Source organism: Kitasatospora cystarginea, assembly GCF_039533515.1.
In the GTDB taxonomy this organism is placed as follows: Bacteria; Actinomycetota; Actinomycetes; order Streptomycetales; family Streptomycetaceae; genus Kitasatospora; species Kitasatospora cystarginea.
In genome coordinates, this window is the sequence record NZ_BAAATR010000024.1 from 1 (window position 1) to 56,276 (window position 56,276).

Genomic DNA, 56,276 nt, shown 5'->3' on the forward strand with positions numbered 1-56,276 from the left:
AACGACGTGTACGGGTCCTGGAACACCATCTGGATGTTCCGCCGCACCGCCTTGAGGGCGGCACCGGAGAGCTTGGAGATGTCCTCGCCCTTGTACAGCACCTCACCGGAGGTCGCCCGCTCGAGGTTCATCAGCACCTTGGCCAGCGTCGACTTCCCGCAGCCGGACTCACCGACGATGCCCAGGGTCTCGCCCTTGTGCAGCTCGAAGGAGATGCCGTCGACGGCCTTGACCGCACCGATCTGCTTCTTGAAGAGGACGCCCTGGCTCAGCGGGTAGTGCTTGACCAGGTTCTTGACCTCCAGGATCGGCTCAGCCATGGAGGGTCTCCTTCCAGAAGTGGCAGGCGCTGCGGCGGCCGGCCAGCTCGGCGCCGTCCTTGTCGGTGACCGGGTGCAGCGCCGGGATCTCGGTACGGCAGAGGTCGGTGGCCGCCTCACAGCGCGGGTTGAACGCGCAGCCGGCCGGGACCTTGAGCAGGTTCGGCGGCAGGCCCTTGATCGCGTACAGCTCCTGGCCCTTCTGGTCCAGGCGCGGGATCGACTTCAGCAGACCCTTGGTGTACGGGTGCGCCGGGCGCGCGTACAGCTCGTGCACGGGGGCGGTCTCCACGATCCGGCCCGCGTACATCACCGCGATCTTGTCGGCGACGTCGGCGACCACGCCGAGGTCGTGGGTGATCAGGATCAGACCCATGTGGTACTCGGCCTGGAGCTCCGCCAGCAGGTCCATCACCTGGGCCTGGACGGTGACGTCCAGGGCGGTGGTGGGCTCGTCGGCGATGATCAGGTCCGGCTCCAGGGCCAGCGCCATGGCGATCATGATGCGCTGACGCATGCCGCCCGAGAACTGGTGCGGGTAGTCGTTCACCCGCTGGGCGGCGGCCGGGATGCGGACCTTGTCCATCAGCTCGATGGCCTTGGCCTTGGCCTCCTTGCGGGAGGCGCCCTGGTGCACCCGGAACATCTCGCCGAGCTGGTAGCCCACGCTCAGTACGGGGTTGAGCGCGGAGAGCGCGTCCTGGAAGATCATCGCGATCTTCCGGCCGCGCAGCCTGCGCTGCTCCTCCTTGGACATCTTGAGCATGTCCTGGCCCCGGAAGAGGATCTCACCGGCGGTGACCCGGCCCGGGGGCATGTCCAGGATGCCCATGATGGTCTGCGCGGTCACCGACTTGCCCGAGCCGGACTCACCGAGCACGGCCAGCGTCTCGCCGGCCGCGACGGAGTAGTTGACGCCGTTGACGGCCTTGGCGATGCCGTCCCGGGTCACGAACTCCACGTGCAGGTCGCGGACTTCGAGCAACGGGGTGCCGGGGACCAGGCGCTCCTGGCCGTCGGTCGTCTCAATGACAGTGGTCATGGTGCGTTCCGCCTCTCTCAGCGCAGCTTCGGGTCGAGGGCGTCGCGGACCGCGTCACCGAGCATGATGAACGCCAGCACGGTGAGGCTGAGCATGCCGGCCGGGAAGAACAGCGCGAACGGCGCCTGCCGGATCGCCTTCTGGGCCGAGTCGATGTCGATGCCCCACGAGATCGTCGGGTCCTGGAGGCCGATGCCGAGGAAGCTCAGCGTCGCCTCGGTCGCGATGTAACCGCCGAGTGCGATGGTGGCCACCACGATCACCGGAGCGATCGCGTTCGGCAGCACGTGCTTGAACAGGATCCGTCCGGTGCCGGCGCCGAGCGCCTTGGCGGCGGTGACGTAGTCGGCCTGCTTGACGGTGATCACCGATCCGCGCATCACGCGGGCCATCTGGGTCCAGCCGATCGAGGTCAGCGCGAAGACCACGCTCCACACCGTGCGCTCGGTGAAGGCGTTCAGCACGACCAGGCAGCCGAGCAGCAGCGGGATGCCGAAGAAGACGTCGGTCAGGCGGGAGAGCAGGGTGTCCACCCAGCCGCCGAAGTAGCCCGCCAGCATGCCGATCAGACCACCGACGATGGTCACGGCCGCGGTGACGCAGATGCCGACCACGATCGAGGCGCGGGCGCCGTAGACCACCCGGGCGTAGATGGAGCGGCCCTGGATGTCGTAGCCGAACCAGTCGCCCTGGAAGAGGTGGCTGTAGTTCGGCGCCCTCAGGTAGTCGTGCGTCAGGTCGCCGGCCCGCGGGTCCACCGAGGTGAACAGGCCCGGGGCGATGCTCATCACGATCAGCACCAGGATCAGTACCGCGGAGATGAGGAAGATCGGACGGCGGCGCAGGTCCTCCCAGGCGTCCGAGCCGAGGCTGCGGGCCTTCTCCGGCTTGGCGGCCGCCGCGACGGCGGCGCCCTCGGCCTGCTCGGTGGGGGACTTCTTGTCGGTCAGGTCAGGCATACCGGATCCTCGGGTCCAGGACCGCGTACAGCAGGTCCACGATCAGGCTGGCGGCGAGGTAGACGAGCACGAGGACGACCACGAACCCGGTGACCGTCGCGCCCTCCTTCTGGTTGATCGCGTGGTAGAGCGCGTTGCCGACACCCTTGACGTTGAAGATGCCCTCGGTGACGATCGCGCCGCCCATCAGGGCACCGAGGTCGGTACCGAGGAAGGTGATGACGGGGATCATCGAGTTGCGCAGCAGGTGGGTGCCGATCACCTTCCGGCGCGGCAGGCCCTTGGCCACCGCGGTGCGGATGTAGTCGGCACGGATGTTCTCCACGATGGAGGTACGGGTCAGCCGCGCCACGTAGGCCAGCGAGAGCGAGCCCAGCACGATGGCCGGCAGCAGCAGCTGCTGCAGGTCCATGGAGTCCTGGACGGTCGGCTTGACCCACTTCAGGTCGATGCCGAAGAGCGTCTGGAAGACGAAGCCGAGCACCGGCACCGGAATGGAGATCAGGATCAGGGTGACCACCAGGGTGCTCTTGTCCGCGAACTTGCCGCGCTTGAGCCCGGACAGCAGGCCGATCGCGACACCGAAGACGAGCTCGATGACGAAGGCCATCAGGGCCAGGCGGACGGTCACCGGCATCGCTTCGGAGATCACGTCAGTGACCTTCCGGCCTGACAGGGTCTCACCGAAGTCCCCGGTGAAGAGGCCCTTCATGTAGTCCACGTACTGCTGCCAGAGCGGCAGGTCCAGGTGGAACTTGTGCTTGAGTGAGGCCAGCTGAGCCGGATCCGGCTGCTTGTCTCCCCACATCGCCCGGACCTGGTCACCCGGTAGGACATGCACCATGAAGAAGATCAGTGCGGTCGTACCTATGAACACCGGGATCATCTGGAGCAGTCGCCTCGCGACAAAGCGCCCCATCATGCCTCCATTGCGTGGTCGGCGCGGAAGCGGCCGGTGCCGACCCCCGCCCTTCTTGGGGGAGGGGTCGACACCGGCCCGTTACGCCTGCTGCTGGTCCCGGGCTGCGCCGATGGCAGCCCTGGCGGGCCTGGTGGTACCGGCCTGCTTACTTCTTGATCTCGACGTCGGTGAACACCGGGTCACCGAAGGAGTCGAACTTGACGTTCTGAACCTTGTTCGAGTAACCGGAGTTCGTCTTGTAGTACCACAGCGGGATGGACGGCATGTCCTTGGCCAGAACGGCCTCGGCCTGGCTGTACAGGTCGGTGGTCTTGTCGATCGAGGTCGCGGCGTCGGCCGCCTTCGACAGCTGGTCGAACTCCGGGCTGGAGTACAGCGAGTCGTTGGCGGAGGCGCCGGTGCCGTAGATGTCGCGCAGGAAGTTGGCGTTCAGCGGGTAGTCCTGCTGCCAGGCCGAGCGCATGATGCTGTCGACCTTGTGACCGTCGATCAGGTCACGGGCGGTCTTGAAGTCCGGCTTCGGGTCGCCGACGCACTCCACGCCGGTGTTCTGACGGATCGAGTTGCAGACCGCGTCGACCCACTCCTTGTGACCGCCGTCGGCGTTGTAGAGGATCGTCACCTTGTTGTTCGGGACACCGCCGCCGGCCGCGATCAGCTCCTTGGCCTTGGCCGGGTTGAAGGTGCAGGCCTCACCGCAGGCGCCCTTCTTGTAGCCGGCGACGCCCGGGGCGACCCAGCTGTCGGCCGGCATGCGCGAGCCCTGCAGCACCGTCTTGGTGATGGTGTCCCGGTCGATCGCCATGGACAGGCCCTGGCGGACCTGCGCCTTCTCGGGGCTCTTCCAGGCGTCCTGGTACATCGCGAAGGCGATGGAGGTGATGCCACCCATCGGCTGGTCGACGGCGCGGTCGCCCAGGTCGTTCTTGTACGAGGCCAGGTCGGTCGGGTCGACCTGGTCCAGCACGTCCAGGTTGTCCGAGACCAGGTCCTTGTAGGCGGCCTCGGCCTGGGTGTAGTTCTTGAAGACGATGCCGCCGTTCTTCGGCTTGTCCACACCCTGGTACTTGTCGTAGGCGGCCAGGGTGACGGCCTTGTTGTGCTCCCACGAGACGAACTTGTAGGGGCCGTCACCGATCGGGGACTCGCCGTACTTGTCCGGGTTGGTGAAGAACACCTTCGGCAGCGGCGAGAAGGCGGTGTAGCCCAGCTTGTACTCGAAGTACGAGACCGGGGCGGTCAGGTCGATGGTGAAGTGGGTGTCGTCCACGACCTTCAGGCCGGACATCTTGTCCGAGGTCGGGGCGCCCTTGTCCTTGTCCGGGTGGACGTCCGCGTAACCGGCGATGTCGGAGAACCAGTTGCTGTTGGTCTGGTTGTTCTTGGTGTTGGCGGACCAGTTCCAGGAGTCCACGAAGGACTGCGAGGTCACCGGGGTGCCGTCGTGGAAGGTCCAACCCGACTTCAGGGTCACGGTCCAGTGCTGCGAGTCGGTGGTCTCGATCTTGTCGGCGACCTGGTTGCGCAGCTTGCCGTTGGCCGGGTCGTAGTCGACCAGCCCGCGGAACAGGTTCTTGACGATGCGGCCGCCGCCGACCTCCATGGCATTCGCCGGCTGGAGCGGGTGCTGCGGCTCGCTGCTCTGGTAGCTGAACATGCCGCTGCTGTCGGCCTCGCCGCTGCTCGACGAACCGCCACTGCTGCCGCAAGCGGTAGCGGCAAGGGCGACCGCGACAGCCGTGACGACCCACTTGGCCTGGCTGGCACCGCGCATGGGTGTGCCTCCTGTATCCGTGATCCAAACGTGGAGAGCATCGCGGGAGCCGGCGAACCAGAGGTCCGACCACACCCCGGCAATGCTTCCTCGCCCGAGGTTTCGGCGCGCACCCCTGCGCGTAACCCTTGACCCGAGCTCGACTGCACCCACTATCGACCACGCTCGGATACTTAAGTGACCGTTACGCATTTCAATTTGGTCACATGAAAGTTGCATTGATTTTAAAAAACGGACATTTGAGACATACTCAGACAGGTATGAAACGGACAGTTGCTTTGAATAACGGTCGGTTACATACGATAACCGGACATCTAGATGATCATCCGGCCATCCGCGTCGACTGCGGAGAGTGAAAAGGGCCGGTTGGTCTCCCCCCTCCGCGGAGGGGGGGAGACCAACCGGCCCTTCGGGTACTACCGAAGCGTGTCAGCCCTTCTTGGCACGCGAGGCGGTACGGCCACGCTCCTTCTGGTCCAGCACCACCTTGCGAATCCGCACGGTCTCCGGGGTCACCTCGATGCACTCGTCCTCGCGGCAGAACTCCAGCGACTGCTCCAGCGAGAGCTTGCGCGGCGGGACGATCGACTCGGCCACATCGGCGGTCGAGGACCGCATGTTGGTGAGCTTCTTCTCCTTGGTGATGTTCACGTCCATGTCGTCGGAGCGGGAGTTCTCGCCGACGATCATGCCCTCGTACACCTCGGTGCCGGGGTCGGTGAACAGCACGCCGCGCTCCTGCAGGTTGGTCATCGCGAAGGCGGTGACCACACCGGCCCGGTCGGCGACCAGGGAGCCGTTGTTGCGGGTCGTCAGGGTGCCGAACCACGGCTCGTAGCCCTCGTGGATCGAGTGCGCGATGCCGGTGCCGCGGGTGTTGGTGAGGAACTCCGTACGGAATCCGATCAGGCCGCGGGACGGCACGACGAACTCCATCCGGACCCAGCCCGAGCCGTGGTTGGACATGTTGTCCATCCGGCCCTTGCGGATGCCCATGAGCTGGGTGACGGCACCCATGTGCTCCTCGGGCACGTCCACGGTGAGGCGCTCGACCGGCTCGTGGGTCTTGCCGTTGATCTCCCGGGTGACCACCTGCGGCTTGCCGACGGTCAGCTCGAAGCCCTCGCGGCGCATGGTCTCGATCAGGATGGCCAGCGCCAGCTCACCACGGCCCTGCACCTCCCAGGCGTCCGGGCGCTCGGTGTCCAGGACGCGCAGCGACACGTTACCGATCAGCTCGCGGTCCAGCCGGTCCTTCACCTGGCGGGCGGTGACCTTGCGGTCGACCTTGCCGCCGGACTTGGCGTCGGCGCCCTTGCCGGAGCCGCCCTTGCCGACCAGCGGCGAGGTGTTGGTGCCGATGGTCATCGAGATGGCCGGCTCGTCCACCGTGATCAGCGGCAGCGCGACCGGGTTCTCCGGGTCGGCCAGGGTCTCGCCGATCATGATGTCCGAGATGCCGGCGACGGCGCAGATGTCGCCGGGCCCGGCCTGCTCGGCGGGCTTGCGGGTGAGCGCCTCGGTCATCAGCAGCTCGGAGATGCGGACGTTCTGGACCGAGCCGTCGCGCTTGATCCAGGCGACGGTCTGCCCCTTCTTCAGGTAGCCCTGCTCGACGCGGAGCAGCGCGATGCGGCCGAGGAAGTTGTCGGCGTCCAGGTTGGTGACGTGCGCCTGGAGCGGGGCGTCCTCGTCGTAGGTCGGGGCCGGGACGGTCTCCAGGATGGTGGAGAAGAACGGCTCCAGGTTGTCGCTGTCTGCCGGGACGGTGCCGTTCTCCGGCTTGGTCAGCGAGGCCACGCCGTCACGGGCGCAGGCGTAGACGATCGGGAACTCGATCTGGTCCTCGTCCGCGTCCAGGTCCAGGAACAGGTCGTAGGTCTCGTTGATGACCTCGTCGATCCGGGAGTCCGGACGGTCGGTCTTGTTGATGCACAGGATGACCGGCAGCTTGGCGTTCAGGGCCTTGCGGAGCACGAAGCGGGTCTGCGGCAGCGGGCCCTCGGAGGCGTCCACCAGCAGCACCACCGCGTCCACCATCGACAGACCGCGCTCGACCTCGCCACCGAAGTCGGCGTGGCCCGGGGTGTCGATGATGTTGATGGTGATCGGTGCGCCACCGTCCTTGGGGTGGTACTTGACCGCGGTGTTCTTCGCGAGAATGGTGATGCCCTTCTCGCGCTCCAGGTCGTTCGAGTCCATCATCCGGTCGTCGAGCTGCTGGTGGGCGGCGAAAGCGCCGGCCTGCTTCAGCATGGCGTCGACCAGGGTGGTCTTGCCGTGGTCGACGTGAGCGACGATGGCGACGTTACGGATGTCGTTGCGCGTGGGCATGCCTAGCGGATTCTCCCGGAATCGTGGGTTACGGCGCCCGGCTGCGTACAGCGTCGATCAGCGTCTTCGCCGTGGACGACCGCGATCCCTCTTGATCGCCGCCGCCCGGTCCGCCTGCTACTACCGGTCCACCCGCCGGGCACGATGACATGCCACGGCTTCCTCCTATCGTACGGGGAACCACCCAACGAATCCGAAACGGGCGCCGGAAGATGATCAGAACCGGCCGTGCACGGCCGGGGCCGCCCGGTCCGCAGCGTGGAGCCGCCCGTACCGGGTACGGGCGGCTCGTGCGCAGGGAGCGCCGTGCGGGGCGGTGCCGCTCAACCGGCGCTGCGGAAGCCCAGGTCCTGGAAGCGGGGGCCGGCGAAGCCGTACGCGCCGGCGTTGGCCACGGTGTCACGGACCGCGACCAGGTCGGGCCGCTGGTAGAGCGGGACGGAGTGGGCGAGCTGCCAGATCCGGGCGTCGGCCTGCTGGAGCAGCTTGCGCTGCGCACCGAGGTCGACCTCGCGGGTGGCCCGGTCGAACAGCCGGTCGATCTCCTCGGTGCCGATCCTGGCGTAGTTGCGCCCGATCACCGGGATGCCGTCGGCGCCCGGCCGGGGCTTGGCGTAGAGCGCGTGCTCCTCGGCGCCGGGGAAGCCGGTGACGGGCCAGGAGAAGAGCGCCAGGTCGTAGTCGCCGGTGGCCAGGTGCTCCTTGACGAACTCCGAGGCGGGCACCGCCTGGGTGCGCAGGGTGATCCCCGCCTCCGCCAGGTTGGCGGTGAGCGCGTCGGCGGTCCGCCGGGCGGTGGCGGAGCCGTCCGGGATCAGCAGGGTGAGGAGCAGCTGCTTGCCGTCCTTGGCACGGCCGGTCGCGGCCTGCTTCCAGCCCGCCTTGTCCAGGAGCTTGGCCGCGGTGGTGTCCTCGTCCCCGGCCGCGGCGCTGTTGTCCTGGTACCCGTCCTGGTCGGCCATCAGCAGATGGTTGCCTAGCGGGGTGGCCGGCAGCCCGAGCGGGCCGAGCGCCGCCTTGGCGATCCGCTGCCGGTCCACCGCCAGGGCGACCGCCTGCCGGACGGTGGTGTCGCCGAGCGGAGCCCTGGCGGCGTTCAGGGTGAGCTGGGTGAACGCGGGCGAGGCGGCCCGGTGCAGGGTCAGCCCGGGCAGCGACTCGGCCCGGCGCAGCGCCTGGTCGGAGGCGTCGACCAGGGCCGCGGCGGCCGGCGGCGCGGCCGGGCTCTGCTTCGTGGGCGACGCGGGCGGGGACGCGGAGGCGCTGGTGGTGCCGTCACCGGAGGCGGAGGGGCTGCCGGAGGCGGAGGGGCTGGAACTGCGCGAGGACGCCGCCGAGGCGGAGGGCTTCCCGGAGACGGAGGCGTCGGCCGCCGACCCACTGGCCGAGGCCGCCGGCGGACCGGCGGCGGACCGGTCGGTCAGTGCGTAGTCGATGGCGGAGGTGAGCGGGGCGATGTCCAGCCTGCCCTGGTCGAGGGCGTCCAGGCGGGCCTCGGCCGGGGTGGCCAGGAAGTCGATCTCCTCGGCCTTCGCGGCGTTGCCCCACCACCGGGGGTTGCGGATCAGTGCCGCCTTCCCGGCCTGCCGGTCGTACGAGCGCACCGTGAACGGCCCGGCCGAGACTCGCAGCGCCTCGGTGGTGAGCGGCCGGTTGAAGACGTCCGCGGAGCTGGTCGACGCGGCCGGGTAGAGCGGGCTGAACAGGGCGCGCCAGGCACCGTACGGCTGCTTGAAGGTGACCTTGACCTCGTGGGCGTCCGTGCCCTGTGCGATGGACTCGATCGCGGCGTACCCGTCCGGGTGGTCGCTGTGGAAGGCCGGGTCGGCGCCGGAGAGGGCGCGCCACTGGGCGGTGAAGTCGGCCGCCGAGATCGGGGTGCCGTCGCTCCAGACCGCCTTGGGGTTGAGCCGGTAGGTGACGACCTGCGGAGTCTGCCCGGCCTTGGTGGACTGCGCGGAGACCAGGTAGTCGGGGTCGGCGGCGGGACGGGCGTGCTCGTCCAGCCGGAACAGGCTGGGCAGCAGGGCCCGGGCGATCAGCTGTGAGTCGGCGGTCGCCTCGGGCTGGAAGACGTTCAGGGTCGCGGGGACGGAGTCCACGGCCCAGCGCAGGGTGCCGCCCTCGCGGAGGGCGGCCCGGTCCACCCGGGCGAGGTCGGCAGCGGTGGGCGGTGGCGGGGCGCTGTCCTCGGAGCAGCCGGCCAGTGCGGTGCTCATCATCAGGGCGAGGGCGGCGGCGGTGACCTGGGGGACGCGCATGCACTTCTCCGGCGGATGGTCAGTTGATCCGAGGATTCAGGGCCGACCACCACTGAAGGCCACCGGCCCACCCCGCACCGTCCGACACGGCGGCCCGCCACACGAAAGCACCCTCCCGGCCTACCCGGCGCCCCTACAGCGCCAGCTCGAACCAGACGATCTTGCCGTTGGGTGTCCGGCGGCTCCCCCAGCGCTCGGCCAGCAGGCTGACCAGCTGCAGCCCGCGGCCGCCCTCGTCGGTCTCCTGGGCCCGCCGCTGCCGCGGCTGTGCGTAGCCGTCGTCCCAGACCTCGCAGACCACCGTGCGGTCCCGGAGCAGCCGCAGCCGGATCTCTCCCCGGCCGTGCCGCAGCGCGTTGGTGACCAGCTCGCTGACCAGCAGCTCGGTGGTGTCCACCAGTTCGTCCAGGCCCCGGGTGAGCAGCCAGCCGCAGGCGAGGTCCCGGGCCTTGCCGACGCTGGTCAGCTCGGCCGGCAGCTTCCAGTCGCCCACCGCGTCCTCCGGCAGGCTCTGCACCTTGGCCATCAGCAGCGCGATGTCGTCCTCGCCGTGGTGCGGGATCAGCTCGTCCAGCACCTCGTCGCAGAGTTTCTCCAGCTCCTTGGAGCCGCCCGTCAGCGCGGTGCGGAAGGCCCGCAGACCCTCGTCCAGCTGGTGTTTGCGGGACTCCACCAAGCCGTCGGTGTAGAGGCCGAGCACCGCGCCGTCCGGCAGGTCGACCCAGACCTCCTCGAAGGGCTCGCCGCCGACGCCGAGCGGCAGGCCGGGCGGGACGTCCAGCATCCTGGCCGGCTCTCCCGGGCTGAGCAGGACGGGCGGCAGATGGCCGGCGTTGGCGAAGGTACAGCGCTGCTTGACCGCGTCGTACACGGCGTACACACAGGTGGCGAGGTAGAGCTCGGTGGACTCCTCCCCCGGTCGGTCGCTGTCGCCGCCGAGGCCGCGGGCGATCTCGTCCAGTGCGCTGAGCACCTCGGCGGGGTCGAGGTCGAGCATGGCGAGGGTGCGCACCGCCGTCCGGAGCTGGCCCATCGCGACGGCGGCCTGCAGGCCGCGGCCCATCACGTCGCCGATCACCAGGGCGGTACGGCTGCCGGGCAGCGGGATGACGTCGAACCAGTCGCCGCCGACCTCGGTGTTGTTGTTGCTGGGCAGGTAGCGGCGGGCGATCTCCAGGCCGGTGGCGGCCGGGTTCCCGGGGGGCAGCAGGCTGCGCTGGAGCAGCAGGGCGCGTTCGTGCTCGCGGCGGTAGAGCCGGGCGTTGTCGACGCAGACGGCGGCGCGGGCGACCAGTTCCTCGGCGATGGCGACGTCGCGGGCGTCGAAGGGCTCGCTGCCGATCGCGCGGGAGAGCTGGACCAGGCCGAGCACCTGGTCGCGGGCGACCAGCGGGACCACCAGGGTGGAGCGCAGCAGCGGGTCGGGACCCGGCTGGGGGACGACGCTGCGGCCGGTGCGCAGCGCGCGGGCGTGCGGGGAGCGGCGGGGGTAGCAGAGGGTGCCGCCGGCCTCGGCGACCGGAACCGTCCCTTCGGCGCCCAGCACGCTGGAGGCCCCGCCGACCACGCTGGAGACGGCGACCCGGCGCAGTTCGCCGCATCCGTCGGAGAGCCCGGACCGGCCGGAGATCGGTCCGGAGTCGCCGGTGAGCAGCGCGGTGTAGAGGTCGACGGTGGCCAGGTCGCAGAACTGCGGGACGATCACGTCGAGCAGTTCCTTGGCGGTGGTCTCCAGGTCGAGGGTGGAGCCGATGTGGCTGCTGGCCTCGTTCAGCAGGGCGAGGCTGCGGCGGACCCCGGCGGCCTCGCGTTCGGCGACGTGGCGGCTGGTGACGTCCATCACCTGGCCGGCCACGCCCATCGGGTGTCCGGCCGTGCCGGTGAGGCGGTAGAGCGAGATCGCCCAGCGGCGACCGCCGTCGCGGCGGCCGGGCGCGGGGGCGCTTGCGGTGCGCGGGACGGCTCCGGTGATGCGCAGGTCGACGATCGGGCCGCCGCCGTCGAGCACCTTACGCAGCGCGACCAGCAGCCGCTCGGCCTCCCCCGGCAGGAAGAGGTCGTAGGGGGTGAGGCCCTGGAGTTCGGCGGGCGACAGGCCGACACCGGCGGCGAAGGCGTCGTTGACCCGCTGGAGGCGCAGGTCGTTGTCGAAGAGGAAGAAGCCGGTGGGGGTCTGCCCGAAGACGGCCTCGGAGGCGGCCAGGTCGGTCTCGAGCCGGCGCAGCCGTCCGAGGTCCACTGCGAGGCAGGTGGCACCGGGGGTGCTGGGAGTGCCGGCGCCGGGCGCCGTGTCCGGCACGGCGTCGGGCATCGCGTAGACCTCGGCCAGGCCCTCGGTGCCGTCGGCGTCCCGGTAGGGCGCGGTGCCCACCCACTCCTCGCCGCCCAGGATGCGCTCCAGCCGGGCGCGGCCGCGCTGCCAGTGCTCGCGGGGGACGAAGGTGGTGATCGGGTCGGCGCCCACCGCCTCGGCTGCGGGGACGCCGAAGAACTCGGCGGCCCGGCCGCTCCACTGGCTGATCCGCCCGTCCGGGCCGATCGCGAAGGTGGCGACTCTGACGAAGTCGTAGATGGAGCCCGGCTGGGTGTGCCCCCAGCTGCCGGGCGCGCTGCGGTCCCTACCCCGGTCAATCGAGACACCGAGCTGTCCGGGCACGGCAAGACTGCTGCCGCTGCTCGGCGCGTTCGGCGCCGGGATGCTGTTCAACGGACCGACCCCTCCAACCCGTGGCCATCCGGATGTCGAGAAACCGAGTATTCATCATCCGGGGGCGAGCGCACACGCCCTGGACATCACAACATCGAATCAAGGCCGGCCCCGCTCCGGCTCCATACCCGGCACCGACTGTTCGAACCGGACGACGGCTCGGCCGAATCGGCACACCGGGGTCAAGCGCATTGAGCTTATCGGACCTGAATGACGGTCAGATCTGACGAGACCATGTCGAGTTGCGATGGGAAGCACCGCATTGATGAACGCCCAATGGCCGCAGCGAACATCCGACTATCCGAATGTCCGCTCCTGATCGGAACCGTCCGTTGCCAGCTCGAACCAGACCACTTTTCCCATCCCCTCGGCCCGGGTACCCCAGCGCAACGCAAGGCGGCCCACCAGTTCGAGACCCCGGCCACCCTCGTCGGCCTCGGCCGCGTGGCGCTCGCGCGGCGGATCGGGCAGTGGGTCGGAGATCTCCACCAGCAGGGTGTCGCCCAGGGTCAGCCGGACCCCGATCGGGGCGCTGGCGTACCGGACGGAGTTGGTCACCAGTTCGCTGACCAGCAGTTCGGCGGTGTCCGTGAGTTCCTCCACGGACCAGTCGGCCAGTGTGCCGCGCACCAGGCGGCGGGCCCGGGAGACCGCGGTCGGCTCCGCGGGCAGCGTCCAGCCGGCCGTCGGCGTACCGGCCCGGCCCCGGCCGAGCCGGGCCAGCAGCAGCGCGACGTCGTCCGGCTCCTGGCCGTGCTCCATGGTGGCCAGCACCGCCTCGCACGCCTGATGGATCGACGGGTAGGGCTGTTCCAGTACGCTGATCAGCCGGCCGAGGCCGACGTCCAGGTCCTTGTCCCTGGACTCCACCAGACCGTCCGTGCACAGCGCCAGCAGACTGCCCTCGGGGATCTCCAGCTCGATCGACTCGAACGGGACGCCGCCCACCCCGAGCGGCGCACCGGACGGCAGGTCCACCACCTGCCCGGCACCGCCCGGCAGCGGACTGCCGCTCCGGCTGCCGTTCTCGGCCCCTTCCCCGGGCACGACCAGGACCGGCGGGATGTGGCCCGCCTTGGTGGCGATCAGCCGCCCGGTCGCCGGGTCGAAGACCGCGTACACGCAGGTGGCCAGCAGTGCCTCGTCCGGGCCCTGGGCCAGGTCGTCGGCCAGCTCGTTGACGTGCCGCAGCAGCACCTCGGGCGGCAGGTCGAGCCCGGCCAGGGTCCGTACCGCGGTGCGCAGCCGGCCCATCGTGGCCGCGGCCCGCAGGCCGTGGCCCATCACGTCGCCGACCACCAGTGCCGTGCGCTCGCCCGGCAGCGGGATGACGTCGAACCAGTCGCCGCCCACCTCGGTGCCGCTGCTGCCCGGCACGTACCGGTAGGCGACCTCGATCCCCGCGGGCTGCGGGACCTGCTGGGGCAGCAGGGTGCGCTGGAGGGTGAGTGCGGCGGTGCGCTCGCGTGCGTAGAGGCGGGCGTTGTCCAACGAGCTGCCCGCCCGGTCGGCGAGTTCGACGGTGAAGGCCAGGTCGTCCCGGTCGAAGCCCTCCCGGTAGCCCGCGCGGCTGACCACCAGCAGGCCGATCACGATGCCCCGGGCGCGCAGCGGTACCACCAGGCACGAGTGCACGCCGAGGTCGTGCGCCGCCTGCATCTTGGGGTCGTTGGGGTAGGTGAGGTCGCTCAGCTCGTCCGGTCCGGAGAGCAGTTCGGGAACGCCGCTGCGCAGCACCCGGCCGAAGGCGGAGTCCTCGGCGAAGGTGATCCGGGCGCCCCGGCGGAGCATCGTCTCGACCTCTGGGCCGTCCTGGACCGAGGCGGTGCCGAGCTGGAGCAGCGAGGTCCGCCGGTCGTGGCCGTGCCGGGGCAGGTCGTCGCCGTGCGCCACCGCCTGGAGAAGGATCACCGCGGAGTAGTCGGCCAGCCTGGGCACCACCGCGCCGGCCAGTTCCTGGGCGATCCTCGACGCGTCCAGCAGGTCGCCGACCCTGGAGCCGAACTCGTTGAGCAGCGAGAGCCTGCGCCGGGCGTGCTCGACCTTGGAGACCGCCCGGTAGCGCTCGGTCACGTCCATCACCGTGCCCGAGATGCCGAGCACCCGGCCGGAGCGGTCCGTCATCCGGCTGTAGGAGATCGACCGGTAGCCCGCCCGGGCGGGGCCCGGCGCGGCCAGGGTGACGTCGACCACCGGTTCGCCGGTGGCCAGCACCTGCCGCTGGATGATGGTGATCTCGTCGGCGGCGCGCTCGGGCAGGGTCTCGCCGGTGGTGCGGCCCACGTGGTCCTCGGCGGCGACGCCGTTCATCTCGGCGAGGGTCCGGTTGACGGCGGTGTAACGCAGGTCGGTGTCGAGGACGGCGATGCCGAGCGGGGACTGTTCGAACAGCGCGTCCCGTACCGCCAGATCGCGCTCGACGGCCTGGAGCGTCGCGGCGTCCGTGAGCGCCGCCTGCAGGAACGGCGTACCGTCCCCGTCCACCAGCAGCGAGATCCGGGCCTCGACCGCGACCAGACCGCCCTGCCGCTGGCGCAGCTCGGTCAGCCCGTGCCAGCTGCCGTTCTGCAGGGTGTCCCTGATCGCCTCGCGGGTGCGCTCGACCGCGCGCTCGCCGCCGACCAGGTCGTCGATCCGGCGGCCCACCAGCAGTTCGCTCGGCCAGCCGAGCAGTTCCTCTGCAGCCGGGCTCCACAGCACCACCCGGCCCGAGGTGTCCAGGATCGCGACGGCCACCTTCACCACGTCGAACAGGCTGCCCTGGGTGTGCCGGCCGGTCTTGACCGGCCCGACGCCGGAGCCCGGGAACGGCGCGGCGGGAATGCCGCGCGAGACCGGCGCCCCCGGAGCGGCCGCCCAGCGGAGCGCCGCCCCCGGAGCCGTCGGCGAGTACACCTGTGGTGCGACCGACGGCATCCGCCGGCGAAGCCTGGCGCGCGCGGCGGCGCTTCCGAGCCCGCGGCCCGTACCCGCGCTCCCCGTCACCGGACTCGCCGAGCGCACCGGAGTGCGCCGGGGGAGCCCCTGGCCTTGCCGTGCTCCCCCGCCGCTGGCCGTACTCGACACGGACGGGCCCTCCGGCTCTCGGGCTGCGCACCTCGGCGGACCACCGGGTACGGGTTGGCTGGATTTCACCTCACCTGTGGTGACGAATGCTGCCGAACGGTGACACACCCGCCACGTTGCCAGCGTATCCCGGGCCGTCGGGTGCGCTTCCCGATCGACGCACCGGGCCTGCCCCGTCCGGCGAGGTCAGGCCTGGCCGAGCAGCCGGGCGACGTGCGGGAGGACTTCGCGGTCGTGTTCCAGCCAGTCCACCTCGGCGAGCTCGCCCGGGCCGAGCCAGCGCAGCTCGGAGTGGTCCTCCAGCGGCTGCGGGTCGCCGGAGAGCAACTCGGCGGCCCAGATCCGCAGTTCCAGCCCGGGCCGGATCGGCCAGCAGCCCGGCAGCTGGCGCAGCGCGCGGGCGCGCACGCCGAGCTCCTCGTGCAGTTCGCGCTCCAGCGCCTGCGCCGGGCTCTCCCCCGGCTCGGCCTTGCCGCCCGGGAACTCCCAGTAACCCGCCACCTCGGGCGGCGCGCTGCGCCGGGCGGCCAGCACCCGGCCCTGGTGGATGAGGGCTCCGCCGACGACGATCCGGTTCTCCATGTCCCAGACCCTATGCGGGCTCGGGCTCGGTCCAGTACAGCTGCTTGTGACCGCGGGCCTCGAACTCCGCCGCCAGCGCCTCGGCCTCCGCCCGCTCGAGGCCCTCGGCGACCACGAAGCGGTTGCCGTTGTCGTCCTGCCGCATCACCCGGTACGACCCCATGCCCGCACGCCAGCCCGTCCGGCCGCACGGGGCCCGGCCCGGTGGGGGACGGGCCGGGCGTGGTGCGGTCACGGACGCTACGGGGGCACTGCTACCGACGGGTACGGGCCCGGTTAACACCAGGTAAGGCAATCGGCAGCCGCCGGGGAGCGTGCGGGACGCCGCACGCCGCCACATCGGGCCGCGGGTGCCCGCGCTCGCCCGACCCAGGGGCGCGGCCCGGGCCACCCGAAAGCCGTACCGGGCAGCAGCGCGGGTGAACTCGACCGAGGTATCCGGCGGACCCGCAGCCGACTCGAACAGGGCGTGACCAGGCATCAGTTCGGGCAACGCGCGAGCCACTTGTCCCCCGCGCCGACAATGCCGACGAGGGCATCCATGTCTCGCGAAGCAAGAAGTCCGGTCTCGGCCTTCAAGATGATTGACCGGACGACTTCACTCGGCCGGGACGCCCTCCCACAATCGAGTCATGGGAAAGACCTATGAGCGCATCGAGGGCCGCCTGCGGACATTCATCGAGAGTCAGCCGGTCTTCTTCACCGCCACCGCCCCGCTGGCCGGGGTCGGACACGTCAACCTCTCGCCCAAGGGTCGTTCCGGCACGCTCGCCGTGCTGGACGAACTGACCCTGGCCTACCTGGACTTCGGCGGCAGCCACGCCGAGACCATCGCCCACCTGCGGGAGAACGGGCGGATCACCCTGATGTGGTGCGCCTTCGCCGGGCCGCCCACAGTGGTGCGGGTGCACGGGCGCGGCGAGGCCGTCTTCCGCGACGACCCGCGCTTCGGGGAGCTACTGGCGCACTTCGATCCGTCCGCGGACGGGGCCGGGCTGCGCGCGATCGTGCTGGTGCGCGCCGAGCGGGTGAGCGACTCCTGCGGCTTCGCGGTGCCGCTGATGGAGTACCTGGGCGACCGCGATCTGCACGCGCAGCACTTCGAGCGCCGGGAGGACGAGGAGTTCCGCGCGTACTGCGAGAGCAAGGAGTACGTCGGCACCAGCATCGACGGCCTGCCCGCCCTCCCCCTGCCCCTCCCGCCCAGGGCGGCGTAGGGTCCGCGGGACGCGGGCGCGAGGCGGCGCTTCGGCCGTACCGTTTCCCCTTGAACACCCCCGGAGAGAAACGGACCGCCCGTGGCCGCACGCCGCCCGTACGTCCTGCTGAGCGCCGCGATGTCCGTCGACGGCTTCCTCGACGACGCCTCGCCCGACCGCCTGCTGCTCTCCAACCCGGCCGACTTCGACCGGGTGGACGAGGAGCGGGCCGGCTGCGACGCCATCCTGGTCGGCGGCAACACCCTGCGCCGTGACAACCCCCGGTTGCTGGTCAACTCGGCCGCCCGGCGGGCGTCCCGGGTCGCGGTGGGCAAGCCCGAGCACCCGCTCAAGGTCACCCTCAGCGCGAGCGGGACGCTCGACGCCAGCCTCGCGTTCTGGCACACCGGCGGCGCCAAGCTCGCGTACACCACGAGCGCGGCGGCGCCCGGGCTGCGTGCCCGGCTCGCCCCGCTGGCCGAGGTGGTCGACCTCGGCACGGGGGTGGACCTCGGCGCCGTACTGGACGACCTGGGGACGCGCGGCGTCGAGCGGCTGATGGTCGAGGGCGGCGGCAGCGTGCACACCCAGTTCCTCGCCCAAGGACTCGCTGACGAACTGCAGCTCGCCATCGCCCCGTTGCTGGTCGGCCAGGCCGGCGCACCCCGCTTCGCCGGTCCGGCCGACTACCCCGGCGGACCCACCCGGCGGATGCGGCTGATCGAGGCGCGTACGGTTGGCGATGTCGTCCTGCTCCGGTACGCCCCCAAGGAGACCAGCCCGTGACCACGTCCGAGGATCTGCGGTGGCTCGGCCGCGCCGTCGAGCTCTCCCGGCTCTGCCCGCCGTCCCGGACCGCGTTCTCGGTCGGCGCGGTGATCGTGGGCGCCGACGGCGAGGTCCTCAGCGAGGGCTACAGCCGTGAGCTCGACTCCCACAACCACGCCGAGGAGGCGGCGCTCTCCAAGCTGCCCGCCGGGGACCCCCGGCTGCGCACGGCCACCATCTACAGCTCGCTGGAGCCCTGCGGGCAGCGTGCCTCCCGGCCGCGTACCTGTGCCCAGCTGATCATCGCGGCGGGCGTCCCCCGGGTCGTGGTCGCCTGGCGCGAGCCCGACCTCTTCGTCACCGCCTGCCAGGGGACGGCGCTGCTCACCAGTGCGGGAGTGGCGGTCGAGGAGCTGCCGGAACTGGCCGAGGCGGCGCGCGCGGCCAACGCCCATCTGATCGACTGACGGGCCGTCCACGCAACGGCGCCCGGACGAGCGCAGTGCCGGTGGGTGAGGGAGCCATGGCGGCGAACGTGGGCGCCGGACGTTTCGATGCCTACCGAAGCGTCGCGGGTGCACCCTTGGGGCGTGACGCGGAATTTGCGGGAGCGCGGGGTGGCGGCCGACGAGGTGCGGGCCGGGGCGGGCGGTGGCCGCACTGGCCGGGCTGCTGGCGGATGCCACCAGCGCCGTGTTCCGCCTGGCACTGCTGGACGGCCGGGCATGGACGGCCACCGAGCTCGCCCGCCACGCCGGAATCGCCGCCTCCACCGCGACCGCCCATCTCAACCTCCTGACCGAGGGCGGCCTGCTCGTCGAGGAGCGCCAGGGCCGTCACCGGTACGTGCGGCTGGCGGGGCCGGAGGCCGCCGAACTGGTCGAGCACCTCTCGGCGCTGGCACCCGGCCGGCTCGCGACACCGCCCCGGACGCTCTCCGCCGCCACCCGGCGCAGCGCCATGGCACGGGCCCGCACCTGCTACGACCACCTGGCCGGACTGCTCGGGGTCACCATCACCGAGACCATGGCCGAGCGGGGCCTGCTGGACTGGCGTCGCGGTCCGGCCCTGACCGCCGCGGGCGCCGAGTGGCTGGACGCCCTCGGCATCGCCCTGCCCGAGAACTCCGAGCGGCCGGCCGTCCGCCCCTGCCTCGACTTCACCGAACGCCGGCCGCACCTCGCCGGGACGGTCGGGGCCGCGCTCTCCCGCCACGCCTTCGATGCCGGCTGGATCGTACGCATCGGTACGACCCGTGCCGTGAGCCTCACTCCCGAAGGCCGGGACGCCCTTTCGAATCATCTGGACCTACGGCATCACGCCATCCTGGAGCCGTAAGGTCGGTCACAGGACGCGCATAGTTGATGAAGGATCTTCTGCCAACTGGTAGATCCTGTGAAGGATCTTCATCAAAACGCTCCTCCGACCGGTGCGTACAGAGAAGTCCTTGACTGGTACAGAATGGAACTTTCGGCGAGGCATGTCCGGAAATATGGACAACCGCCCGACCCCCGCCGATCGGCCGTTCCGGCGCTCCACCTCCGGCTGTAAGCATGAGCCTGCGGATCGACCTTGGAAATCGCCTTCGACCCACCCGTCAGGCTGTCGATCCGTCATCCAGGCACACAACCCAGGGGGGTTACTCAGCCATGTCCGAAAACAGCGTCATACCCTCGAACGGCTCCTCGCCCGAGGGCCGCCACTCATCCGACCTGACCCGGCGCCGGATGCTGCAGGGCGCGGGTGTCGCGCTCGCCGCGGCCGCCGGCACCGCCGTGATCGGGTTCACCGGGCCCTCCAGGCAGTCCGCCGTGGCCGCCGACCCGGGTGCCGGGGACGAGTTCGACGAGGTGTACCAGGGCCGCCGGCTCCAGGGCCGGCGGCTCGACGGGGGCCACGACAGCGGTCACGGCGGCCACCACGGCAGCGGCTACCAGGTCCTGATCGACGGTGAGGAACTGCACGTCATGCAGAACGCCGACGGCACCTGGATCAGCGTGGTGAACCACTACCAGACCCACGCCACCCCGCGTTCGCTCGCCCGCGCCGCCGTGATCGACCTCCAGGGCGCCGAGTTGCTCCCGCTCAGCTGAGCGGTCGAGCGACCGACCAGCCCCTGACCGCACCCACCCAAGAGGAACCCTCATGGCAGTCCGCAAGAACCAGGCGACCCTGACGGCCAAGGAGAAGCGCGACTTCGTCGACGCCGTCCTGGAGCTCAAGCGCCTTGGGCGCTACGACTCCTACGTCAGCACCCACAACACCTTCATCATCAGCGACAGCGACAACGGCGAACGGGTCGGGCACCGCTCGCCGTCCTTCCTGCCCTGGCACCGCAGGTTCCTGCTGCAGTTCGAGCAGGACCTGCAGAGCATCAACCCGGCCGTCACCCTGCCCTACTGGGACTGGACGGCCGACCGCACCACCACCTCCTCGATCTGGGGCCCGGACTTCCTCGGCGGCAACGGCCGCAGCAGCGACGGCCAGGTGACCACCGGCCCGTTCGCCTACAGCGGCGGCAAGTGGACGCTGGCGGTCCGCCCGGACAGCCGCAACTACCTTCGCCGCAGCCTGGGTTCGGCCGTCGCCGCGCTGCCGACCAAGGCCGAGGCGGAGTCCGTGCTCGCCATGTCCACCTACGACATGGCCCCGTGGAACAGCTCCTCCGACGGTTTCCGCAACCACCTGGAAGGCTGGCGCGGCGTCAACCTGCACAACCGGGTGCACGTCTGGATCGGCGGCCACATGGCCACCGGCATGTCCCCCAACGACCCGGCCTTCTGGCTGCACCACTGTTTCATCGACAAGCTGTGGGCGGAGTGGCAGACCCGCCACCGCGACCAGAGCTACCTGCCGACCGGCAACACCGCCAATGTGGTCGATCTCAACGAAACCATGAAGCCGTGGAACAACGTCTCTCCAGCCGACATGCTCGACCACACCAAGTTCTACACCTACGACACCGGCTTCTAGCACGCGGTTTGCCGGGGCGGCCGACACTGTGGCTCGCTCATCGTTCGAACAGCCGGACCATCAGGGGGAATGCTCGATGAAGAACGGTCTGAAGCGGAGCGCGGCACGCCTCGCCGCGGCCGGTGTGATGGGCGCTGCCGTGATCGCGGCTGCGGCCACACCCGCACTCGCCAAGGGCGCCGCGGAGCTCAGCGCGCCCAGCAGGGTGAGCGTCGGCCAGGCCATCCACATCAAGGGGCGGGCCACCGACGACGGCGCCACGGACGCCAGGCTCTGCGTGCAGGAGCGCTCCGGCAAGTCGGGCGCCTGGCGCACCGTCAAGTGCGGCCCCATGACCGTGCTTCCGTTGCACGACGCCACGGTCGACGTGAAGATCAAGGCCCGCCACCGTGCAACCATCCAGCTCCGCGGGGTTCTCTACGGATACGACGGCGCGAAGGGCGGCCACCCGTTCGTCGACCGCACCACGGACGTCAAGGTCGTCCACGTGCGCTGACGCGCACCGGAAGCCCGAGGGGGGCCGGTCCGTGCGGACCGGGCCCCCTCGGCGTTCGACCGTGCCGGATCAGACGTTGAAGCGGAATGTCTGCCATCCGATCCTGACCTGCGGCGGAGCCACATACAGCGCGCTGACCAGGCATTTCTCCGTTGGCGTGCGTTGGGACCCGACGGTCGCTTACGGGTGTCCTGCGGACTGTCTGCGGACTGGCCGGGTGCGCCGAGGCTGCGGAAATCTGTGGCACACGGACCGGCCCGTCACCGAGAATGCGCAGGTGAGCCACCCATTCCCCTGTCCCTGCTGCGGGCACCTCGTCCTCGACGAGATGCCCGGCTCGTACGAGATCTGCCCCGTCTGCTTCTGGGAGGACGATGGGGTCCAGTTCCGGTGGCCGACCATGGGCGGCGGGGCGAACAAGGTCTCGCTGATCGATGCCCAGCGCAACTACCGGGAATTCGGCGCCTGTGACCAGCGCAGCCGGCAGCACGCACGGCCGCCGACGGCAGACGAGCCGCTCGACCCGGCCTGGCGTCCCGTCGACCCGGCACGCGATTCCTTCGAGGACTGGGACGCCGGGGAACGCGCCCCGTGGCCGACCGACCGCTCGGTGCTCTGCTGGTGGCTGCCGACGTTCTGGCGCCGCGACCACCCGGCATCATGACATCCCACATCAAAGCGCTCGTCCAGCAGTTGAACGGAGAGGCCAGCGCATCGTACGACGCCCGCGCGGAGCTGATCTGGCTCGGCCCCGACGGCATCCCCGCAATCATCGACGAGTTGCCCTCCCTCGGCAGCTTCGGCCAGCTGACCGCCATCGAGGTCTTCGAAGAAGTCGCGGACCCTCGATGCGGCCCGGCGCTGATCGGCCTGCTGGCCAGCGAGAACCCCACCGTCCGTGAATGGGCAGCGATGGCCCTGGCAAGCCTGGAGATCGACGGCGCCGTCGAACCCCTGCGCCGCGCCTACCGCGCCTGCCTGGAACGGGCGACCCGGCCGGACTGGTCCGAGCCCGGCGGCATTCGCTGGGCCCTGACCAAGCTCGGCGCCCGCACCCAAGTCACACCCCCGCTCACCGCCCGCCTCCACCCCACCGCCGACGCAGGCAGCCCCGGCTGGCCCACAGCCCACTTCGCGGAGATCATCAACGACCTCGCCGACCATGGGCTGCTGATCCTCTACTCCCAGTACTGGAGGGTGGCGGGCGAGCACACATACGGGATCTCGGGCATCGGTCTGGACTGGCAGCTCGACTGGACCGCGCCCTGGGAAGACCTGGTCGAGGAGGCCCGCGCGTGGTCCCTACTGGAGGCCGCTGAAGCACCCTCCGGCGAGAACGTCTTCGTCTCGCCCACATGGATCGACTGCACGGACCTCCACCCCTGGACCCGCTGAAACGCTTCGCTGTCCCGAACAGCTCAATGACTTCCGGTCCTTCGACCACCCTCACGTCGCCAGGGTCCTCCATGTCCGGCTCGCAACGGACCGGAAGGCTGGGCCTTCCCCAAAGAAAGGTGCGGCCGTCTTGGGCGCTGGACCATTATCCTTCCGAGTGACCCCGAACTCGACTATTGTACGGTTGGCCGCGATTTCCCGGGAGGATGCCATGACGGACTCGCAAGCTTCACCGCAAGGCGTTGACCTCTCCGCCTTCTCGTGGTTGAGCGAAGGAGTAGGAACCGCCCTGGTGGCCTACTCTCTGGCTGTTGACGAAGATAATCTAGGCTCCCTCCTGACTGGCGACGCGGCGCTCACAGACCCCCAAATCAGTCTCGCTAATGAATTGGTGGAGCTCCGCAAGCACATTGCAGAGAATTTCGCCGAACTGCCCACCAACCAGGTGCTCGGTTTCATTGTGAGTCAACTGGGTGGAGACGGTCGGACAGTAGCGCGTTCTTGGCGAATGAGAACTGTTGGTGCCGAGGTGGATTCGCCTACTACTGATCCCGTCGACGGTCCGCTGATGGAACTCGCACTAGAGGCATACCCAGCCCTCTTGCTTCCGCGCGATGAAGAACTGTACCCAGGCATGCGTTGGATGCTTCCAATTAATGCAGTGCGGGTACTTCTCGCACATCCGAAAGCCCAGGAGTTCCGCGAGGCAGTTCTTGCCGACTCTCTGCTTGGAAGCGTATTCGCTGAGGAATCTGAGCAGCCAGAGGCCAGACGTCAGCTATTCAGGAGCACTGGACAGGGCGGCAGCCCTCAGCTCTCAATGCTCGCGAGCACCCTCATCAGCTACGCCTGGAGAAGGCTCCAAGGCGGTCCCGTCAACCCGGGGCGCTTTGCGGCCGAGGTGCTGCTCGCGTTGCAACTGGCAAGAGCCGCATTCACCAAGAAGCCGGAGAAGACAACTGCGCGTGTAGCATTCGCGGGCGTCTTGCTCCCACCGCAGACGCAGTTCAAGGTGGGCCCGGCACTCATGCGAGCTGTGACTGACAAGGATCGAGAATACGCCCCAGAATCTCTGCGGGCGCAGCTCACCGGAACGAACCCTTCCGGCGAGACCACGATCATTAACTACGATGGCGACGTTCTGCTTGAGTACCGGCTAAACTACCGGGCCAAGGTGGTTAGATCGGAAGAACTACCAGGCGACTGGCCTTCTGACATGCTTCCCCCGCCCGAACTCGCGCAAATGGTCACCCGACTGCGATTTAGTCTCATGCTCGCGGTGGATCGCGATTCGCGGGCTCAGCTTGTGCAAACCTGGAACTATATCGAGGACCCACTCAGTGCTGGTCCAAATATCTCGTGGAACGACCCTCGACAGGGGACGGGCATCATGCCGATGCTTCTCACCCAAGATGAGGTTGCGGCCTGGGAAAAGTGGTACGGGCGGCTAACTGACCCGGCTGCCAAACTGGATCTTGCCCTGAGCCGCATCCTTCGGGCGATCGCCGAACGACGCGAGCCGTCTGATGTGCTCATCGACTCAGTCATCGCGTGGGAAAACGTATTCGGCACGCAACAAGGCGAGCCTACATTCCGCGTGACCATGTGCATCGCGAAGCTTCTGGAGGAGAATACCGAGGCGCGAGCCGGGTTGCGAGATACCCTTGCGAAAATCTACGGGCTTCGCAGCAAAGTCGTGCATGGAAACCGGAACCTCAAGCAGGAGGAGTATCCCCTCTGTTTCGAGGCGATGGAGATCGCGATCCGAATGATCAGGACTCTCGCAGCTGACCGCACTGATATTCTTGCTCTACCCGACGGTGCACGACGCAGCGAAAAATTGCTTCTCGACGGCTAATTAGATCAGGCTGGGCAGGACACTGCGTGGCCAGTGGCCGAGCCAGAAGGCTGCGGTTGATGGCTCCGGCTGGTCTTCGGTGGAACCGTCGTGCGGCAGCAGCTCGGTCGGGGCGATGTACCCCTCGCCGGGTGCGAGGCGGATGCGGAAGCAGCGCAGCGGTTTGTGCCGGGCGACGTAGGTGCGGAGGTCGTCGGTGTGCGGGTAGCGGTGTTCGTAGTCGTCGTGGACAGTGCGGCAGATGGCCTGGATGTCGATGTCGCCGAGCAGGATGTATCGGGCGCCGGGGCCGAGGTTGAGGCAGAGGCGTCGGCGGCCCTGGTGCTTTTCGGCGTAGCGGAGCTTGTCCCAGTTGTCGACGTGCAGGCCGATGCGCCGGCCGTCCCGGTAGTTGTCGGTGGTGGTGAGGGCCTTGGCCGGGCTGGCGGCCTGGCCAAGGTAGGTGGCGTCGGGGTCGCCGAGCGGGTCGGCAAGCTCGGCGAGCATCTCGGTGGTATCGGTGTGCCGGAGCTTGACCATCTCGACCAGGCAGCTGTCGCTCGTCTGGTCGGTCGCCCTGAGGTGAGTGGCGAGCGCTTCGCTGATCGGCTGCCAGGGCCCGGCCGGGACGACGGCGCCGTTCTCGTACTCGGGCTCTGCCCGGGTGATCCGGACGCCGCTGACCTCGCACCGCTCCTGCAGGGCGGCGAGGTCGTGGAACGCGATGCTCAGGTGCATGCCGAGTCCTCCTCGGGATCGGTCTATCGGCCGTCGTCGAGCGTGTCCCCGTACGTGACGTCCAGCTCTGCCATCAGGGCCGCGGCGAGCTCAGCCTGCTGCGGGCGGTCGATGACGACCTTGGCCAGCTGGGCGACGCCCCGCACGGCCGTGAGGTCGTTACCGCGCAAGTCCAGGCCCTGGTACTTGCCGCGTCCGAATTCGGTGAGCTGGAGGGTGCAGGCGTCGAGGACGACCTTGGTCAAGTCGCAGTTGGTGAAGACGGCCTCGCTCAGGATGCACTTGGAGAAGACGACCGGGCCGGTGGCGCGGATGCCGTCGAAGGTCGTGTAGTCGAGTTTGCAGTTCTCGAACAAGACGTTGTCGAGGGTCAGGCCCGTGAGGGTCGCGCCCATGAGCTTGCAGTTGCGGAAGGCAACGCGGGAGAGCTTGCTGTCGCTCCAGTCGGCGGAGCCGAGGTCGCTGCTGTCGAAGTCGACGGAGTCCAGGCGCATCCCGCTGAACTGGACGCGCGAGGCCCGCAGGCCGGCGATGCGCCCGGTGATGAGCCGGATGTCGGCCAGGTCGAGGTCGCGCAGATCGGCGTCGGCGTACTGGAAGTCCTGGAGGATGCCCCGGTTGGAGTCGAGCGTACTGACGTTGGACAGGTACAGGCCGGGTTCGTGGAGCTTGGGAAGGGTCACGGTGACACGGCCGAGAGTGATGCTGTCCACAGGTTTGCTCCGCTCTGTTGCTCGGGGCCCGGGCCCGCACCCGGCTGGTGCGGGCCCGGGGCTGTGCCGGGTGCTACTTGTTGTTCCAGTTGTCCCAGGTCGGCCGGTTGTCGAACGACGATCCGGCGTTGTCCCACGTGGGCCGGTTGTCGAACCCGGCGCCCGCGTTCGCGGGCCGGTGGCCGGCGGTCAGGTCGGCGACCACCGGGGCATCGCTGGCGGCCAGAAGTTCGAGGACGGTCATGCTGCTTGCTCCTCTCGGACGGTATCGGACAGTGCGGTGATCAGGGCCTGCCTTGACACACGGCAGTAGTTCGTTTCCGTGGTATCCAGGCGGCCGTTCTCGAAGTAGCGATTGCCGGCCTGCGCTCCCCGGCAGAAGTCGAAGAACTGACAGGTGGCCTCGCACTTCTCCAGGCCGGTGAGGAACTCATCGACGTACCGCAGTTGGTCGGCGTCGTCGAGTATGGACGCCAGCGACTGCTGCAGGACGTTTCCGGCCCGGAAGTCGTCGTAGGCGGGTGCCGCAATGCCCGCGAGTTCGGGCGAGAGCAGCACCACGTCGCCGGTGGTGGAGATGGTGGGGATGGGGTCGATCAAGAAGGTGTCCCTGCTGGCTTTCTGCCCCGTCCGTTTGGCGTGGAGATAGTTGCCGAGGCGGGCCAGCTCGCGCACGGACGGGGCAGGGTTGCAGCGGCTCCAGGCGATAGTGCGGCGCCAGAACTGCCGTGCCTGATCCACGGTTGGCATGGGCCGGGTGAGGTTGACGCCCTCGGTCTCCTCGATGTTGATGCCGATGGTGTGGCACCCGAGGCTGGCGAGGAAGTCGAGCAACTCCCCTGGCTGGCCAACACTTTCGGCCGTGATCACCGAGATCACCGAGAAGGCGATGCCCGCCTCGCGCAGCCGAACGACCCCCTTTGTGATCCGGTCGAAGGCGGGCTTCCCTTTGCGGTCAACGCGCTGGGCGTTGAGGGCGGCCGGACCGTCGATGCTGACGCCGACCCGGAACTGGTACGCAGTGAGGAACTCGCACCAGGCGTCGGTGACCAGCGTTGCGTTGGTCTGCACGTAGTGGTGGACAAGGCCGGCCTGCCGCAGCGGCTCGAACGGGGCGACCAGCTCGCCGAAGCGGTGGACGCCCAGCGCCAGCGGCTCGCCCGCGTGCCAGACGATCTCCAGCGGGCGGTGCCGGTCGCGGTCGGCGAACTCAGTGACAGAGCGTGCCACGGCGCTTGCGACCTCGACCGTCATGTGGTCCCGGCGGTCTCGGTGTGGCAGATAGCAGTAGGCACAGTCGAGGTTGCAGAAGCTGGTCGGCTGGACGACCACGGTCTGGGGCCGCCGGGCGAGGTAGCGGTCATAGCGGCGCGGTTCGCTCATCAGATGGCCTCTCATCAGGTGGCAAGCGCGGTTCGCGGGCGCCTGTGCCAGGGCCCCGCAGGAGGGACGCTCCGGAGGCGCCGAAGAAGGTGACCGCCAGCTCGGTGCGGTCGCGCGAGGAGCTGGCGTCGGGTCGTGGCCTGTTCAGGCAAGGCCAACTCGGCCCACACGCGCTTACCTCTCTCGGTGCGCTCGGCACCGTGAGAGAGCGCGAGGCGCTGGACCAGGAGCATGCCCCGCCCGGCTTCCTCGTCGGGCCGTGCCTGGCGTGCGCGCGGAAGGATCACCGAGGCGTCGTAGACCTCGATCAGGACTCGGCCACGCTGGGGGTCGGCATGCACGCCGACAGTGAGCGTCACACTGTCCGAGTGCCGGATGGCGTTGGTGATCAGCTCCGACGAGACGACGTCGAGGCTGGTGCGGGTGTCATCGTCCAGCCGGATCCCCCAGCCGACGATCAGGGTACGGATCCGCCGCCGCCCCGGAGCGGCGTTGGCAGGATCGCGAACCAGGAAGAACGAGCGGCTGTGCACGGACATGGCTGTGCTCTCCTTGGGCGGTTTGGAGAGCGGCACCGGCCACCGGGAACGAACTGATCGGTGGACGGTGCCGCCGTTCGCGGGCACACCCGTGGTGGGTGGAGGAGCAGCAGGGCTGCTTCCCGACCCGACCGGGCGGCTTGAACAGCCTCCCGGCCCCAGTGCCCACGCCGGAAGGTTTCTCAGGGGTTTCCCTTCATGCGCTGACCCGGCACAGCGGGTAGCAGTACGCTCACGATGGGCCTTTACCGAGGCGGGAGATGACATGCGCTCAGATCTTCTGGCGATCCATCCACTCACCTATCTGCTGCAGCGACACGGGTGGGGAAAGAACAAGTTCGCCGGCCTGATGCAGGACCACGGCAAGCGGATGGGCATCCCCCTGGCGACCAACCGGACGCTGGTGTGGAAGTGGGAGCGCGGGCAGGAACCAGAACCTGATGCTCAGTTGGTCCTCGCTGACATGCTGGGTGTCGAGCCCCGGTCCATCCGGGAGAGCCCCTGGCCGCGCTGGCTCCCGGTGTGGGAGGTGACGGGCATCACGGCGCCCTGGACACCTACGGGTACCGTGGATGTACTCGTAGATTTGGTCGGGAGTGGGCGCATGGATCGTCGCGGGTTTCTCACCATCACAGGGGCCGCCATGGCCACCGTTGCGGCGAGCTGGGTCGCCGCCCCGACCGCGTTCGCCGAGGCCCTCGGCGGCGATCAGGTCACCGACCAGATGGCCGACACGCTCGAAGCCCGAGTCGCCACCCTGAGGACGCTGGACGACCAGATGGGCGGTGCCCGGCTTCTCGAACAGGCCCGCGCCGACCTCTCGCTGGTCACGGGCCTCCTGCAGCACGGCCGCTACACCGACACGGTGGCCGCCCGCCTCTACAACCTGGCGGCCGAGGTCTCCTACCTCACCGGCTGGATGGCCTACGACGCCGGCCTGCGCTCCGCCGGTCAGCAGCACTACGTCGGTGCACTGCGGGCCGCCCAAACGGCTGGCAACGGTGTCCTAGGCGCGTTCCTCCTTGCCGAGATGGGCGTCCACCTCTCCGAGGGCGGCAAGCCGACCGAGCGCGTCGGCCTGATCGAGACCGCCCTGGACAACGCGCCGGGCAATACCTCGCCGGGAGTCCACAGCTACCTGGAACTGCACCACGCCGAGAGCCTCTCCCGGAACGGCCAGCACGGCCAAGCCAGTACGGCGCTCAACCGAGCGTTCGACCTGTGGGAGCGCCACGGCAAGGACGAGATGCCGACCTGGCTCGCCTGGTACGGATATGCCCAACTCCGTTCGACCGAAGGCAAGATCATGCTCCGCTCGGGCCAGGTCGACCGGGCTACCGACGCGCTCGCCACTTCCATCGACCAGGCCGTTCCACGAGACCAGGCTGTTCGCTCCGGCCGCCTGGCCACCGCCCGCCTCGCCGGCAGGGACCTTGACGGCGCGCTGGACGCGGCCAATCACGGCCTCACGCTGCTTGAAGGCAGCGTCCAGTCCGTACGTGCGGTCGACCGACTCAAGAAGTTCGAGGGTTACCTCAAGCCCCACTACTCTGAACCGGCCGTCGACGAGTTCCGCGACCGGCTCAAATCCCTTCCTGCGATGGCAGCCTGAGCCATAAACCTGATCCGACCCTCCTGAGCCACAGGGCCATCCGCAACTTGGGCGGGGTGTAGGGGTACGGCGGCCAGCATGCGAGCCGGTCAAGGGGTAGGTACTGGAGTCAGGGCCTCACTGCATGTTCTCGGCGTGGGGATGGTCGAAGGAGACCGGGCAGATGTAGATCTGCATGTTCTCGCGGGGAATGCGCACCCTGGGATCGTTGCTGGGGCGCTTCCCGTGGGGCTCGGCGAGGGATACCTGGTCCTCGACGGGGATCCAGCTGTGGTTGCCAGCGTCCCATTCGCCCGACGCGATGGTCAGCAGCGGCACCATCGGCACTTTGCACGTACGGCAAGGGATGCGGCGGGGGTCGCTGAAGCTCCAGGGCTCCCACCCGCCGACCTTCCAGCCTGGAGCCACCGACAACTCGTACTGGTAGTAGGCCTCGTGCTCATCCGGGTACGGGTGGTCAGGCTCGGCAACCGCCTTCACCCGGCTGCCCCAATCCCAGATCCGTTCGCGGAGTTCATCGTCCAGCTCGTAGGGCGCAGGGTACTCGGTCACCACCTCGGGGTGCAGCGCGCACGGCTCGGGGACATAGTTGCCCATGTGGTCAACATGAACGGGCTCGGGTGGGCTGGCCAGCAGAACCTCGACTGCCTGGGAGCTCCGCCACACCAGGCGGGCCTTCGGCATGAAGTGCTCGGTGTGGTCGAGCGGACACCACAGGACCTGAAGCACATCAGTGCCCTCCGGCCCGCGCAGGCCGGGAACGTCGCGCATGTAGAGCTGCGCGACCGGAAGCAACGCGTTCGGCTCATCGGTCCACTCATGCGTTTGTTCGATAGCGGCCAGAAGTTCGCGTTCTTCGGGCGTCAGCGTGCCCGCGCCGGGCTGCTGTGGTCTGCGCCCGGCGACGGCCCGCAGTTGCCGACTCCGCCGGACCCCGCCCAGAGATGTCGGCAGGACCCAGCTGCAGTGCTCCTCGGTGCAAACCGGCCATGGTTCGTCGGCCGGCCACAGCAGTGGACCTCCAACGGAGCTGTCGTAAGCCGTGGGCATGCCGGACCGGGGGTGGAGCCGCACGGTCTGCCGGGCCAGCGGCGCGAGTTCGGGAAACACTGCGACGATGTCCGCCGGGCGCGAGGGTGTCGTACGAGCCATGGATGTCCTTCGAGCGACTGAGCGGTCGGTGCAGCAGACCGTAGCCGAACGCGCTGACATTCTTGACGTAGGGGATGGCTGGCCGGACCGGGCATGGTGTCAGGTCAGGGTAGGCACTCGTGTACTGATGCCCAGGCGGTGAGTTGATCTTTGATCGGTCCGGGCTGCAAGCTGGGGACCAGTCTGGCGACGTGAGCCGTGAGGTTCTTGTGACGGCGTAGTTCACCAATCTGCTCGATCGGTAGGTCCCGCCAGGTTGCCGATTCTGCTTCGGCCCGGCGGGGGTCGAGCGAAAGCGCTCCGAGGGTGTCCTTGGCCAGGACGTCCGGGTTCCAGTCCGGATCGGTGTCGGGACCGAGATGTTCGATGACCCAGGTGCGAAGCCCGAAGTCTTGGCTGAGCATTCGAGCCCGCTGCCACGGCCGGCCGTCGTGCAGCCGCTTGTTGGCTGTCAGGGACGCCTTGGCCCAGCGGAGGCGGACGTGTCGTGGCTCGTCGGAGCGATAGGCATGGGACTGGGCAACCTCCCGGATCTGTTCCAGCTGCTGACCAGGCCGAAGGTCGGCAATGAAGGCCTCGATGCCTTCGATTTTCCAGAAGCTATGGGCATGAAGTGATTGGTCCATAGCTGCTTCGCCGCTCAACGTCGCTCCGTGGCAGAAAGGGAGATTCGGGGTCGTTCGAGATCGACGCCGAGGGTGGTGACCGTCAGTTCCTGTCTTTCCATGACGGTTACGTTGGAAAGTCGTTCCGGACGGACGAGTCCCTCGATGCAGTCGGCGATGCGCACGAAAGCGCCGATCGGCGCGAGTTTGGTGACGTGGCCCGTGACGGCCTGGCCGATCTTGTCGGGGTAGGGGAGCAGCAGGTCTGCGTGCTCGGCCCATTCGGTGAGCTGGATCTTCACCTGGTGGTTGTGGTCGGCGTGCCAGAGGACGTGCCCGGTGACGCGGTCGCCGACGTGTGGGAGCTCCGTGCATCGGGGCATAGCCGTGATCTCGGCGAGTCCGACTGCGTCGGGGTGGTTGTCGATGGCGACGAAGACACCGAAGCGCTGGCGACCGATGACCTTGCCGGTGACCGGAGTGCCGAGGGGCAGCTTCCGGAGGGTGTCGGGCCAGGCGGCTGCTATGCGGGCACCATGGTCTCTGTCGCTCCCCCAATCGGGCCAGGAGTATTCGGTCATAGTCGGATCATGACAGGCTTCGCCTCGATTCAGGATGGGTTCGTCCCGGCGGACAGCCCGGGGGATGGTCACCAACATGGAGGGAGCGTTGTGGAGCACCCGAAGGTCGCGGCGCTGATGCGGGTGATGCCGGCGGAGTACGGCTGCGACGAGGAGATCGACTGGCCGGCCGTTGAGGCTGATCTGGGTGTACATCTACCGACCGACTACAAGGCATTCATGGCCGTCTATGGCGGGGGCGGGATCGATGGCGAGGCTGGCGTCCTCCTGCCGATGGCCCCCTCCGAGGAGGGATTCGCGGATCCCGGCACCATCCCGGTGGAGACGGCGAACGTCCGCTTCGCGTGGAAGCGCGAGGGCGGACACGCCGCTCTTGACGTCGATCCGCTGGACCTTCTGGCCTGGGGCGTCACGTCCGGTCCCGACATCCTCTGCTGGTTGACCTCGGACAGCGATCCCGACCGCTGGCCGGTGGTCGTCTGCCGCCGGTCGGATCCGATCTTCCAGGTCCACCCCTTCGGCATGGCCGAGTTTCTGCGGTGCCTCTGCCTCCGCGAGTTCGAGACATGGCCACTCAGCCTCGGTGCGGGATTGTTCGGCGTTCCGCCCCGGTTCGTCCACTGGCGACTTGAGCAGATGCGGTGGCAGGCGGGGCTGGATCCGGTCACGGGCGAACCTGCCTCCCATCGGAATTCGTTCTGATACCTGCGCCATGGTCATGCGCACGGCTGGCACCTCCCATACGGATCCGTCCGACGTCGAGCTGTCGGAGGTCCTGGCCTAAACGGTGGAGACCACCGAGGCCGTCCGGGATCAAGCCATCGGCGAGGAGTCCACGTCACCAAGCTCGCGCGCGGCCGCCAGCCATCCGGCGCGGACGAGGCACGTTACGAAACCGAACGGAGAAAACGGATTGCGTGTAGCCGTCTGACCTGGGACCTCGCTTTGACTTCCAGTCAACTCTTCGAGAAGATAGACGTCGTCAGGCGCAGGAGTGCGTCCTGATGTGGTGGAAGCCCCGTCCAGTGGACGGGGCCTTTTTTGTTGCTCGAGAGCGACTACGAGTCCACCAGACATCCTGTGACAGCCCCCGCCCCTGCGGGGGCTTTTTTCATTTGGGGAGGGAAGTTGAACTTCGATTCGGCGCTTGCCGCCGCCGTGGTGATCGGGCTGGTGGCCGTGTGTGTCGTTGGGCTGCTTGTTGTGCTCATCGGCTTCATCGCGTGGATCGCCATCCGTAAGGCCCGTCCCGCCGAGGTGACGATGGTCTTGGCCGAGCTTCAGGGCATCATTCAGGCACTGCACGACTACATCCCGCGGTTCAGGCTGGCAGGATCGAACGTGTCGGTCGGGACGCAGGAGTCGGTGCGAGCCGTGGAGGAGGGGCAGCCCTCGCTGCTGAGGGGACAGCAGGTCGACGACAGCACGTACGAGGTGTTCGGGGGGCGCGAGTGAACCGGAAGCGTGGGCCGTTTCGCGATCCGACGCCGCTCAAGGCAGGAGTGGAGGACACCGAGCTCGACCCGGCCACTCTGAGGCGGGTGGAGAGCATCATCCGGGGCATGGCTGCCGGGACGGTCTCACGGCGCAAGCTGGAGGAGCGGTTTGATCTCCAACCGGCCACGGACTGGTCCGCTGTGGGGCCGGAGTACGACTCCGTGTCCGTCGACATGCTCGACCGGGGGCAGATCGATTACCGAGGGCTGGTGTTCTCTCGCTCCAGCGAATGGTGGTCGGGACGGTTCAATCTGCACATAACCTCTGTTGGGCGTCCGGCTGCTCTCTTTGAGGCGCTGAGCCAGAGGCTGCCCCACGTTCGCGACCTCGTCGCACAGATTGAGCGGGAAGTGCTGACGGCATGCGAGCACTGCGAGCGGCCAGCGATCCCACCCCCGACAACACGCGGTGGCCGCCCGAGGAGGTACTGCTCGAATGCCTGTCGGCAGGCGGCCTATCGAGCACGGAAACGCTTCGCCGCGTGGGTGGTGAGCCTGGAGCCAACCTGAGACCGGCAGGGCCACCGCACTGTCCTTGTCGAGCACCCGTGCGCGCGGCAGGTCGGTGCAAGGTACGTCTGCGCAAGTGGGCTGTGCGGAGGTGAGCGCATGACCGACCTGTCGGACCACGTACACCGAGCTCGGCGCCCGGCTGGACACGTGGCTGGCCGGCCCTGCCCGGTGCACCCCGGACATGCGGCGACGACACAGGAGTCCGGTGGTCGGGAAGGTTCCCGACCACCGGAAACGACATCAAACCGGCACCAGATCCGTGCAGTTCTACCTGCGTCGACGCTGTTGGTCGATCGTTGTAGGGGCGGGTGCCGCTACGGGCCGCGGGCCGTGCTGCCGGGGCAGTGCCGCTGCGGCTCGGGACCGCATGCGGGCAGCTTCCGCGGTGCGGTTGGGTGCGGGGTTGCGGCTGATGTGCTGGATGCGGCTGATGAGAACCTTGGCGGGCAGTCGGGCGGTGGTCAGTTCGCGCCGGGAAGCGGCCTCCTTCAGGAGCTGGTGGGGCTGGTGGCCACCGGCCTCGGCGTCGGCGAGGACGGTGGCGAGGGCGGGCCAATTGGGGTCGCTGAGGATCTGCTCGGCGTGGTCGGGGATGGCGGCGCGGACATCGGCGGCGAGGGTGTTGCGGGTCTGCTCCTTCGGCTGACGGTGGGCAAGCGCAGAGAGTTGTTCGGCGGCGGCGTGGTCGTAGGCGGCCTCAAGGTGCTGGACGGTCCTGCGTGCGGCTTCGGCCTGCTGGACGTGGCCGTGGGCCTGGTGCCATCGCTGGGCGAGGATCGCGGTCCAGACGAGCGCGGCCACCAGGACGGCCAATGCGCTTCCGTCCTTGCCGCTGCCGGCGCTCACGAGGTCGCGGGCAGCGGTGCGAAGGTCCGCTGCTGCGGCATGGTCGGCGCGGATCTTGGAGCGTTGGGCTCGTGCGAACGCCTTTGCTGCTGCTCGTAGCTCGGCGCGCAGGTGGTCGGGTGCGGTCTGGGCCGTGGCCTCGATCAGTTCGCCGAGTGCGGTGATGCTGGCCTGGGCACGAGCATCGCCCCCGTCACCGTCATGGTCGGTGGTGAAGCTGTCGAGGGCGTCAGTGGCTCGCTGCCACGGGCCGCCGGGCCGGTTGCGGTCGGCGGTGGGGTGTTCCTCGGGGGTGATGGCTTCGAGGACGGCCTGGAGCTTGGGCAGCGAGAGGTCGGGGGCAATCTTCCCGCCGGGGATGTAGTTCGGCGTGCCGTTGGCCTTCAGGTCGCCGGGGCGGGCTACGGAGTAGCCCTGGAGGTCCCCAGATGGGAGGCGGCGGATCTTGACCTCGATGCCGTCGGCCTGGAGGTAGGCGAGGAGTTCTTCGGCGTCGGAGGCGTGCGGGACGGCGGCACGGATGCGGTCCTGGAGCCATTCGCGGCTCGTCTGTTCCCAGCCGAGGCGGGCGGCCTTGTGCATCTCGGCCTGGGTGGGGCGGCGTTCGGCAGTGCCGTCGCCGGTGCCGAGCTGGCGCAGGCCGTAATCCTTCTCGATCTCGCGGCACGCGGCGCCGGCGCGACGGCCACTGTCGTGGAGCTTGGGGCGGCGGCCGTCCTCACGGACAGTGGTGGCGAGGATGTGGATGTGGTCGTCGGCGTGCCGTACGGCGATCCAGCGGCAGGCGAGGTCGTCGCCTTCAGGGGCGATGCCGGTGGCACTGACGATGCGCTCGGCGATCTCGGCCCACTCGACGTCGGAGAGGTAGCGGTCCTCGGGTGCGGCCCGTACGGGGCAGTGCCACACATGGTCGGTGACGGGCTTTCCGAGCTCGGTGTTGCGCAGGCGCACGGGCTCGTCCAGGTAGCGGGCGAGCTGGGTGAGGGTAGCGGTCTCGTCACGGCCGGGGTCTGGCGCGCCGAGCGTGGCGAAGCCTGCCACGATGTGCGGGTCTCGGTGCTCGTCGTGTCGGCCGGGTCCATAGAGGTAGGCGAGCAGCCCGCGGGTGTTGGAGCCCGGCTTCTTGATGGGCGCGATCACGGCGGATCAGACCTCCTGGTCGACGGGATGGCGAAGGGCTTCCGCGATCTGCACCAGGAGACGGTGCAGTTCGTCGAGGGTTTGGAGAATGTCCACAGGTGGCTCGTAGCCGCCGTTGAGGGCGCGGGCGATCTGGTTCACGTTGTTGGCGTAGCCGCTGAGCAGGCGCAGGACCTTGGCGCGGAACTGGTGCGTCTGTCGGCGTTCTTCCGCCAAGGGCAGGTCGATGAAGAACCGGCCGTCGATGAAGGCCAGGACGATGTCGGCGGCGAAGCCGGACACGCCCCGGTAGCCGTTGGCGACGGCAGCCGCTTCCAGCCGCGCGTCATCATCTGACTCGAACCGCAGAGGTCCGACGCGCTCCTCGCGCTTGACGCCGGTGAACCGGCGGTTCTTCAGTTCAGTGCTGTTCGTGTCGTTCTTGTCAGCGGCCGGGTTCCGGTCGTCAGCAAGCGTGTTCGGGTGCAGACCCTCAAGGATCTCTTTCTGAACGGCGAGGAGCTTGTCCGGGCCGGGGCCGCCCTCGGCCCCGGCTTCTTGGCCCTGCGCGCCCTCGCGCAGGGCCGTCTCCGCCACCCCTGGGGCGGAGACTCCACGAGTCCGGCCACGAGTCGGACTCGTGGTACTACTGGCTCCGCCAGGGGTTCGAGTTCCGAACGCTCGTTGCCAAAGGCCCTTCGGCGTAATGGACTTCGCAAGGCCGTGGAAGCCCCCACCAGCATTGTCGGTCAGGTTCTGGTCTTTGGTCACGGTCGGCCTCTCCATGGGTTGGTCGGTGGCAGGCTGCCGGTGCGGGTTCGCGGTGTAGCCGGGCGAGGGGCGGATTCGCGGAATTCGGCTGGCGCCTCGTTGGGCTTGCACGAGCGGCCCGGTTGCGGTTCCGGGGAGCCGCCCGTCCGTGCGGCCGGAGCGTGGCGGGCGGCTTCGCTGGAGCCGATGAGTCAGTCGACGGCTGGACGCACGCGGGCGCGCTCCGGCAGCGGAGCGACCTGCTCGTCGCGCAGGCGGTTCATCAGCTTGGTGAAACGCTCGCTGCCGATCGGCACCTTGGCGTCGCGCAGGGCGTTCTGGACTACCGCGACGCTGATGCCGTGCTCCGCAACGGCGGGACGCGCTATGGCCAGCAGCTGATCCATAGTCGCCGCCGGAGGACGCCCGGTGCGTTTGCGCGGTGCGACAGACACACGGTCCGCGCTGGAAGTGTCGTCGGCGGCCGACCGCTCAGTCCGGTCAACATCGTCGAGCGGGGCGGGCTCGGACTGCGGCTCAGTGTGGCGATCAGCCGGAGAAACGGCGGCGTGCCGCAGGTCTCCGACGGAGGCCGCCTCGACCGTCGAGCTGCGGTCCGCCGTGGCAGTGCCAGTGCTGGTGGCCATGGTCGGTGCGCTGGTGGTGTGGCGCGTGGTGATGATGCCGAGGTGGACAGCTCCGGCGAGGGCGAGCGGGGCGATCATCGAGAGGATGCCGACGGCGGTGTCGCCGAGGTGCAGCCGGTTGATCGTGGCGAGGGCCTGTTCGTTGAGGAGGACGGCATGCAGCACGTTGGCCCAGACGCTGGCGGTGGTCGAGGACAGGAAGAGGATCCACACGTAGGCGCGGGCGCCCAGCGGCGCGGTACGCAGGATGAGCAAGGCACGGACGCTGTAGGCGATGAACCCGTCGATGATCAGCGGGTACACGTAGGTGAGCGGGCCTCGGACGTGGATCGCCTGCGCGGTCTGCCGCAAGGCGTCGTACGAGAGGGCGAAGCCGGCCAAGGCGAGGAGGCCGATGGCGGCGTGGTCCCAGCCGGTGACGTGGCTGCGCGTCGGCTTCGGTGTGGACTGGTGCGCGGTCGTGGACATGGATTTCGGTTCTCCGGGTTGGTACTTGAGGTCTCTTTGGACGGGCCCCTTTGGTGGGCGCGCACGCGTTCCCCCTCTTAATGAGGGGAACGCGCGTGCAGGCAGGGCCGCGTGGACGGCGTGCAGGTGATCGTGAGCCTGCGACCTGTGGTTTTGTCTCGCAGCGTGCGCACTGTGGGCGGTGCGTGGGGGCCAGCGCCGCCAATGGCCCGTGAGCGGCTGCGTGATCGGTTTGGCGTGCCGCCCCGGCCTCAGCGGCCGGGGGCGGTGTGCCATCCATCTGCGGGACGGTCAGGAGACTGCGGCGATGTGGCGGGCGGTGGCCCGGTAGCGGGTCTGCTGACCGCCTCCGGTCCCGCCCGCGAAGCCGTCCTGCTTGGTCGCTTTCCCAGCCTTGACCAGGGCTTCCAGCCTTCGACGGGCCTTCTCGACGTCGGACCGCTCCGGCTCGGCCTCGCCGGTCAGGCGACTGGCCAGCTCACGGGCCGTCAATCCTTGCGGCGCGGTCTTGAGAATGGTCTCGGGATCGAGGAAGGTGTCCACGGTCGAGGTGCCCCGGGTGTGGTCGTGAACCACCGACAAGGGCCCGACGTCCCCGGTGACGGTCTTGAGCTGGTGCAGCTTGACCACCGGGTCGCCCGCCGCCCCGCTGAGGAACAGCACGCTGCCCGCCCCGGCAGTGAACCAGGCGGAGCCATACACCCTGTCCAGCACCGGGCGTTCGCCGCGCTTGGCGTCGCCGCCGGACTTGCGCTGGTGGTGCAGCTCCAGGAGCTGGGTACCGCCACGCAGGAGCCGCTGACGGGCGTTGTTGTACGCCAGCCCGGCTTCGTCGTCGGTGAGCTTGCCGACCACGTCCTTCAGGCTGTCGATCACCACGGTGTCCGCCCGGTGAGCCGCCGCCAGTTCGGCCAGCAGGTTCGGCTCCTTGTCGAGCGAGGCAGGCAACGGGCCGGTCCAGAACACCAGCCTCTCGGCAAGGTGCCGCTTGTCAGCAGGGGTAACACGACGAGCGAAGGCTCGGGCGATCTGCGGCGGCCGGTCCATCGCGAGGTAGAGAACCCGCTCGCCCTCAGCGACCGGCATGTCGAGCACAGCGGAAAGGAGGCCGAGCCGGGCCAGGACGATCTGGTGGGCGATCGTGGTCTTACCGACTCCGGGCGGTCCGACCAGCATCAGGCTCTCCCCGGCGGCCCACGCGGTCTGCTCGTGACTGCCCCAGATCGGCTCGGCCTGGGTGCCGAGGTCCTGAACGAACGACCAGCCGTCCACGGCAAACCTCGTCAGCCGCTGCCCCTGGAGGCCGATGCCACGGTCGGCGGCACTGCTCAGCTCGGCATCGAGCACAGCTCGGATCTGCTCAGGGTCAGCGCCCTCGGAGTCCGTCTGCTGGAGGAGACGGACGGCCATCGCCTGCCAGCGGCGCAGTTCTGCCTTCTCCCGCACGATGTGCGCGTGGTAGTCCGCACCGGGGGCGGGAATGGCGGCGGTGGACAGGCGGTGCAGGTAGGACTGGCCACCGACGCGGCTGAGGTTTCCGCCTCGGGCGAGCTGGGCACCAACGGCCGTCGGATCGGTCGGGGAACCGTCGTCGCGCAGGGCCAGCAGGGCGCGCCAGATGTCACCGTGGGCGGGCCGGTAGAAGTCGCCGGGCTGCAGGACCGGACGCATCAGGTCGATGGCCTCAGGCTGGAACATGCCGGTGCCGAGCACCATGGCCTCGGCGTCCAGGTCGTGGGGCGGGGGCGGCAGCCCGCCCAGCCCGCTCCAGGTGGACGATGCGGGGTCGTCGCAGGAGAAGGGGGGTGCGGTTCGCGGGACCGGAAACGTACGCTTGGACAAGGAAACTCCTCGCGGGTGCCGTGCGGCTGGCAGGCCAATGGCACCCGGGTAGATCGTTTTTGCGGCGGTCGTCAGGGAGTCGTCTCGGCCCTTGGTGCTCCAACACCAGGGGCCGTTCCCGTACTTGGGTGTCTGTGGTGCGATCGGGGCCGGAGTCGATCAGGCCGTGATCGCCGCCAGGAGGGCGGGCGCATCACGCCCCCAGCACCCAGTGGTCACCCGGCTCGTGCAACTCTCGGTCGAAGCGCTGAAGCTCGGACTCCAGGTAGAGGACTCGGCGGCCGACCTTCACACCCCGAGGGCCGTAGCCGGTGTGCCGCCAGTACCGCACGGTGCTCTCGGCGGTGCGGTACCGCTCGGCGACTTCGGACGTGGTGAGATAGCGCTCCACGACTTTCCCCTTTGACTAGGTTGCGTTCCCTGGTGAATAGGTTGTACCGTACGACCAGCGGCTAGTCAAACGGGAAAGGAGATGGTTCAATCGGGATAGCGATGAGACGCGATGGAGGCGACATGTCCAGAGAGCCAGGCGGCGGCGAAGCGCCGCTGCTGTACAGCGAAGGCAACGCGGCGGCGCGCATTGGGCTGGAGCGGGAGGTCAGAGGGTGGAGCACCACCGAGCTGGCGGTTCGCATGACCAAGGCCGGCGTCCCGATGAACCAGACAGCGGTCTGGCGCATCGAGAACGGGAATCCGCGCCGCAAGATCACCCTGGATGAGGCCCTCGGCTTCGCCCGTGTCTTCGAGCTACCCCTGGAGGAGCTCATGTCGCCGCCCCTGGAGGGCGTCGACATCGAAGGAAGACGGGTGGTCCAAGAGGCGGTCGAGGCGTTCTACGAGGCCCGCGACGCGGAGGACCGCCTGCACCAAGCCGTCGTCGCCACCGCCGACTACATCGCAGCCCACCCCGACAGCTCGAAGGGCATCCACGAGCAGTGCCTCCGCCTCATGGGCGAGGAACGCGATGCCCGCGCCCTGACCGAGTACATCGAGAGGGGCGGTTACTACTGACAAAGGAGATAGCCGACTTGGCGAACATTCAGAAGCGGCCCAACGGAAAGTGGCGGGCCCGGTACCGAGACCTGGACGGCAAGGAGCACGCCCGTCACTTCGACCGCAAGACCGACGCCCAGCGGTGGCTCGACGAGGTCACGGCCAGCGTGGTCACCGGTCAGTACGTCGACCCCCGGTCGGCCAAGAAGAACTTCAAGGAGTACGCAGAGGAGTGGCGCACCCGACAGCCCCACCGGCCCTCAACAGCCAAGGCCGTTGCCCAGCACCTGCGCTGCTACGTGTACCCGGCCTGGGAGAAGCGAGCGCTGGGTGCGATCAAGCCGGGCGATGTCCAGAGTTGGGTGACCGGCCTCACCACCACCCACAACCTGGCAGCCAGCACCTCACGGACCGTCTTCAACACGGTCAACGCGGTCTTCCGGGCGGCCGTCCGCGACCGCATGATCCCCCACAACCCCTGCGAAGACGCGAAGTTGCCCTCGGCGCCCCGCAAGCAGGTCGTCCCACTGCCGGTGAGTCAGGTTCGCCACCTGGCCGAGAAGATCCCCAGCCGCTATCGGGGCCTGGTCCTGCTCGGCGCTTCCACCGGCCTCCGCCCCGGCGAACTGTTCGGGCTCCAGGTTCGGCACATCGATCTGCTGCACGGGTCGGTGACGGTCGAGCAGCAGATTCAGCAGACGGCGAAGCATGGGGTGTACGTCGGGCCACCGAAGACCGCGCGGTCATACCGCACGGTGCCCCTGCCGAAGGTCGCGGTCAACGCGGTCAAGGCGCACCTACGGGACTTCCCTGTCAACGAGCCCGAGGGCTGGCTCTTCACCGCGCCCGAAGGCGGCCCGGTCGTCTACACCAGCTTCATGGACGGCTCATGGCGGCCCGCCTGCCAGAAGGCCGGCATACCGAAGGGCACCGGTCCCCACGCCCTCCGGCACCACTACGCCAGCCTGCTGATCAAGCACGGTGAGTCGGTGAAAACCGTCTCCGAGCGGCTCGGTCACACCAACGCGGCCATGACGCTCAACATCTACACCCACCTCTGGCCCGACTCCGAGGAGCGGACCCGGGCTGCCGTGGACCGCGCCTACGGCAACGAAGGCCCAGCACAGGGTGATCTCCCGACCACCGAAGCGGCATAACACCGCCGGTGGCGTTGGCCGGAGTTGGCAGCCTTGCGGACTCCCTGCGGACCGAAAGGCCGCCCAACCCGCTCCGTCGCAGGTCAGACGGCCTTCCGTTCAGTCGCTCACACGTTGAAGCGGAACTCCACCACGTCGCCGTCCTGCATGACGTACTCCTTGCCCTCGATCCGGGCCTTGCCCTTGGCGCGGGCCTCGGTGATGGAGCCGGCCTCGACCAGGTCGTCGAAGGAGATGACCTCGGCCTTGATGAAGCCCTTCTGGAAGTCGGTGTGGATCACACCGGCCGCCTCGGGGGCGGTGGCGCCCTTCTTGATGGTCCAGGCGCGGGTTTCCTTGGGACCAGCGGTCAGGTAGGTCTGCAGGCCGAGGGTGTCGAAGCCGACCCGGGCCAGGGTGGCGAGGCCCGGCTCGTCCTGACCCATGGACTGGAGGAGTTCCAGGGCCTCGGCGTCGTCCAGCTCGATCAGCTCGGACTCGATCTTGGCGTTGAGGAAGATCGCCTCGGCCGGGGCGACCAGCTCGCGCTGGGCGTTCTTGAAGTCCTCGTCGACCAGCTCCTCCTCGTCCACGTTGAAGACGTAGAGGAAGGGCTTGGCGGTCAGCAGGTGGAGGTCGCGGATCGGGGTGGTGTCGAAGCCGGCCTCGAAGAGGGTCTTGCCGCTCTCCAGGACCGCCTGGGCCGCCTCGGCGGCGGCGAGCACCGGCGCGGTCTCCTTCTTGAGCCGGGCCTCCTTCTGCAGCCGGGGCAGCACCTTCTCGATGGTCTGCAGGTCGGCGAGGATCAGCTCGGTGTGGATGGTCTCGATGTCGTCCTTGGGCGATACCTTGCCGTCCACGTGCACCACGTCCGGGTCGGTGAAGGCCCGGACGACCTGGCAGATGGCGTTCGCCTCACGGATGTTGGCGAGGAACTTGTTGCCCAGGCCCTCACCCTCGCTCGCGCCGCGCACGATGCCCGCGATGTCCACGAAGTCCACCGTCGCCGGGAGGATCCGCTGCGAGCCGAAGATTCCGGCCAGCGTGGCCAGCCGGGTGTCCGGGACGCCGACGACGCCCACGTTGGGCTCGATGGTGGCGAACGGGTAGTTGGCCGCCAGCACGTCGTTCTTGGTCAGGGCGTTGAAAAGAGTCGACTTGCCGACGTTGGGCAGGCCGACGATTCCGATCGTGAGCGACATGAAGCGCAGTCCCGTGGGCTTGGAGGAGTGGAATGGCACCGTAGGGGCCGATCCCCCAGTCTAAGGGCCAGCCGAACGGGGTACGGGCGCGAACGGGGTACGGGCCCGGCCCCGGTGGCTCAGACCTCCCCGGCGCCGTCGGGCTCCACGGCCGGCTCCAGGAACTCCAGCCGGTTGCCCAGCCCGTCGGCGGAGTGGAAGCGCCGGTAGCCGGGGAGGTTGCCGTCCCAGACCACCGGGTGGCCGTGCGCCTCCAGCCGGGCGGCCAGGTCGTCCAGCGAACGGACCAGAATGCCCGGGTGGCCCTTGCGGGACGGGGCGAACTCGGCCACCACACCGAGGTGCACCTCGACCCCGCCGCCCCGGAACCAGCAGCCGCCGCGCGCCGCCAGCACCGGCGGCTTCTCGACCTCGGCCATCCCGAGCACCCCGGCCCAGAACTCCCGGCAGACGTCCTCGCTGCCCGCCGGGATGTCCAGCTGGATGTGGTGCAGCCGCTCGAACCCGAAGGCCGCCTCGGCACTCGGCTCGGTCACGGACATCCCGCCTCCCCCTGGTCGTGTCCGAACGCGTCCGGGCGGGACCGCCCGGACGGGCCTCCTGAGACTACTCACGGCCCGGGGACACGGGCGAGGGCCAAACGCAGCCATTACACACTGTGGCGATGATCGGACCGTACGTTGGTTGGGTGGAGCAGAGCATCCGTACCCAGCCGCCCGGGCCCAGACGGCGACCGCCAGCCGGTACCGCCGCGGAGGCCGCCGTACCGGGGCCCGCCACGCCCCCCGAGTCCCGGGTCCGCCAGCCGTCCAGGCGGCGCACGGCCGTGCAGCCCGCCCCGCCGAAGGCGCGCCTGCGCCTGACGCTCCAGCTCGGTGCCCGGGAGCGTCCGCGCAGCGGACGGCCGGCCCGGCTCACCGCCGTCGGCACCGGCGTCGTGGCGGTGGCCGGCACCGTGCTGGTGGCGGCGGTGGACCGGCTGCTGTTCGACGAGATCGGGGTGCTGTTCGGGATCGGCTACCTGGTGGTCTGCTTCCAGCTGGCGATCCGGGTGCGGTTCGCAGACCTGGCCGCCGCGCCGATCAGTGGGCCGATCGCCTTCGCCGCCGCGCTGGTGATCTTCGAGCCGGTCGCCTCGCCCGGGGTGACCGGGCAGGTGGTGGCGCTGGCGGCCGGTCTCGCGGTCCGGGCCGAGTGGCTGTTCGGCGGCACCGGCCTGGCGGGCGTGATCGTGGCGGCCCGGTTCGTGGCCCAGCGCCGCCTCAGGCGCAGCAGGTCGAACGGCTGAGGGCCTGCTCCGCAGGCACACTGTCCTCCGCGGACGGGTGCGCGCCCCGGAAGGTGCCGCGCCCGGGCGTCAGCCGGACTTTGCGGCGGCCATGGCGGCACCGACGATGCCGGCGTCGTTGCGCAGGCGGGCCGGCAGGATCCTCGCCCCTCGCTGCTTCAGCAGGGGCAGGAACTTGTCGTGCTTGCGGCTGACCCCGCCGCCGATGATGATCAGCCGGGGGGAGAACAGCCGGTCCACCAGGTCGAGGTACTCGTCCACCCTGAGGGCCCATTCGGACCAGCTGAGTTCGTGGCGCTCCTTGGCCGCCGAGGAGGCCCGGCGTTCGGCGTCCTTGCCGCGCAGTTCCAGGTGGCCGAGCTCGCTGTTGGGGACCAGGACGCCGTCCACGAACAGGCCGCTGCCGATGCCGGTGCCGAAGGTGAGGACGAGTACCACCCCGCCCTGGTCGCGGCCGGCGCCGAAGGTGATCTCCGCGAGCCCGGCCGCGTCGGCGTCGTTGAGCACGGTGGCGGGCAGGCCGAGGGCCTGCCGGAAGAGGCCCTGCGCATCCTGGCCGATCCAGTCCTTGGAGACGTTGGCCGCCGTACGGGTGTGCCCGTCGACCACCACACCGGGGAAGGTGAGCCCGACCGGGCCCTGGTGGCCGAAGTGGTGGACCACTTCGCAGACGGCGCTGACCACCGCCTCCGGCGAGGCCGGGTGCGGGGTGAGGATCTTGTACCGCTCCTCCGTGAGCTCGCCGCGTTCCAGGTCGACGGGCGCGCCCTTGATCCCCGAGCCGCCGATGTCAACGCCGAATACCGCCGTCATGGCCACTGCCCTCCGTCGTCCACAGCCTGTGCACAAACGTACGGGCGCCGGCCGGCGCCCGCCTGCTGATACCCGGGGCCGGACGCGACGATGCCCGGGGCCCCATGGCTCCCGGGCATCGCGGCGGCGTTCAGAGCTTCTCGGCGGCCTCGGCACGCAGGTCGCGGCGCAGCTCCTTGGGCAGCGAGAAGGTCAGGTGCTCCTCGGCGGTCTTGACGATCTCCACGTCGGCGAAGCCGCGCTCGGCGAGGAAGGCCAGCACACCCTCGACCAGGATCTCCGGCACCGAGGCGCCGCTGGTCAGGCCGACCGTGGTGACGCCCTCCAGCCAGGCCTCGTCGATCTCGTCGGCGAAGTCGACCAGATGCGCGGCCTTGGCGCCGTACTCCAGACCGACCTCGACCAGGCGGACGGAGTTGGAGGAGTTCTTGGAGCCGACCACGATCAGCAGGTCGGTCTCCGGGGCCAGCTTCTTGACCGCGACCTGGCGGTTCTGGGTGGCGTAGCAGATGTCGTCGCTGGGCGGGCTGACCAGCAGCGGGAAGCGCTGCTTCAGCTGGTCGACGGTGGCCATGGTCTCGTCCACCGAGAGGGTGGTCTGGGACAACCAGACGACCTTGGACTCGTCGCGCACCTGCACGTTGGCCACGTCCTCGGCGCCGTCCACCAGGTGGATCCGGTCCGGGGCCTCGCCCATCGTGCCGATGACCTCCTCGTGGCCCTCGTGGCCGACCAGCAGGATGTCGTAGTCCTCGTCCGCGAACCGCACGGCCTCCTTGTGGACCTTGGTCACCAAGGGGCAGGTGGCGTCGACGGTGGCGAGCTTGCCGGCCTTCGCCTCGTCGTGCACCGAGGGGGCGACACCGTGCGCCGAGAAGACCACGATCGAGCCCTCGGGCACCTCCTCCGTCTCGTCTACGAAGATCGCGCCCTTCTTCTCCAGGGTCTGCACGACGTACTTGTTGTGCACGATCTGCTTGCGGACGTAGATCGGCGCCCCGTACTGCTCAAGGGCCTTCTCCACGGCGATCACGGCGCGGTCGACGCCCGCGCAGTAACCCCGGGGGGCGGCGAGCAGGACGCGGCGCTGAGCAGTGTTGGACATGGCACCCATGGTACGGGCCCACCCTCCCCCGTTCGGACCGCGACGGCGGTACCGTCCCGCGCGCGTGGCCTGCGCCGCCGAGCGGACGGGCGGCGCCGGAAGCCACGGCCCGGTGCCCACCGCCGGGCCGTCCAGGGTGGCCTCCGCTGTCGGTCGCCGGGGATAGCCTCGTACGCATGGCCAACACCAGTTCACCTGAGGCGCCCATCCCGGTCGGCAAGGTCTCCGCGCTGATCGGGGGCTGGATCGACCGGCTCGGCGAGGTGTGGGTCGAGGGGCAGATCACCCAGCTCAGCCGGCGCCCGGGGGCCGGTGTGGTGTTCCTGACCCTGCGTGACCCTGAGCGGGACGTCTCGCTGACCGTGACGTGCTTCCGGGCGGTGTTCGACCGGGTGGCCGAGGACGTCCAGGAGGGCTCGCGGATCATCCTGCTCGCCAAGCCCGAGTGGTACCTGGCGCGCGGCACGCTCTCGCTGCGGGCCTCCGAGATCCGACTGGTGGGGCTGGGCGAGCTGCTCGCCAGGCTGGAGCACCTGAAGCGGCGGCTGGCGGCCGAGGGGCTGTTCGCGGCGGAGCGGAAGCGGCCGCTGCCCTTCCTGCCGCACTGCATCGGCCTGGTGACCGGGCGCGGTTCGGCCGCCGAGCGGGACGTCCTGGAGAACGCGCGGCGCCGCTGGCCCGCCGTCCGCTTCGAGGTGCGCAACGTACCGGTGCAGGGGGTCAGCGCGGTGGCCCAGGTGTCGGCCGCGGTACGGGAGTTGGACGCGCACCCCGAGGTCGACGTGATCATCGTGGCCCGGGGCGGCGGCAGCGTCGAGGATCTACTGCCGTTCTCCGACGAGGAGTTGGTGCGGACGGTGGCCGCCGCCCGCACGCCGGTGGTCAGCGCGATCGGGCACGAACCGGACCAGCCGCTGCTCGACTGGGTCGCCGATCTGCGGGCCTCGACTCCGACGGACGCCGCCAAGCGGGTCGTGCCGGATGTCGGGGAGGAGCTGACCAAGGTGCACCAGCTCCGGGACCGGGCGCGTCGGCAGGTCTTCGGGCGGGTCGAACGGGAGCTGGCCGGGCTTGCGAGCGTGCGGAGCCGTCCGGTGCTCGCCGCTCCGCACCGGCTGGTGGACGGGCCGGCCGACGAGGTGGCCGCACTGGTCGAGCGGGCCCGGCGCTGCCTCGGCCACCGGCTGGACGCCGCGGAGTCGGACCTGGGGCACACCCTGGCGCGGGTTGTGGCGCTCTCGCCGCTGGCCACGCTGGAGCGGGGGTACGCCGTGCTGCAGCGGACGGACGGACACGTGGTGACCGATCCGGCACAGGTCGCGGCCGGCGAACAGCTGCACGCCAAGGTCGCCGAGGGCGCCTTCGACGTGACGGTCGGCGAAGCCAACGTGTAGCGGCGGCGCCTTCGCCGGCTTCCTGCGCCTCCACCGGTTTCCCACGCCCGGACCCGACGGCCCGCCCTGCTGTCAGGGGTGGCACCTAGGCTGGGCGGCATGGCAGATCAGCAGGTGACAGGCCCGGGGAACGACGACGACGCCCTGGGTTATGAGCAGGCCAGGGACGCGCTGCTGGAGGTGGTCCGACAGCTGGAGGCGGGCGGTGTCCCGCTGGAGGAGTCGTTGGCGCTGTGGGAGCGCGGCGAGCAGCTGGCGAAGGTCTGCCAGCGCTGGCTGGACGGTGCGCGGGCGCGGCTGGACGCGACCCTGGCGGCCGAGCAGGAGGGAGCCGACAGCGCGGACGCCTAGGACCGACCGGTGACAGGGCCGGGAACGTGAGCCGCGTCACGGCCTTCTTGCGGAATAGTTTAAGTTTCACCTACTGTTGGACCAGCCGAGCGGCGACGGTGCCGCCCCGACGCTTTCGTCTCCAGCAAAAGGTGTAGAAGCATGACTATCGCAGCCAACGACGCCCTGGTGCTCGACGCCGCCGCCCAGGACCTGCTCTTCCGCGAGGCCCGCACCGCGAACTCGTTCACCGACGAGCCGGTCACCGACGAGCAGGTCCAGGCGATCTACGATCTGATCAAGTACGGCCCGACGGCGTTCAACCAGCAGCCGCTGCGCATCGTCCTGGTCCGCACCCCCGAGGGCCGTGAGCGCCTGGTGCAGCACATGGCCGAGGGCAACCAGGCGAAGACCTCGGCCGCCCCGCTGGTCGCGATCCTGGCCCAGGACAACGAGTTCCACGAGGAACTGCCGACCGTCTTCCCGCACTTCCCGCAGGCCAAGGACGTCTTCTTCGCGGAGCGCTCGACCCGCGAGTCCTCCGCCGCCCTGAACGGCGCCCTGCAGGCCGCGTACTTCATCATCGGCGTCCGCGCCGCCGGTCTGGCCGCCGGCCCGATGACCGGCTTCGACGCCGCGGCCATCAACAAGGAGTTCTTCCCCGAGGGCGACCACTCGGTGCTTGCCGTGGTCAACATCGGCATGCCGGGTGAGGACGCCTGGTTCCCGCGCAGCCCGCGGCTTGAGTACGACCAGGTCGTCACCACGGTCTGACCCCAGGTCCGCCGCAACACGAACGGCCCCCGGCTCCGAGAGCCGGGGGCCGTTTCGCCGTACGGGTCACTTCAGCGACTGGGCGAGCTCGGAGAGCTCCTGGTACGAGGCGCTGCCGGTGACCACTGTGGTGGCGCTGCCGGTCTGGACGGTCAGGCCGCGGTACTGGCTGCCCTGGTAGCGCTCCCACGGCTTGCCGCCGACCGTGGCGCTGCCGTCCGGCTTGGCGCCGGCCACGACGTTCTCGATGACCTGGTCCCGGGCGCCGTTGCTCTGCTCGATGGCCGCGTAGTCACCGGACGGGGTGACGAAGCCCAGGTGCCAGGTGGCGTTGCCCTTGGCGTCCTGGCCGTACTCCACCGAGGTGGCCCGCCACTTGTCGGAGAGGCCCTCGGGCCCCAGCAGCGGGTAGGGAGCGGCGCGCTTCGCCGAGGCGAGCGAGGAGCGGTAGTCCACGACGTGTACGCCGTCGCCACCGCCGTGCGGGAGGAACAGGTATCCCACCGCGACCACGACACCGATAGCCGCCATCGACAGGACCATGTCCCGTACCGTCTGCCGGCCCTTCATGCTGCTGTTGCCTGCCACCCCCTCATGGTGAACCATCGGGACCCCGCACCCTGCACCCGGGGTCCGCGTCGGAGGCGGAAACGGCTCAAAACCGCCCAGAATCGCAGGTAGCGACGGTGGGCGCCACAGACAGTCATCTCGTAGCCAGATACGATCGCAGCACCCTCATCACGGCGTTCGACCAGGCAGTAGTCGGGCGCTCGCTGGCCGTCGCGTACAGAGAGGTAACGACGATGACCACCCACCCGCACAACCTCCCTCGATCCCTCGAGGTCGCCCCGGAGGCTCCGGACCGGAACCTCGCCCTCGAACTCGTCCGGGTCACCGAGGCCGCCGCCATGGCGGCCGGCCGCTGGGTCGGGCGAGGCGACAAGAACGGCGCCGACGGCGCGGCCGTGAAGGCCATGCGCACCCTCGTCTCCACCGTCTCGATGAACGGCGTGGTCGTCATCGGCGAGGGCGAGAAGGACGAGGCCCCGATGCTCTACAACGGCGAGCGGGTCGGCGACGGCACCGGCGCCGAGTGCGATGTCGCCGTGGACCCGGTGGACGGCACCACGCTGACCGCCAAGGGCATGAACAACGCAGTCGCGGTGCTGGCCGTGGCCGACCGCGGCACCATGTTCGACCCCAGCGCGGTCTTCTACATGGACAAGCTGGTGGCCGGCCCCGAGGCCGCCGACTTCGTCGACATCACCGCCCCGCCGGCCGTCAACATCCGCCGGGTGGCCAAGGCCAAGGGCAGCGCGGTCGAGGACGTCACCGTGGTCCTGCTGGACCGCCCGCGCCACGACGGCCTGGTCCGGGAGATCCGCGAGGCGGGCGCCCGGATCAAGTTCATCTCGGACGGCGACGTGGCCGGCGCCATCATGGCCGCCCGCGAGGGCACCGGCATCGACCTGCTGATGGGCGTCGGCGGCACCCCCGAGGGCATCATCGCGGCCTGCGCGATGAAGTGCATGGGCGGCGTCATCCAGGGCCGGCTGTGGCCGAAGGACGAGGCCGAGCGGCAGAAGGCGCTGGACGCGGGCCACGACCTGGACCGCGTGCTCAGCACCGACGACCTGGTCAGCGGCGAGAACGTGTTCTTCGTCGCCACCGGCATCACCGACGGCGAGCTGCTGCGCGGCGTCCACTACCGCCAGGAGACCGCCACCACCAGCTCGCTGGTGATGCGCTCCAAGAGCGGCACGATCCGCCAGATCGACTCGGTGCACAAGCTCTCGAAGCTGCGGGCCTACAGCGCGATCGACTTCGACCGCGCCAACTGACGGCGGCGCCGACCGACGACGACCGGCACGCCGCCGGGCGGCCCCCGGCAGCGGACCGCAGAACGGCCGGTGGGCCTCGGGAGAGTCTCCCGAGGCCCACCGGCCGTTTCACCCCGCTATCCGCCGCTGCTCGCCCACCCGCCGGGCCTCCCGCAACTCGCCGTCGCGGCGCCGCCGCCGGGCCAGCACCACGCGCCGCTCGGCCGCGGTCAGCCCACCCCACACCCCGTACGGCTCCGGCTGGACCAGCGCGTGTTCCCGGCACTCCAGCAGCACCGGGCAGCGGGCGCAGACCTGCTTGGCCTGCTCCTCCCGGGAGAGCCGGGCCGCGGTGGGCTCCTTCGAAGGCGCGAAGAACAGTCCGGCCTCGTCGCGGCGGCAGGCCGCTCCGGTGTGCCAGGGACTGTCCTCGGGGCGGTCGAGCTGCTGCGTCCCGGCGCCAAGCAGGCCGGTGGGACTGCGTCGCCCCGCCATCAACACGGTGGTACGGACGCTGGACTCGATCGGATGCAGCACGGCTTACTCCTACGACGTTTCGAGACTCGGGGGAAGGCTCGCGTCACTGCCCGGCTGCCCCGTGCTCACCCCGTCGGGCCTCGGCCGCTTCGGCGTCTGCCGTCTCCGGGGTCACAGCCGTACAAGAAACGATGTGCGGGAGGAACTACCCAGCGGTATCCCGGTTCATGCACAACGCACCCGACCGACTACGGACTGCACTCATCCCAACGGTGAGTGCCGGAAGCCCTGTTGACGGTTCACCCCGGTCCGCCCCCAGGCCGCGAAACGGCGGCACCGGCCTGGACGTGGGCAACTGTCCTGGCCGGTGCGGTGGTTGAGGATCCGGATGCCGGGCAACGGTCCAACTGCCCGGCCGGACAGGTGTTCTGCTCTTCCGCGAGGGGGCGGTCAGCGGTCGAGCTGCCTGCGCGCCCACTCGCGCAACTTCTTGCCCCGGCGCGGCCTTGCCTCACAGCCGCCGAACACCGCCGCGCCCTTCACCCGGACCACCGGCGCGTAGGGATCGGCCGCCGTCTGCTCGCGGACCGAGAAACCGCCGAAGATGCCGACGCCACCGCCGTGCAGGCTCACGTTCTCCGGCACCCGGATCTCCACCCCACCGAAGATCGCGGTCACCTCGATGACCACCTCCGGCGACTCGAACACCGCGTCCGTGAGGTCGATCTCCACCCCACCGAACACCGCCACCGCGCGCAGGTACGGTCCGACCCGCCAGCGCCCCTTGCGCTCCGCGCCGCCGAAGACCGCCACCATGGTCGGCGCCTCCTGGCGGGCCGGCGGCCTGGACGCCGGTGCGGGCTCCGGCTCCGGCTGCCGCAGCGGGGGCTTCTCCATCGAGATCGGCCGGTGCGCGGGCAGGTCCCGGGTCAGCGGTACGAGATCGCCGAGCGTCCTGGCCCCGTACGCCGCCTCGATGCGGTCGGCGTGCTCCTCCATCGTGAGCCGTCCCTCCGCGTACGCGTCGCGCAGCAGTTCGGCGACCCGCTCGCGGTCGGCGTCCGAGGCCCGCATCTCGGCCTCGGGGACGGCCGCGGTGTCGATGAGGGCCGGAGCCGGCTTCGGGGCGGGCGCCCGCTCGGGTGCGGGCGATCGTTCGGGCTTGGTCATGGAGACGGGCGGCAGCCCCGGGTCCTGCTGCGGCGACGGCTTGTCCTGCGGCCCGTTCTGCGACTTGTCCTGCGGCGACGACGAGTTGTCCACGGGCCAAGACTAGCCATCACGGCCCCGGCCGAACGGCAGTTCAGCCCAGTCCGCCGCGATCCGCGTGACCCCCGTCACGCAGGCCCACCTGCCCGCACCGGTACCCGGTCCGCCGCCTACCCTTGGGGGTGCTTCGTCGTCGCAGCCGAATCAGTTAAGGACCTCCCCCATGGCTCCCACGCCAGAGTTCGAATACTCCGACCTCCTGCCGCTCGGTGCGGACACCACCCCCTACCGCAAGCTGACCTCCGATGGCGTCAGCACCTTCGAGGCCGGGGGCCGAACCTTCCTGCAGGTCGAGCCGGAGGCCCTGCGGCTGCTCACCGCCGAGGCGATGCACGACATCTCGCACTACCTGCGCCCGGCCCACCTCGCCCAGCTGCGCCGCATCCTGGACGACCCCGAGGCCAGCCCCAACGACCGCTTCGTCGCGCTGGACCTGCTGAAGAACGTCAACATCTCGGCCGGCGGCATCCTGCCGATGTGCCAGGACACCGGTACCGCGATCGTCATGGGCAAGCGCGGCCAGAACGTGCTGACCGCGGGCTCGGACGAGTCCGCCATCGCGCGCGGTGTGTACGACGCGTACACCAAGCTGAACCTGCGCTACTCGCAGATGGCCCCGGTCACCATGTGGGACGAGAGGAACACCGGCAACAACCTGCCGGCCCAGATCGAGCTGTACGCCACCGACGGCGACGCGTACAAGTTCCTCTTCATGGCCAAGGGCGGCGGCAGCGCCAACAAGTCGTACCTGTACCAGGAGACCAAGGCGATCCTCAACGAGTCGTCGATGCTCTCCTTCCTGGAGCAGAAGATCCGCTCGCTGGGCACGGCCGCGTGCCCCCCGTACCACCTGGCGATCGTGGTCGGCGGCACCAGCGCCGAGTTCGCGCTGAAGACCGCCAAGTACGCCTCGGCGCACTACCTGGACAACCTGCCGACCGGTGGGGACGCGAAGACCGGTCACGGCTTCCGCGACCTGGAGCTGGAGCAGAAGGTCTTCGAGCTGACCCAGAAGATCGGTATCGGTGCGCAGTTCGGCGGCAAGTACTTCTGCCACGACGTCCGGGTGATCCGCCTGCCCAGGCACGGCGCCTCGCTGCCCGTCGCGATGGCCGTCTCCTGCTCGGCCGACCGCCAGGCGCTGGGCAAGATCACCGCCGAGGGCGTCTTCCTGGAGCAGCTGGAGACCGACCCGGCCAAGTACCTGCCGGACACCACCGACGAGCACCTGGACGACGAGGTCGTGCGGGTGGACCTGAACCGGCCGATGTCCGAGATCCGGTCGCAGCTGTCCAAGTACCCCGTCAAGACCCGGCTTTCGCTCAGCGGCACCCTGGTCGTGGCCCGCGACATCGCGCACGCCAAGATCAAGGAGCGCCTGGACCGAGGCGAGGGCATGCCGCAGTACATGCAGGACCACCCGGTCTACTACGCCGGCCCCGCCAAGACCCCCGAGGGCTACGCCTCCGGCTCCTTCGGCCCGACCACGGCCGGCCGGATGGACTCCTACGTCGACCAGTTCCAGGCGGCCGGCGGCTCGATGGTCATGCTCGCCAAGGGCAACCGCTCGAAGCAGGTCACCCAGGCCTGCGCCAAGCACGGCGGCTTCTACCTCGGCTCGATCGGCGGACCCGCGGCCCGCCTCGCCCAGGACTGCATCAAGAAGGTCGAGGTCCTGGAGTACCCCGAGCTCGGCATGGAGGCCGTCTGGCGCATCGAGGTCGAGGACTTCCCGGCCTTCATCGTCGTCGACGACAAGGGCAACGACTTCTTCGCCGAGGTGACGGACGGTCCGCTGATCACCAACCTGCGGGTCCGCTCGGCGCAGTAGCGGTGTAGCGGCTTTTGAGCCGCCCTGCCTGCGGCCGTTCGCGGCGCGGGCGGGGCGGCTCTGCCGGTCGGGCGGCACCTGTCCGGCCGCACACAAATGCCCTGCGCCACCACGAAGGGCGGAGCAGGGCACTGAACTGTCCGGTTACGGGCGGTTGATGATGGTTCCGAGCGGCTCGAAGCCACCGTCCTTCTTGGGCTGCTGAGTGTCAGGAGCCGGCACCGCCTGAGTATTGGGCTCAGGCTCGGCCAGACCATTGAGAACGTCGAGAATCGGCTGGGCGTCAGCAGCCGGGAGTGTGTGCTCGGCGGACGCCGGCTGCTCGGGCACCGGCGAAGTCCCGGCCGGAACGGCGCTGGTGGTGGTGTTGTCGGCCATGGATCAAAGCCGCCTTTCGGGTCATCAGGTCACTTCGGCCCGACCGGAGAGTCAAGGCGCGAGCCAAGTATCGTAGTGTTCGTTAAATGTCTTATAAACACCCCGAGGCGTGTCTTCTTCTCCAACGTTTGCCCGCTTCCTCATAAGCTGGCGCCTCACGCGAGACCGTGGAGCGTGACGCTCGGGAAGCACATCAATGCCATCGGGGGATCTCATGGAGCTTCAGGGGAAGTCGCATGCGCTGCGCTTCCAGGTGCTCGGTCCCGTCCAAGCCTGGCGCGGAGAGCAGCCCCTCTCGCTCGGGTCGCCACAACAGCAGGCGGTTCTGGTTGCGCTTCTGCTCAATCACGGTCGGCCGGTGGCAACGCAGGACCTGGTCGACGGCCTATGGGGTGACCGTCCTCCGCCGCAAGCAGTGGCCGCGCTGCGAACCTATGTGTCGCGGCTGCGAACCGTCATCGAACCGCACCGTGAAGTACGTACCCCCGCCGAGCTGCTGGTCTCTGTGAGCGACGGCTATGCACTGCGGATCCCCCCCGAAGCTCTTGACCTGGCAGCGTTCGAAAACGAATTCGCCTCGGCCGCCACCGCCAAGACCAGCGGAGACTTCCGCGAGTCTCACCGCCTCCTCGCCTCGGCTCTCTCTCGGTGGGCCGGCCGCCCGCTGGCCGGCATCCCGGGACCGTACGCCGAAGCCCAGCGAATGCGCCTGACTGAGCGTCAGATCAGCGCTGCGGAAGAGCGATGTGCGGCCGCGTTGGAGATTGGCCTCCACTCGGAAACCGTCGCTGAACTCAGCTCGCTCGCCGCCGAGCACCCGCTACGGGAACGGCTCCGTGAGCTGTTGATGCTTGCGTTGTACCGCTGCGGCCGCCAGGCAGAGGCACTCGGTGTCTACAGCGACACCCGCAAGCTGCTCATCGAGGAACTGGGGGTCGAACCGGGAGCCGGCCTGGGGTCGGTTCACTCCCGGATCCTGGCTGGCGACCCCGCACTCATGCCTGCCCCTGCATCATTCGCAAGAGTGAACGCGGCCGATGAGGCCGTGCCCTTCGTACCACCGGCACAACTTCCGGCCGATGTGTCCGACTTCAGTGGCCGTACCGAGCTCGTAAGTGAGCTCCAGAGTGTGCTGGGCAGCGGCTCCGGGCAGGCCGTCGTCGTCACTTCACTGGCCGGGATCGGTGGGGTCGGGAAGACCACCCTCGCGGTTCATGTCGCCCACCGTCTGCGGTCGGAATTCCCGGACGGCCAGTTGTACACCGACCTTCGTGGTGCCGGTGCTTCACCTGCGGACCCTGCTGTGGTGCTCGGCGACTTCCTCTATGCGCTGGGAGCCGCCGAAACTCCTGACACACTTGAACAACGATCTGCCCTGTACCGGTCACTGCTTGCCGATCGACGGATGCTCATCCTCCTCGACAACGCCAAGGACGCCGAGCAACTCAAACCTCTGATCCCAGGCGTGTCCAGCAGCGCTGTCCTGGTGACCAGCCGTTCCCGACTGGCAGAACTGCCCGGAGCTCACCTGGTGGACGTCGAGGAGCTGACCCCGGCGGAGGCACTGGCACTGTTCTCCGCGATCGTCGGAGAGCAGCGTGTCGCGGCCGAGCCCGAGGCCTCACTGGCTGTCGTCCGGGCCTGCGGACTCCTACCACTGGCCGTCCGGATCGCTGCGGCCCGCCTGGCAAGTCGCCCGCGCTGGAGTGTCTCCGATCTGGCCCGTCGGTTAGCGGATCAGCGGCGGCGGCTGAGTGAGCTACAGCTCGGCAACCTGGCCGTGGAAACCACCATCGGCCTCGGATACGGGCAGCTGAAGACGGAGGA

The 56,276-nt window shown here is 69.4% G+C and carries 55 protein-coding genes (1 of these 55 running past the window's edge); 23 read left to right on the top strand and 32 right to left on the bottom strand.

Annotated features, from left to right (window positions below; all coding sequences use genetic code 11):
* The 11 genes from ABD369_RS24165 to ABD369_RS24215 all read right to left on the bottom strand — a co-directional run.
* Positions 1–320: ATP-binding cassette domain-containing protein (locus ABD369_RS24165; protein WP_344638623.1), on the bottom strand; the 320-nt coding region annotated here is incomplete at its 3' end.
* Positions 313–1,362, bottom strand: coding sequence for an ABC transporter ATP-binding protein (locus ABD369_RS24170; RefSeq protein ID WP_344638624.1), 1,050 nt, complete (start codon positions 1,360–1,362; stop codon positions 313–315). The genes ABD369_RS24170 and ABD369_RS24165, both read right to left, overlap by 8 nt.
* A gap of 17 nt (positions 1,363–1,379) precedes the next feature.
* The gene (locus tag ABD369_RS24175; protein WP_344638625.1) at positions 1,380–2,321 is read right to left on the bottom strand and encodes an ABC transporter permease; all 942 of its coding nucleotides are present in this window, start codon (positions 2,319–2,321) and stop codon (positions 1,380–1,382) included.
* Entirely contained in the window at positions 2,314–3,240 is a 927-nt protein-coding gene (locus ABD369_RS24180) for an ABC transporter permease (protein ID WP_344638626.1), read from the bottom strand. The genes ABD369_RS24175 and ABD369_RS24180 overlap by 8 nt, the downstream gene beginning before the upstream one ends.
* A 148-nt stretch (positions 3,241–3,388) precedes the next feature.
* On the bottom strand, positions 3,389–5,017 hold the full coding sequence (locus ABD369_RS24185) for a peptide ABC transporter substrate-binding protein (protein WP_344638627.1): 1,629 nt from the start codon (positions 5,015–5,017) through the stop codon (positions 3,389–3,391).
* 429 nt (positions 5,018–5,446) lie between these two features.
* Entirely contained in the window at positions 5,447–7,351 is a 1,905-nt protein-coding gene (typA, locus tag ABD369_RS24190) for a translational GTPase TypA (protein ID WP_344638628.1), read from the bottom strand.
* Between the two features lie 323 nt (positions 7,352–7,674).
* On the bottom strand, positions 7,675–9,612 hold the full coding sequence (locus ABD369_RS24195; RefSeq protein WP_344638629.1) for an ABC transporter family substrate-binding protein: 1,938 nt from the start codon (positions 9,610–9,612) through the stop codon (positions 7,675–7,677).
* A 133-nt stretch (positions 9,613–9,745) separates the two neighbouring features.
* Positions 9,746–12,319, bottom strand: a complete 2,574-nt coding sequence (locus ABD369_RS24200) for a SpoIIE family protein phosphatase (protein ID WP_425557755.1) — start codon at positions 12,317–12,319, stop codon at positions 9,746–9,748.
* Between the two features lie 297 nt (positions 12,320–12,616).
* Complete coding sequence (locus tag ABD369_RS24205; protein WP_344638630.1) at positions 12,617–15,235, bottom strand: SpoIIE family protein phosphatase; 2,619 nt, start codon at positions 15,233–15,235, stop codon at positions 12,617–12,619.
* 336 nt (positions 15,236–15,571) lie between these two features.
* Positions 15,572–15,967: a (deoxy)nucleoside triphosphate pyrophosphohydrolase gene (locus ABD369_RS24210; RefSeq protein WP_344638631.1), complete on the bottom strand. Its 396-nt coding sequence runs from the start codon at positions 15,965–15,967 to the stop codon at positions 15,572–15,574.
* A 10-nt stretch (positions 15,968–15,977) separates the two neighbouring features.
* On the bottom strand, positions 15,978–16,130 hold the full coding sequence (locus ABD369_RS24215) for a hypothetical protein (RefSeq protein ID WP_344638632.1): 153 nt from the start codon (positions 16,128–16,130) through the stop codon (positions 15,978–15,980).
* A 469-nt stretch (positions 16,131–16,599) separates the two neighbouring features.
* Between ABD369_RS24215 and ABD369_RS24220 the strand changes: the two genes are divergently transcribed.
* The 10 genes from ABD369_RS24220 (at position 16,600) to ABD369_RS24265 (ending at position 24,656) form a co-directional block, all read left to right on the top strand.
* Positions 16,600–17,184, top strand: coding sequence for a pyridoxamine 5'-phosphate oxidase family protein (locus ABD369_RS24220; protein ID WP_344638633.1), 585 nt, complete (start codon positions 16,600–16,602; stop codon positions 17,182–17,184).
* Between the two features lie 81 nt (positions 17,185–17,265).
* Positions 17,266–17,952 carry a RibD family protein gene (locus tag ABD369_RS24225; protein ID WP_344638634.1) on the top strand — a complete coding sequence of 229 codons (687 nt, stop codon included), beginning with the start codon at positions 17,266–17,268 and terminating at the stop codon, positions 17,950–17,952.
* Positions 17,949–18,401 (top strand): cytidine/deoxycytidylate deaminase family protein, encoded by a 453-nt coding sequence (locus ABD369_RS24230; RefSeq protein ID WP_344638635.1) that lies wholly within the window; start codon positions 17,949–17,951, stop codon positions 18,399–18,401. The genes ABD369_RS24225 and ABD369_RS24230 overlap by 4 nt, the downstream gene beginning before the upstream one ends.
* Before the next feature lie 184 nt (positions 18,402–18,585).
* Positions 18,586–19,272, top strand: a complete 687-nt coding sequence (locus ABD369_RS24235) for an ArsR/SmtB family transcription factor (RefSeq protein ID WP_344638636.1) — start codon at positions 18,586–18,588, stop codon at positions 19,270–19,272.
* A 311-nt stretch (positions 19,273–19,583) separates the two neighbouring features.
* On the top strand, positions 19,584–20,027 hold the full coding sequence (gene melC1, locus ABD369_RS24240; protein ID WP_344638637.1) for an apotyrosinase chaperone MelC1: 444 nt from the start codon (positions 19,584–19,586) through the stop codon (positions 20,025–20,027).
* A 52-nt stretch (positions 20,028–20,079) separates the two neighbouring features.
* Positions 20,080–20,907, top strand: a complete 828-nt coding sequence (gene melC2, locus ABD369_RS24245) for a tyrosinase MelC2 (protein ID WP_344638638.1) — start codon at positions 20,080–20,082, stop codon at positions 20,905–20,907.
* Positions 20,908–20,983: 76 nt separating this feature from the next.
* A complete protein-coding gene (locus ABD369_RS24250; RefSeq protein WP_344638639.1) occupies positions 20,984–21,403 on the top strand; it encodes a hypothetical protein in 420 nt (139 codons plus the stop codon).
* A 277-nt stretch (positions 21,404–21,680) separates the two neighbouring features.
* Positions 21,681–22,067, top strand: a complete 387-nt coding sequence (locus ABD369_RS24255) for a CPCC family cysteine-rich protein (RefSeq protein WP_344638640.1) — start codon at positions 21,681–21,683, stop codon at positions 22,065–22,067.
* The gene (locus ABD369_RS24260) at positions 22,064–22,798 is read left to right on the top strand and encodes a HEAT repeat domain-containing protein (RefSeq protein ID WP_344638641.1); all 735 of its coding nucleotides are present in this window, start codon (positions 22,064–22,066) and stop codon (positions 22,796–22,798) included. Before ABD369_RS24255 ends, ABD369_RS24260 begins: the two co-directional genes overlap by 4 nt.
* Positions 22,799–23,009: 211 nt before the next feature.
* Positions 23,010–24,656: a hypothetical protein gene (locus tag ABD369_RS24265; RefSeq protein WP_344638642.1), complete on the top strand. Its 1,647-nt coding sequence runs from the start codon at positions 23,010–23,012 to the stop codon at positions 24,654–24,656.
* On the opposite strand, the gene ABD369_RS24270 is transcribed toward ABD369_RS24265, so the two are convergent.
* From ABD369_RS24270 to ABD369_RS24290, 5 genes are all read right to left on the bottom strand, one after another.
* The gene (locus ABD369_RS24270; RefSeq protein WP_344638643.1) at positions 24,657–25,373 is read right to left on the bottom strand and encodes a hypothetical protein; all 717 of its coding nucleotides are present in this window, start codon (positions 25,371–25,373) and stop codon (positions 24,657–24,659) included.
* A gap of 23 nt (positions 25,374–25,396) precedes the next feature.
* Entirely contained in the window at positions 25,397–26,086 is a 690-nt protein-coding gene (locus tag ABD369_RS24275; RefSeq protein WP_344638644.1) for a pentapeptide repeat-containing protein, read from the bottom strand.
* A 73-nt stretch (positions 26,087–26,159) separates the two neighbouring features.
* Positions 26,160–26,330, bottom strand: a complete 171-nt coding sequence (gene amcA / locus ABD369_RS24280; protein ID WP_344638645.1) for a multiple cyclophane-containing RiPP AmcA — start codon at positions 26,328–26,330, stop codon at positions 26,160–26,162.
* Positions 26,327–27,469: a cyclophane-forming radical SAM peptide maturase AmcB gene (gene amcB, locus ABD369_RS24285; protein WP_344638646.1), complete on the bottom strand. Its 1,143-nt coding sequence runs from the start codon at positions 27,467–27,469 to the stop codon at positions 26,327–26,329. The genes amcA and amcB overlap by 4 nt, the downstream gene beginning before the upstream one ends.
* 14 nt (positions 27,470–27,483) lie before the next feature.
* Complete coding sequence (locus ABD369_RS24290) at positions 27,484–28,008, bottom strand: ATP-binding protein (protein ID WP_344638647.1); 525 nt, start codon at positions 28,006–28,008, stop codon at positions 27,484–27,486.
* A 265-nt stretch (positions 28,009–28,273) separates the two neighbouring features.
* Here ABD369_RS24290 and ABD369_RS24295 point away from each other — a divergent pair, with 265 nt between their 5' ends.
* On the top strand, positions 28,274–29,620 hold the full coding sequence (locus ABD369_RS24295) for an NsdA family TPR-like regulatory protein (protein WP_344638648.1): 1,347 nt from the start codon (positions 28,274–28,276) through the stop codon (positions 29,618–29,620).
* Between the two features lie 117 nt (positions 29,621–29,737).
* On the opposite strand, the gene ABD369_RS24300 is transcribed toward ABD369_RS24295, so the two are convergent.
* The 3 genes from ABD369_RS24300 to ABD369_RS24310 all read right to left on the bottom strand — a co-directional run bounded on the left by ABD369_RS24300 (position 29,738) and on the right by ABD369_RS24310 (position 32,036).
* Positions 29,738–30,772: a hypothetical protein gene (locus ABD369_RS24300; RefSeq protein WP_344638649.1), complete on the bottom strand. Its 1,035-nt coding sequence runs from the start codon at positions 30,770–30,772 to the stop codon at positions 29,738–29,740.
* A gap of 104 nt (positions 30,773–30,876) precedes the next feature.
* Complete coding sequence (locus tag ABD369_RS24305; protein ID WP_344638650.1) at positions 30,877–31,416, bottom strand: hypothetical protein; 540 nt, start codon at positions 31,414–31,416, stop codon at positions 30,877–30,879.
* Positions 31,413–32,036: a S1 RNA-binding domain-containing protein gene (locus tag ABD369_RS24310; RefSeq protein ID WP_344638651.1), complete on the bottom strand. Its 624-nt coding sequence runs from the start codon at positions 32,034–32,036 to the stop codon at positions 31,413–31,415. The genes ABD369_RS24305 and ABD369_RS24310 overlap by 4 nt, the downstream gene beginning before the upstream one ends.
* A 12-nt stretch (positions 32,037–32,048) precedes the next feature.
* On the opposite strand from ABD369_RS24310, the gene ABD369_RS24315 reads away from it, so the two are divergent.
* From ABD369_RS24315 to ABD369_RS24325, 3 genes are all read left to right on the top strand, one after another.
* Positions 32,049–32,660 carry an SMI1/KNR4 family protein gene (locus ABD369_RS24315; protein ID WP_344638652.1) on the top strand — a complete coding sequence of 204 codons (612 nt, stop codon included), beginning with the start codon at positions 32,049–32,051 and terminating at the stop codon, positions 32,658–32,660.
* A gap of 426 nt (positions 32,661–33,086) precedes the next feature.
* A complete protein-coding gene (locus ABD369_RS24320; protein ID WP_344638653.1) occupies positions 33,087–33,413 on the top strand; it encodes a hypothetical protein in 327 nt (108 codons plus the stop codon).
* An 86-nt stretch (positions 33,414–33,499) separates the two neighbouring features.
* The gene (locus ABD369_RS24325) at positions 33,500–33,964 is read left to right on the top strand and encodes a hypothetical protein (protein WP_344638654.1); all 465 of its coding nucleotides are present in this window, start codon (positions 33,500–33,502) and stop codon (positions 33,962–33,964) included.
* A gap of 270 nt (positions 33,965–34,234) precedes the next feature.
* On the opposite strand, the gene ABD369_RS24330 is transcribed toward ABD369_RS24325, so the two are convergent.
* The 5 genes from ABD369_RS24330 to ABD369_RS24350 form a co-directional block, all read right to left on the bottom strand.
* Positions 34,235–35,953: a relaxase/mobilization nuclease domain-containing protein gene (locus ABD369_RS24330; RefSeq protein WP_344638655.1), complete on the bottom strand. Its 1,719-nt coding sequence runs from the start codon at positions 35,951–35,953 to the stop codon at positions 34,235–34,237.
* A 6-nt stretch (positions 35,954–35,959) separates the two neighbouring features.
* The gene (locus ABD369_RS24335) at positions 35,960–36,529 is read right to left on the bottom strand and encodes a MobC family plasmid mobilization relaxosome protein (RefSeq protein WP_344638656.1); all 570 of its coding nucleotides are present in this window, start codon (positions 36,527–36,529) and stop codon (positions 35,960–35,962) included.
* A 365-nt stretch (positions 36,530–36,894) separates the two neighbouring features.
* A complete protein-coding gene (locus ABD369_RS24340) occupies positions 36,895–37,797 on the bottom strand; it encodes a DUF2637 domain-containing protein (protein ID WP_344638657.1) in 903 nt (300 codons plus the stop codon).
* Between the two features lie 291 nt (positions 37,798–38,088).
* Positions 38,089–39,639 carry a DnaB-like helicase N-terminal domain-containing protein gene (locus ABD369_RS24345; protein ID WP_344638658.1) on the bottom strand — a complete coding sequence of 517 codons (1,551 nt, stop codon included), beginning with the start codon at positions 39,637–39,639 and terminating at the stop codon, positions 38,089–38,091.
* Positions 39,640–39,832: 193 nt separating this feature from the next.
* On the bottom strand, positions 39,833–40,030 hold the full coding sequence (locus ABD369_RS24350) for a helix-turn-helix transcriptional regulator (RefSeq protein ID WP_344638659.1): 198 nt from the start codon (positions 40,028–40,030) through the stop codon (positions 39,833–39,835).
* 122 nt (positions 40,031–40,152) lie between these two features.
* Here ABD369_RS24350 and ABD369_RS24355 point away from each other — a divergent pair, with 122 nt between their 5' ends.
* Together ABD369_RS24355 and ABD369_RS24360 are read left to right on the top strand one after the other, a co-directional pair.
* Positions 40,153–40,650 (top strand): helix-turn-helix domain-containing protein, encoded by a 498-nt coding sequence (locus ABD369_RS24355; RefSeq protein ID WP_344638660.1) that lies wholly within the window; start codon positions 40,153–40,155, stop codon positions 40,648–40,650.
* A 17-nt stretch (positions 40,651–40,667) separates the two neighbouring features.
* Positions 40,668–41,789: a tyrosine-type recombinase/integrase gene (locus ABD369_RS24360; protein WP_344638661.1), complete on the top strand. Its 1,122-nt coding sequence runs from the start codon at positions 40,668–40,670 to the stop codon at positions 41,787–41,789.
* Between the two features lie 107 nt (positions 41,790–41,896).
* Here ABD369_RS24360 and ychF read toward each other — a convergent pair whose 3' ends face one another.
* Both ychF and ABD369_RS24370 read right to left on the bottom strand, forming a co-directional pair.
* A complete protein-coding gene (gene ychF / locus ABD369_RS24365) occupies positions 41,897–42,970 on the bottom strand; it encodes a redox-regulated ATPase YchF (protein WP_344638662.1) in 1,074 nt (357 codons plus the stop codon).
* Positions 42,971–43,089: 119 nt separating this feature from the next.
* Complete coding sequence (locus ABD369_RS24370) at positions 43,090–43,512, bottom strand: VOC family protein (RefSeq protein ID WP_344638663.1); 423 nt, start codon at positions 43,510–43,512, stop codon at positions 43,090–43,092.
* Between the two features lie 122 nt (positions 43,513–43,634).
* On the opposite strand from ABD369_RS24370, the gene ABD369_RS24375 reads away from it, so the two are divergent.
* Positions 43,635–44,258: a DUF6542 domain-containing protein gene (locus ABD369_RS24375; RefSeq protein WP_344638664.1), complete on the top strand. Its 624-nt coding sequence runs from the start codon at positions 43,635–43,637 to the stop codon at positions 44,256–44,258.
* Between the two features lie 69 nt (positions 44,259–44,327).
* On the opposite strand, the gene ppgK is transcribed toward ABD369_RS24375, so the two are convergent.
* Complete coding sequence (gene ppgK, locus ABD369_RS24380) at positions 44,328–45,071, bottom strand: polyphosphate--glucose phosphotransferase (protein WP_344638665.1); 744 nt, start codon at positions 45,069–45,071, stop codon at positions 44,328–44,330.
* Positions 45,072–45,201: 130 nt separating this feature from the next.
* Positions 45,202–46,185, bottom strand: a complete 984-nt coding sequence (locus ABD369_RS24385) for a 4-hydroxy-3-methylbut-2-enyl diphosphate reductase (protein WP_344638666.1) — start codon at positions 46,183–46,185, stop codon at positions 45,202–45,204.
* Between the two features lie 167 nt (positions 46,186–46,352).
* Here ABD369_RS24385 and xseA point away from each other — a divergent pair, with 167 nt between their 5' ends.
* The 3 genes from xseA (at position 46,353) to ABD369_RS24400 (ending at position 48,674) form a co-directional block, all read left to right on the top strand.
* Entirely contained in the window at positions 46,353–47,570 is a 1,218-nt protein-coding gene (xseA, locus tag ABD369_RS24390) for an exodeoxyribonuclease VII large subunit (protein ID WP_344638667.1), read from the top strand.
* A 99-nt stretch (positions 47,571–47,669) separates the two neighbouring features.
* Positions 47,670–47,921 carry an exodeoxyribonuclease VII small subunit gene (locus ABD369_RS24395; protein WP_344638668.1) on the top strand — a complete coding sequence of 84 codons (252 nt, stop codon included), beginning with the start codon at positions 47,670–47,672 and terminating at the stop codon, positions 47,919–47,921.
* Positions 47,922–48,062: 141 nt separating this feature from the next.
* Positions 48,063–48,674 carry a malonic semialdehyde reductase gene (locus ABD369_RS24400; RefSeq protein ID WP_344638669.1) on the top strand — a complete coding sequence of 204 codons (612 nt, stop codon included), beginning with the start codon at positions 48,063–48,065 and terminating at the stop codon, positions 48,672–48,674.
* Between the two features lie 66 nt (positions 48,675–48,740).
* On the opposite strand, the gene ABD369_RS24405 is transcribed toward ABD369_RS24400, so the two are convergent.
* Positions 48,741–49,262, bottom strand: coding sequence for a DUF4245 domain-containing protein (locus ABD369_RS24405; RefSeq protein WP_344638670.1), 522 nt, complete (start codon positions 49,260–49,262; stop codon positions 48,741–48,743).
* 215 nt (positions 49,263–49,477) lie between these two features.
* On the opposite strand from ABD369_RS24405, the gene glpX reads away from it, so the two are divergent.
* On the top strand, positions 49,478–50,515 hold the full coding sequence (gene glpX / locus ABD369_RS24410) for a class II fructose-bisphosphatase (protein ID WP_344638671.1): 1,038 nt from the start codon (positions 49,478–49,480) through the stop codon (positions 50,513–50,515).
* Between the two features lie 108 nt (positions 50,516–50,623).
* Here the strand turns inward: glpX and ABD369_RS24415 are convergent, their stop codons facing one another.
* Both ABD369_RS24415 and ABD369_RS24420 read right to left on the bottom strand, forming a co-directional pair.
* Positions 50,624–50,989: a WhiB family transcriptional regulator gene (locus ABD369_RS24415; protein ID WP_344638736.1), complete on the bottom strand. Its 366-nt coding sequence runs from the start codon at positions 50,987–50,989 to the stop codon at positions 50,624–50,626.
* Positions 50,990–51,421: 432 nt separating this feature from the next.
* Entirely contained in the window at positions 51,422–52,141 is a 720-nt protein-coding gene (locus ABD369_RS24420) for a DUF1707 SHOCT-like domain-containing protein (RefSeq protein ID WP_425557758.1), read from the bottom strand.
* Positions 52,142–52,403: 262 nt separating this feature from the next.
* Between ABD369_RS24420 and ABD369_RS24425 the strand changes: the two genes are divergently transcribed.
* Positions 52,404–54,071: a fumarate hydratase gene (locus tag ABD369_RS24425; RefSeq protein ID WP_344638673.1), complete on the top strand. Its 1,668-nt coding sequence runs from the start codon at positions 52,404–52,406 to the stop codon at positions 54,069–54,071.
* Between the two features lie 144 nt (positions 54,072–54,215).
* On the opposite strand, the gene ABD369_RS24430 is transcribed toward ABD369_RS24425, so the two are convergent.
* Positions 54,216–54,449: a hypothetical protein gene (locus ABD369_RS24430; RefSeq protein ID WP_344638674.1), complete on the bottom strand. Its 234-nt coding sequence runs from the start codon at positions 54,447–54,449 to the stop codon at positions 54,216–54,218.
* A gap of 214 nt (positions 54,450–54,663) precedes the next feature.
* On the opposite strand from ABD369_RS24430, the gene ABD369_RS24435 reads away from it, so the two are divergent.
* A protein-coding gene (locus ABD369_RS24435) for an AfsR/SARP family transcriptional regulator (RefSeq protein ID WP_344638675.1) crosses the window boundary here: on the top strand, positions 54,664–56,276 show its 5' portion. Its footprint extends 1,357 nt past the window's final position; 1,613 of the gene's 2,970 nt are visible here — the first part of the coding sequence; the start codon lies at positions 54,664–54,666; its stop codon lies beyond the right edge, outside the window.

Bases quoted from the DNA above. Each gene is read 5' to 3' on its own strand.
- glpX (WP_344638671.1), top strand. From the start codon at position 49,478: ATGACCACCCACCCGCACAACCTCCCTCGATCCCTCGAGGTCGCCCCG.
- ABD369_RS24355 (WP_344638660.1), top strand. From the start codon at position 40,153: ATGTCCAGAGAGCCAGGCGGCGGCGAAGCGCCGCTGCTGTACAGCGAA.
- ychF (WP_344638662.1), bottom strand. From the start codon at position 42,970: ATGTCGCTCACGATCGGAATCGTCGGCCTGCCCAACGTCGGCAAGTCG.
- ABD369_RS24195 (WP_344638629.1), bottom strand. From the start codon at position 9,612: ATGCGCGTCCCCCAGGTCACCGCCGCCGCCCTCGCCCTGATGATGAGC.
- ABD369_RS24175 (WP_344638625.1), bottom strand. From the start codon at position 2,321: ATGCCTGACCTGACCGACAAGAAGTCCCCCACCGAGCAGGCCGAGGGC.
- xseA (WP_344638667.1), top strand. From the start codon at position 46,353: ATGGCCAACACCAGTTCACCTGAGGCGCCCATCCCGGTCGGCAAGGTC.
- ppgK (WP_344638665.1), bottom strand. From the start codon at position 45,071: ATGACGGCGGTATTCGGCGTTGACATCGGCGGCTCGGGGATCAAGGGC.
- melC1 (WP_344638637.1), top strand. From the start codon at position 19,584: ATGTCCGAAAACAGCGTCATACCCTCGAACGGCTCCTCGCCCGAGGGC.
- ABD369_RS24295 (WP_344638648.1), top strand. From the start codon at position 28,274: ATGCGCTCAGATCTTCTGGCGATCCATCCACTCACCTATCTGCTGCAG.
- ABD369_RS24415 (WP_344638736.1), bottom strand. From the start codon at position 50,989: ATGGCGGGGCGACGCAGTCCCACCGGCCTGCTTGGCGCCGGGACGCAG.
- ABD369_RS24395 (WP_344638668.1), top strand. From the start codon at position 47,670: ATGGCAGATCAGCAGGTGACAGGCCCGGGGAACGACGACGACGCCCTG.
- ABD369_RS24370 (WP_344638663.1), bottom strand. From the start codon at position 43,512: ATGTCCGTGACCGAGCCGAGTGCCGAGGCGGCCTTCGGGTTCGAGCGG.
- ABD369_RS24425 (WP_344638673.1), top strand. From the start codon at position 52,404: ATGGCTCCCACGCCAGAGTTCGAATACTCCGACCTCCTGCCGCTCGGT.
- ABD369_RS24400 (WP_344638669.1), top strand. From the start codon at position 48,063: ATGACTATCGCAGCCAACGACGCCCTGGTGCTCGACGCCGCCGCCCAG.
- ABD369_RS24270 (WP_344638643.1), bottom strand. From the start codon at position 25,373: ATGCACCTGAGCATCGCGTTCCACGACCTCGCCGCCCTGCAGGAGCGG.
- ABD369_RS24220 (WP_344638633.1), top strand. From the start codon at position 16,600: ATGGGAAAGACCTATGAGCGCATCGAGGGCCGCCTGCGGACATTCATC.
- ABD369_RS24205 (WP_344638630.1), bottom strand. From the start codon at position 15,235: ATGCCGTCGGTCGCACCACAGGTGTACTCGCCGACGGCTCCGGGGGCG.
- ABD369_RS24300 (WP_344638649.1), bottom strand. From the start codon at position 30,772: ATGGCTCGTACGACACCCTCGCGCCCGGCGGACATCGTCGCAGTGTTT.
- amcB (WP_344638646.1), bottom strand. From the start codon at position 27,469: ATGAGCGAACCGCGCCGCTATGACCGCTACCTCGCCCGGCGGCCCCAG.
- ABD369_RS24250 (WP_344638639.1), top strand. From the start codon at position 20,984: ATGAAGAACGGTCTGAAGCGGAGCGCGGCACGCCTCGCCGCGGCCGGT.
- ABD369_RS24340 (WP_344638657.1), bottom strand. From the start codon at position 37,797: ATGTCCACGACCGCGCACCAGTCCACACCGAAGCCGACGCGCAGCCAC.
- ABD369_RS24185 (WP_344638627.1), bottom strand. From the start codon at position 5,017: ATGCGCGGTGCCAGCCAGGCCAAGTGGGTCGTCACGGCTGTCGCGGTC.
- ABD369_RS24430 (WP_344638674.1), bottom strand. From the start codon at position 54,449: ATGGCCGACAACACCACCACCAGCGCCGTTCCGGCCGGGACTTCGCCG.
- typA (WP_344638628.1), bottom strand. From the start codon at position 7,351: ATGCCCACGCGCAACGACATCCGTAACGTCGCCATCGTCGCTCACGTC.
- ABD369_RS24170 (WP_344638624.1), bottom strand. From the start codon at position 1,362: ATGACCACTGTCATTGAGACGACCGACGGCCAGGAGCGCCTGGTCCCC.
- ABD369_RS24290 (WP_344638647.1), bottom strand. From the start codon at position 28,008: ATGTCCGTGCACAGCCGCTCGTTCTTCCTGGTTCGCGATCCTGCCAAC.
- ABD369_RS24385 (WP_344638666.1), bottom strand. From the start codon at position 46,185: ATGGGTGCCATGTCCAACACTGCTCAGCGCCGCGTCCTGCTCGCCGCC.
- amcA (WP_344638645.1), bottom strand. From the start codon at position 26,330: ATGACCGTCCTCGAACTTCTGGCCGCCAGCGATGCCCCGGTGGTCGCC.
- ABD369_RS24260 (WP_344638641.1), top strand. From the start codon at position 22,064: ATGACATCCCACATCAAAGCGCTCGTCCAGCAGTTGAACGGAGAGGCC.
- ABD369_RS24420 (WP_425557758.1), bottom strand. From the start codon at position 52,141: ATGACCAAGCCCGAACGATCGCCCGCACCCGAGCGGGCGCCCGCCCCG.
- melC2 (WP_344638638.1), top strand. From the start codon at position 20,080: ATGGCAGTCCGCAAGAACCAGGCGACCCTGACGGCCAAGGAGAAGCGC.
- ABD369_RS24210 (WP_344638631.1), bottom strand. From the start codon at position 15,967: ATGGAGAACCGGATCGTCGTCGGCGGAGCCCTCATCCACCAGGGCCGG.
- ABD369_RS24180 (WP_344638626.1), bottom strand. From the start codon at position 3,240: ATGGGGCGCTTTGTCGCGAGGCGACTGCTCCAGATGATCCCGGTGTTC.
- ABD369_RS24265 (WP_344638642.1), top strand. From the start codon at position 23,010: ATGACGGACTCGCAAGCTTCACCGCAAGGCGTTGACCTCTCCGCCTTC.
- ABD369_RS24375 (WP_344638664.1), top strand. From the start codon at position 43,635: ATGATCGGACCGTACGTTGGTTGGGTGGAGCAGAGCATCCGTACCCAG.
- ABD369_RS24310 (WP_344638651.1), bottom strand. From the start codon at position 32,036: ATGTTGGTGACCATCCCCCGGGCTGTCCGCCGGGACGAACCCATCCTG.
- ABD369_RS24215 (WP_344638632.1), bottom strand. From the start codon at position 16,130: ATGGGGTCGTACCGGGTGATGCGGCAGGACGACAACGGCAACCGCTTC.